This is a genomic window from Dyella sp. SYSU CM1112, from assembly GCF_058216415.1.
Map to the genome: position 1 here is coordinate 1 of NZ_JBZEGI010000020.1, position 57,671 is coordinate 57,671.

At 57.6% G+C, this 57,671-nt stretch carries 40 protein-coding genes, 3 pseudogenes and 1 riboswitch (1 of these 44 running past the window's edge); of the genes and pseudogenes, 32 read left to right on the forward strand and 11 right to left on the reverse strand.

All coding sequences use genetic code 11. From position 1 onward, the window contains the following. Positions 1–45: 45 nt before the first annotated feature. Positions 46–1,062 carry a cysteine synthase A gene (locus tag AC4HNJ_RS19840; RefSeq protein WP_490481343.1) on the reverse strand — a complete coding sequence of 339 codons (1,017 nt, stop codon included), beginning with the start codon at positions 1,060–1,062 and terminating at the stop codon, positions 46–48. Positions 1,063–1,214: 152 nt separating this feature from the next. Continuing rightward, positions 1,215–1,332, forward strand: a riboswitch (SAM riboswitch). A gap of 84 nt (positions 1,333–1,416) precedes the next feature. Between AC4HNJ_RS19840 and metX the strand changes: the two genes are divergently transcribed. Genes metX through AC4HNJ_RS19855 form a run of 3 tightly spaced genes read left to right on the forward strand, consistent with a single transcriptional unit; the run spans position 1,417 to position 4,745 of the window. Then, positions 1,417–2,454: a homoserine O-succinyltransferase MetX gene (metX, locus tag AC4HNJ_RS19845; RefSeq protein WP_490481344.1), complete on the forward strand. Its 1,038-nt coding sequence runs from the start codon at positions 1,417–1,419 to the stop codon at positions 2,452–2,454. 3 nt (positions 2,455–2,457) lie between these two features. Next, on the forward strand, positions 2,458–3,666 hold the full coding sequence (metB, locus tag AC4HNJ_RS19850; RefSeq protein ID WP_490481345.1) for a cystathionine gamma-synthase: 1,209 nt from the start codon (positions 2,458–2,460) through the stop codon (positions 3,664–3,666). Further along, a complete protein-coding gene (locus tag AC4HNJ_RS19855; protein WP_490481346.1) occupies positions 3,663–4,745 on the forward strand; it encodes a homoserine dehydrogenase family protein in 1,083 nt (360 codons plus the stop codon). The genes metB and AC4HNJ_RS19855 overlap by 4 nt, the downstream gene beginning before the upstream one ends. Before the next feature lie 19 nt (positions 4,746–4,764). Here the strand turns inward: AC4HNJ_RS19855 and AC4HNJ_RS19860 are convergent, their stop codons facing one another. Further along, on the reverse strand, positions 4,765–5,529 hold the full coding sequence (locus AC4HNJ_RS19860; protein WP_490481347.1) for a hypothetical protein: 765 nt from the start codon (positions 5,527–5,529) through the stop codon (positions 4,765–4,767). Between the two features lie 48 nt (positions 5,530–5,577). Then, positions 5,578–7,221: an APC family permease gene (locus AC4HNJ_RS19865; RefSeq protein WP_490481348.1), complete on the reverse strand. Its 1,644-nt coding sequence runs from the start codon at positions 7,219–7,221 to the stop codon at positions 5,578–5,580. A gap of 214 nt (positions 7,222–7,435) precedes the next feature. Here AC4HNJ_RS19865 and metF point away from each other — a divergent pair, with 214 nt between their 5' ends. The 8 genes and pseudogenes from metF to AC4HNJ_RS19905 all read left to right on the forward strand — a co-directional run bounded on the left by metF (position 7,436) and on the right by AC4HNJ_RS19905 (position 16,818). After that, positions 7,436–8,260, forward strand: coding sequence for a methylenetetrahydrofolate reductase [NAD(P)H] (gene metF, locus AC4HNJ_RS19870; RefSeq protein ID WP_490481349.1), 825 nt, complete (start codon positions 7,436–7,438; stop codon positions 8,258–8,260). Positions 8,261–8,395: 135 nt separating this feature from the next. After that, positions 8,396–8,980, forward strand: a complete 585-nt coding sequence (locus AC4HNJ_RS19875; RefSeq protein WP_490481350.1) for a DUF4124 domain-containing protein — start codon at positions 8,396–8,398, stop codon at positions 8,978–8,980. A 151-nt stretch (positions 8,981–9,131) separates the two neighbouring features. Continuing rightward, positions 9,132–10,049, forward strand: a complete 918-nt coding sequence (locus AC4HNJ_RS19880) for a branched-chain amino acid transaminase (protein ID WP_490481351.1) — start codon at positions 9,132–9,134, stop codon at positions 10,047–10,049. Between the two features lie 108 nt (positions 10,050–10,157). After that, the gene (gene lexA / locus AC4HNJ_RS19885) at positions 10,158–10,778 is read left to right on the forward strand and encodes a transcriptional repressor LexA (protein WP_490481352.1); all 621 of its coding nucleotides are present in this window, start codon (positions 10,158–10,160) and stop codon (positions 10,776–10,778) included. Further along, a pseudogene (gene imuA / locus AC4HNJ_RS19890) lies at positions 10,778–11,377 on the forward strand (translesion DNA synthesis-associated protein ImuA); the annotation flags it as partial. The gene lexA and the pseudogene imuA, both read left to right, overlap by 1 nt. A 343-nt stretch (positions 11,378–11,720) precedes the next feature. Then, positions 11,721–13,121, forward strand: coding sequence for a Y-family DNA polymerase (locus tag AC4HNJ_RS19895; protein WP_490481353.1), 1,401 nt, complete (start codon positions 11,721–11,723; stop codon positions 13,119–13,121). After that, entirely contained in the window at positions 13,118–16,198 is a 3,081-nt protein-coding gene (locus AC4HNJ_RS19900) for an error-prone DNA polymerase (protein ID WP_490481354.1), read from the forward strand. The genes AC4HNJ_RS19895 and AC4HNJ_RS19900 overlap by 4 nt, the downstream gene beginning before the upstream one ends. 20 nt (positions 16,199–16,218) lie before the next feature. Next, entirely contained in the window at positions 16,219–16,818 is a 600-nt protein-coding gene (locus AC4HNJ_RS19905; RefSeq protein ID WP_490481355.1) for an alpha-ketoglutarate-dependent dioxygenase AlkB, read from the forward strand. Between the two features lie 18 nt (positions 16,819–16,836). On the opposite strand, the gene AC4HNJ_RS19910 is transcribed toward AC4HNJ_RS19905, so the two are convergent. Together AC4HNJ_RS19910 and AC4HNJ_RS19915 are read right to left on the reverse strand one after the other, a co-directional pair. Further along, positions 16,837–17,472 (reverse strand): HAD hydrolase-like protein, encoded by a 636-nt coding sequence (locus AC4HNJ_RS19910; RefSeq protein ID WP_490481356.1) that lies wholly within the window; start codon positions 17,470–17,472, stop codon positions 16,837–16,839. A gap of 3 nt (positions 17,473–17,475) precedes the next feature. Further along, positions 17,476–18,639 (reverse strand): phosphoglycerate kinase, encoded by a 1,164-nt coding sequence (locus AC4HNJ_RS19915; protein ID WP_490481389.1) that lies wholly within the window; start codon positions 18,637–18,639, stop codon positions 17,476–17,478. A gap of 147 nt (positions 18,640–18,786) precedes the next feature. On the opposite strand from AC4HNJ_RS19915, the gene maiA reads away from it, so the two are divergent. After that, entirely contained in the window at positions 18,787–19,452 is a 666-nt protein-coding gene (gene maiA, locus AC4HNJ_RS19920; RefSeq protein WP_490481357.1) for a maleylacetoacetate isomerase, read from the forward strand. Between the two features lie 130 nt (positions 19,453–19,582). On the opposite strand, the gene AC4HNJ_RS19925 is transcribed toward maiA, so the two are convergent. Beyond that, positions 19,583–20,698 carry a PilT/PilU family type 4a pilus ATPase gene (locus AC4HNJ_RS19925; RefSeq protein WP_490481358.1) on the reverse strand — a complete coding sequence of 372 codons (1,116 nt, stop codon included), beginning with the start codon at positions 20,696–20,698 and terminating at the stop codon, positions 19,583–19,585. Positions 20,699–20,782: 84 nt separating this feature from the next. Here AC4HNJ_RS19925 and AC4HNJ_RS19930 point away from each other — a divergent pair, with 84 nt between their 5' ends. The 18 genes and pseudogenes from AC4HNJ_RS19930 (at position 20,783) to AC4HNJ_RS20015 (ending at position 42,507) form a co-directional block, all read left to right on the forward strand. Continuing rightward, the gene (locus AC4HNJ_RS19930) at positions 20,783–21,466 is read left to right on the forward strand and encodes a DUF4398 domain-containing protein (RefSeq protein ID WP_490481359.1); all 684 of its coding nucleotides are present in this window, start codon (positions 20,783–20,785) and stop codon (positions 21,464–21,466) included. Beyond that, a complete protein-coding gene (locus tag AC4HNJ_RS19935) occupies positions 21,463–22,089 on the forward strand; it encodes a hypothetical protein (protein WP_490481360.1) in 627 nt (208 codons plus the stop codon). Before AC4HNJ_RS19930 ends, AC4HNJ_RS19935 begins: the two co-directional genes overlap by 4 nt. 393 nt (positions 22,090–22,482) lie before the next feature. Further along, the gene (locus tag AC4HNJ_RS19940) at positions 22,483–22,719 is read left to right on the forward strand and encodes an HP1242/YdcH family protein (protein WP_490481361.1); all 237 of its coding nucleotides are present in this window, start codon (positions 22,483–22,485) and stop codon (positions 22,717–22,719) included. A 230-nt stretch (positions 22,720–22,949) separates the two neighbouring features. Next, positions 22,950–24,320, forward strand: coding sequence for a pyridoxal-phosphate dependent enzyme (locus AC4HNJ_RS19945; RefSeq protein ID WP_490481362.1), 1,371 nt, complete (start codon positions 22,950–22,952; stop codon positions 24,318–24,320). A 181-nt stretch (positions 24,321–24,501) separates the two neighbouring features. Next, positions 24,502–26,331: a glutamine--fructose-6-phosphate transaminase (isomerizing) gene (glmS, locus tag AC4HNJ_RS19950; RefSeq protein WP_490481363.1), complete on the forward strand. Its 1,830-nt coding sequence runs from the start codon at positions 24,502–24,504 to the stop codon at positions 26,329–26,331. Positions 26,332–26,472: 141 nt separating this feature from the next. Beyond that, positions 26,473–27,315, forward strand: coding sequence for a TnsA endonuclease N-terminal domain-containing protein (locus AC4HNJ_RS19955; RefSeq protein WP_490481364.1), 843 nt, complete (start codon positions 26,473–26,475; stop codon positions 27,313–27,315). Then, on the forward strand, positions 27,312–29,534 hold the full coding sequence (locus AC4HNJ_RS19960; RefSeq protein ID WP_490481365.1) for a TnsB C-terminal domain-containing protein: 2,223 nt from the start codon (positions 27,312–27,314) through the stop codon (positions 29,532–29,534). Before AC4HNJ_RS19955 ends, AC4HNJ_RS19960 begins: the two co-directional genes overlap by 4 nt. Positions 29,535–29,611: 77 nt before the next feature. Then, a complete protein-coding gene (locus AC4HNJ_RS19965; RefSeq protein ID WP_490481366.1) occupies positions 29,612–31,102 on the forward strand; it encodes an ATP-binding protein in 1,491 nt (496 codons plus the stop codon). A 3-nt stretch (positions 31,103–31,105) separates the two neighbouring features. After that, entirely contained in the window at positions 31,106–32,749 is a 1,644-nt protein-coding gene (locus tag AC4HNJ_RS19970) for a TnsD family Tn7-like transposition protein (protein ID WP_490481367.1), read from the forward strand. Continuing rightward, complete coding sequence (locus AC4HNJ_RS19975; protein ID WP_490481368.1) at positions 32,698–34,320, forward strand: hypothetical protein; 1,623 nt, start codon at positions 32,698–32,700, stop codon at positions 34,318–34,320. Before AC4HNJ_RS19970 ends, AC4HNJ_RS19975 begins: the two co-directional genes overlap by 52 nt. A 381-nt stretch (positions 34,321–34,701) precedes the next feature. After that, complete coding sequence (locus tag AC4HNJ_RS19980; RefSeq protein ID WP_490481369.1) at positions 34,702–35,076, forward strand: hypothetical protein; 375 nt, start codon at positions 34,702–34,704, stop codon at positions 35,074–35,076. A gap of 283 nt (positions 35,077–35,359) precedes the next feature. After that, positions 35,360–36,445 carry a hypothetical protein gene (locus AC4HNJ_RS19985; protein WP_490481370.1) on the forward strand — a complete coding sequence of 362 codons (1,086 nt, stop codon included), beginning with the start codon at positions 35,360–35,362 and terminating at the stop codon, positions 36,443–36,445. Further along, entirely contained in the window at positions 36,438–36,899 is a 462-nt protein-coding gene (locus tag AC4HNJ_RS19990; RefSeq protein WP_490481371.1) for a hypothetical protein, read from the forward strand. Before AC4HNJ_RS19985 ends, AC4HNJ_RS19990 begins: the two co-directional genes overlap by 8 nt. Next, a complete protein-coding gene (gene dcd, locus AC4HNJ_RS19995; RefSeq protein WP_490481372.1) occupies positions 36,899–39,076 on the forward strand; it encodes a dCTP deaminase in 2,178 nt (725 codons plus the stop codon). The genes AC4HNJ_RS19990 and dcd overlap by 1 nt, the downstream gene beginning before the upstream one ends. Next, positions 39,073–39,957 (forward strand): hypothetical protein, encoded by an 885-nt coding sequence (locus AC4HNJ_RS20000; RefSeq protein WP_490481373.1) that lies wholly within the window; start codon positions 39,073–39,075, stop codon positions 39,955–39,957. Before dcd ends, AC4HNJ_RS20000 begins: the two co-directional genes overlap by 4 nt. Before the next feature lie 16 nt (positions 39,958–39,973). Then, complete coding sequence (locus AC4HNJ_RS20005; RefSeq protein ID WP_490481374.1) at positions 39,974–40,435, forward strand: hypothetical protein; 462 nt, start codon at positions 39,974–39,976, stop codon at positions 40,433–40,435. 12 nt (positions 40,436–40,447) lie between these two features. Beyond that, the gene (locus tag AC4HNJ_RS20010) at positions 40,448–41,347 is read left to right on the forward strand and encodes a DNA-methyltransferase (protein WP_490481375.1); all 900 of its coding nucleotides are present in this window, start codon (positions 40,448–40,450) and stop codon (positions 41,345–41,347) included. A gap of 145 nt (positions 41,348–41,492) precedes the next feature. Then, a pseudogene (locus tag AC4HNJ_RS20015) lies at positions 41,493–42,507 on the forward strand (IS3 family transposase). 341 nt (positions 42,508–42,848) lie between these two features. Here the strand turns inward: AC4HNJ_RS20015 and AC4HNJ_RS20020 are convergent. The 3 genes and pseudogenes from AC4HNJ_RS20020 to AC4HNJ_RS20030 all read right to left on the reverse strand — a co-directional run. Further along, complete coding sequence (locus AC4HNJ_RS20020) at positions 42,849–43,142, reverse strand: hypothetical protein (RefSeq protein ID WP_490481376.1); 294 nt, start codon at positions 43,140–43,142, stop codon at positions 42,849–42,851. Between the two features lie 365 nt (positions 43,143–43,507). Further along, complete coding sequence (locus tag AC4HNJ_RS20025; protein WP_490481377.1) at positions 43,508–44,767, reverse strand: hypothetical protein; 1,260 nt, start codon at positions 44,765–44,767, stop codon at positions 43,508–43,510. A 275-nt stretch (positions 44,768–45,042) separates the two neighbouring features. After that, a pseudogene (locus AC4HNJ_RS20030) lies at positions 45,043–45,432 on the reverse strand (plasmid partitioning protein RepB C-terminal domain-containing protein); the annotation flags it as partial. Positions 45,433–45,952: 520 nt separating this feature from the next. Here AC4HNJ_RS20030 and AC4HNJ_RS20035 point away from each other — a divergent pair. Beyond that, positions 45,953–46,450, forward strand: coding sequence for a hypothetical protein (locus AC4HNJ_RS20035; RefSeq protein WP_490481378.1), 498 nt, complete (start codon positions 45,953–45,955; stop codon positions 46,448–46,450). 268 nt (positions 46,451–46,718) lie between these two features. On the opposite strand, the gene AC4HNJ_RS20040 is transcribed toward AC4HNJ_RS20035, so the two are convergent. After that, on the reverse strand, positions 46,719–47,705 hold the full coding sequence (locus tag AC4HNJ_RS20040; RefSeq protein ID WP_490481379.1) for a phytanoyl-CoA dioxygenase family protein: 987 nt from the start codon (positions 47,703–47,705) through the stop codon (positions 46,719–46,721). Between the two features lie 1,301 nt (positions 47,706–49,006). Here AC4HNJ_RS20040 and AC4HNJ_RS20045 point away from each other — a divergent pair. After that, positions 49,007–57,247, forward strand: a complete 8,241-nt coding sequence (locus AC4HNJ_RS20045) for a beta-1,3-glucanase family protein (RefSeq protein WP_490481380.1) — start codon at positions 49,007–49,009, stop codon at positions 57,245–57,247. Between the two features lie 121 nt (positions 57,248–57,368). Here AC4HNJ_RS20045 and AC4HNJ_RS20050 read toward each other — a convergent pair whose 3' ends face one another. Then, positions 57,369–57,671: the final stretch of an SDR family NAD(P)-dependent oxidoreductase gene (locus AC4HNJ_RS20050; RefSeq protein WP_490481381.1), read on the reverse strand. 444 nt of this gene lie beyond the right edge of the window; the window shows 303 of its 747 coding nt (coding positions 445–747); its start codon lies beyond the right edge, outside the window; it ends in the stop codon at positions 57,369–57,371.

Sequence of the window (57,671 nt, forward strand, 5' to 3'; positions counted from 1 at the left end):
AGCACTGGGGACAACGCAGACACGGCAGGTCACCGCCTCCACCGGTCACCCAGAACCCACGCCACTCAGCCACGACGGTACCGCAAGTCCCTGGGTGCGCAGAAAGTCCGGGTTGAACAATTTCGCCTGATAACGTGTCCCTGCGTCAGCCAGCACCGTTACGACCGTGTGCCCAGGTCCGAGGGCTTGAGCGAGGCGTATCGCTCCCGCCAGATTGACGCCACTTGAGCCACCCACGCACCAGCCTTCCTCGCGCAGCAACCGATGCAGCAGCGGAACGGATTCCTGATCCGGGATCGACCAGGCCATGTCGATAGGCGCGCCTTGAAAATTCATCGTGACGCGACTGGACCCAATGCCCTCGCTGATCGAGCTACCCTCTGCGACCAATTCGCCCCGATTGATGTAATTCGCCAATGCCGAACCGGTGGGGTCGGAAAGAGCAATAACGACTTTCTCCTTACGGGTTTTTAGAGCCCGGGCTACACCGGCAAGCGTACCGCCCGTGCCGGCAGAGCACACGAATCCATCTACGCTACCGCCAGTCTGCTCCCATATTTCGATCGCCGTAGTGGTCTCATGCCAGTCACGGTTGGCCGTATTGTCGAACTGGTTCGCAAACCATGCATTGCCGGGCGCTTTCTCATTGAGGCTTTCACAATACGCACGTGCAGTGTGAACGTAGTGCCGAGGGTCTTTGAAAGGGACCGCTGGCACAAGGCGCACATCTGCGCCAGCGACACGCAGGGCATCAATTTTCTCCCGGCTTTGTGTCGCTGGCATAAAAATCACTGATCGATAACCCCGGCTCGTTCCGATCAGGGTAAGCCCAATCCCTGTATTTCCTGCCGTTCCTTCGACAATCGTGCTACCGGGGTGTAGCAACCCTCGCCGTTCCGCATCAAGAATCAGCCCGAGCGCTGTGCGGTCCTTGATTGACCCGCCAGGATTAAGAAATTCGGCCTTGCCGAGAATCTCGCACTTGGTCAGGTCGGATGCGTGACGCAGCCGAACCAAGGGCGTCCGCCCAATGGCCGAGGAAAGGTCGGGTTTGATAGGCATGAGAAGGGTCGCCGCTAAGAGCCAATCAGCCAAGAATAGCGCATATGGCTATTGCGCATATGGTCGAAAACAGAAGGCGTTTGAGACCGTTTTTACGTTTAGACGTCTAAACGTCCATTGACGATAAAAAATGGCATCTGTATAGTCAATTCCACTCATCGAGACCGGCTGAGGGACAGGCCCTTTGAAGCCGGGGCAACCTGCAGGATTTAATCCCTGCAACGGTGCCAACTCCTGCGGGGCGCTAGGGCGCTGACCGGTAGATGGGATGTCGTCAATCCATGCATGGCATGATTGATTCGGCGACAGCTCTTCTAAGGTTCTCCGCGGGGGCGATGCATATGGAGAACCAAGATGCCATACCTCGCCAATTCCTCACGTGACGATCGCCCCACCGCCGTGGTCGTGCCTCTGCATTCGCTCGTCGCGCTTACTGAACAACACAGCTCTCGGCATCTGTCGATGCAACCGAAATATGGCAGTGCTCCGAGTTACGTCGACGTGCGCTATCAATGGACAGGAGCACCGGGTGCGCCCACGATCATTGTGCAGGGCGGCATCTCTGCAGACAGGCATGTTGCGAACTCCGACGCGGGTAAGCCGGGTTGGTGGTCTGAACTGGTAGGACATGATCAAGCGATCGATTTGGCGCAGTATCGCGTGCTCAGCATTGAGTGGTTGATCCCTGAGGACTTTGAGCAGCGGCCGCGTGCTATTTCCAGCGAAGATCAGGCCGACGCGTTGGCCGCGCTAGTTGATGCGTTGGGTATCGGTCGTGTCGCAGCGTTCATAGGTTCTTCTTATGGCGCGATGACTGCACTTGCCTTTGCCGCACGCCATCCGGACAAGGTGGATAAGCTGGTATTACTTGCGGGCGCACATCGCGCTCACCCGATGGCGACCGCGCAGCGCGCCATCCAGCGGCAGATTCTTCGGCTTGGCCTGGAGACTGGTCAGATTGAACAAGCGCTCTCACTGGCCCGTCAGCTGGCAATGACTACTTACCGTGGCAATGAAGAATTTGCGCGTCGCTTCGCAAGTGCGCCTGACTATCGTGATGGGCGTTTCCACTTCCCGGTCGAGGATTATCTCGAGCACGCAGGACGACGCTTTGTCGAGCGTTTCGATCTTGAGCGGTTCCTTGCGCTATCCGAATCAATTGATCTCCATGAAGTTACGCCGGAATCGGTGATTACGCCTGCGACCTTGATCGGTTTTCCGTCCGATCGCCTGGTGCCGCTGGCAGATCTGTGCGAATTGCAGCGTCGCTTGCGCGGTCCTGCCACGCTGGAAGTCATCGATTCTCCTTATGGTCACGATGCCTTTTTGAAAGAGGCTCACCAATTGGCGCCGTTGTTGCGCCAAGTCGTTCCCTGTCGTCGCGGAGTCTGAGTCATGTGTGCTGATATCACTAAGGAAACTGCCTCAAGCACCCGTGCCGTACGCGCAGGCATCGAATCCGATACGCAACATGGTGCCATCGTGCCTGCGTTGCACTTGTCCACCAACTACAGCTTCACTGGTCTGGGTGGTAAGCGTCCCTATGACTATTCCCGCAGCGGGAATCCTACGCGGGATCTGCTCGGCAATGCATTGGCAGAGCTTGAGCAAGGCGTGAGTGCGGTAGTGACTGCAAGCGGCATGGCCGCAGTCGCTTTGGCACTTGAACTGGTTCCCCCGGGAGCCACTGTACTTGCCGCACATGATTGTTATGGTGGCACCTGGCGTCTGCTGGATGCGTGGGCCAGAAAAGGACGTTTCAGCGTTCGCTTTGTTGATCTCACTGACAACCATGCACTGGTCGAAGGCCTGACCGCCAAGCCGGCGTTGGTATGGGTAGAAACGCCATCGAACCCGCTGCTGCGCATTACCGACATCCGCCACGTATCGCAAGCCGCGCATGCCGTGGGCGCTTTGGTAGTGGTAGACAACACATTCCTGTCACCTGCATTGCAGCAGCCGCTTGTACTGGGCGCAGATATCGTTGTGCATTCGACCACCAAGTACATCAACGGTCATAGTGACGTCGTTGGCGGTGCTGTGGTTGCACGCGATGCTGCTGTTGCAGAACAGTTGAAATGGTGGGGCAATTGCAACGGCCTTACCGGCGCGCCTTTCGATAGTTTTCTCACCTTGCGCGGGCTACGGACACTGGGTGTTCGCCTTCGTCAGCACCAGGAAAATGCGCAACGCATAGCTGCTTTCCTGGACGGTCATGATGCGGTACGCAAGGTGTATTACCCCGGCCTGCAGCATCACGCGGGCCATGCGCTGGCTGCTCGCCAACAGCAAGGTTTCGGCGGCATGCTGAGCTTTGAACTACAAGGCGATGTTGCGCAGATTGAGGCCTTCGTCGATGGTCTGCAGTATTTCTCTCTGGCCGAATCGCTAGGGGGCGTAGAGAGTTTGATTGCTCATCCTGCCTCAATGACGCATGCGGCGATGGCTGCGGAAGCCAGGCACGCCGCAGGCATTGCGGATACGCTGCTGCGCTTGTCGATTGGCATTGAAGACGGTGATGACTTGCTCAGTGATCTCGACCAAGCGCTCCAACGTGCTCAAGCGGTAACCGACAATGCATCGAAACGCCGGGTGATCGCATGAGTGCAGTGCTGGTCGAGGCCGCGGTACCTAAGACAGTGGTAGCAGCACCGGACGTGGCCCTGGTGTTGCTTGGCACCGGTGTTGTAGGAGGTGCTTTTCTCAAACTGCTGTGTACACCGGTGGCAAAACGATTGCATCTGGTGGCCGCTGCGAATTCACGCCGGCAGCAGACAGAGCCTGCTCAACTCGCAGCCCGTGATCTGCGTGATCGGCTGAAGCGCGAAGGGACTCCACGCGACGATACAGCACTGTTATCGGCACTTGACGCACACCAGGCAACATTGAAAGTCATCGTTGACGCCACAGCATCGGCTGAGCTGGCATCACGTCATGCCGACTGGCTGGCTCGTGGCTATCACGTCGTTACCGCCAACAAATCACTGGCTGGAGGCCATCTTTCCGGCTGGCGTGCACTGCAGGCAGCGCGTGCAGCAGGCGGCCGTTACGGCGACTCGGCAACGGTAGGCGCAGGCTTGCCTGTGCTCTCCACGTTGCGTCGCCTGTGCGATTGCGGCGACAGCTTGCTCACTTTGGAAGGCGTCTTCTCTGGATCGCTTTCCTATCTGTTCAATCAGTATGACGGCAGCCGTCCGTTCTCGGCACTTCTGCGCGAAGCGCGCAAGCAAGGCTACACCGAACCTGATCCACGGGCAGATCTTTCCGGCGAGGATGTGGCACGCAAGCTGCTCATTCTTGCGCGCAACGCTGGTTTTGCGCTCGGCACGGATGAGGTTGTCGTGGAAAACTTGGTGCCGGAAAGCCTGCGCGACATCTCCACTGAAGCATTCCTGGAGCGCCTAGAAGAATTGGATGAGCCACTAGCGGCGTTGCATGAGGCTGCGCGTGCACGTGGCCAGGTGCTGCGTTTCCTGGCGCGACTCAATCAGCGTGGTCGCGCCCGTGTCGGGTTAACGGAGGTGGCGCCTACTCATCCGGCTGCGCGCCTCTATGGAACCGACAATCAATTTGCGTTGACCACGACGCGCTACCACACACAGCCGCTGGTCATTCAAGGGCCTGGTGCGGGTCCTGAAGTCACGGCCCAGGCCTTGCTGGGCGATATTCTCGCCCTGGGATAGAACCAACAATAGGCGTCAGTTAGGTTTTTTTGTTGTCGTGGCTAACGCCAAACACGAGGTCGATTGAATTGCCACTCTTGCTTCGCTCCAGGACGGCACGGGTAACACTCGTGGGACGCTCGTTGCCGGGAGGCACCGTCCAGCGTGTAATCATGCCCACGTTGCCGAAGTCCGCTGAAGCGGATTGAGACAGGGCCAGTCTTTCGACCACGCGCGCGCCGCCACGGTTGGCTACGCTGTTTTCCGGGAAGACCATGCTGCGCTGGTTGACGACGTGCTGGTTGGAAACACCGCTGAGGGGGATGGCATGTGAAGCGTCATCACCAGACAATCCATCACCTGATTTTGAAGGTGTTTGCAGCGTGCGTCCGGTGAGCACGCCACTGATGGGTTCAATAATGCCGAACGCCTGGTATTCAGTCTTACCATCGCCATGCTTGACGGTTTGCAGTGTCGCGAACGACGTTCGCTGTTTCTTATTGCGCTGTTCGTCTGCCTGCGTGAACAGTTTTTTGAAATCCGAGGTTGCTTTCGGTGAAAGCGATCGCCTGGTGAAGTCGCGGAGGTGGTCGTTGGTAACCCGGTCATCGCCCTTGGCAGGGTCTAAGGCTGATTTACGCGCACGCGCAAGGGACTCGTCCAGCGAATGATGGGGTATATCGCCCAAACTGGGAAATGCCGTGCTAGCGGATTGCGTGGTTTGAGCAGTGCGGCTGCGCGTGCGCGGCTTCTCTAATGACGGTTCGGGCGTCTTTCGCTTGCCGCCTCTTCCTTTGTCGCTCATGACACTTCCCCTGGACAAGTGCGATGAGGAGGGACTCTAGCACTGATGCTATTTGCTCAGAACCGGCACGGCGTTTTGTATGGTTTCCGCGTCGGGATGGGAGGTAGCGCATGCCGCTTCTATCGAAGGAGTACGCCATCCGCACTTAACGCCCCACAAGTAAAACAAAAGCCCGACTGCGGCGACAACCGCAAGATCGATGCCGTAAGGCAGGTAGCCGCGACCACCAAAAGTGGTGCTTCCAGCCCAGGACAGGATCGCAACAGTGGGCAGATAGACCATCAGCCAGCACGCACCTTTCAACTGCCGACCGAAATCATGCCAGCCGGATTTGGCTTGATAGTAGAGATACACCGGCAACGCCACGACCATCAGCAGGATGATTTCCCCGGTCAGCGGCCACTTTGCCCAATACAGCAGTTCGGTCGCCATGATGAAGGCCACGCCGGCAAGCACGGGCAGGCCGGCTATGCGCAAGGGACGATGCAGCTCCGTGGCGGTACGACGTAGGGTCATTACGCTCACCGGACCGGTGAGATAAGAAATGATGGTGGCAACGGAGATCACGGCCGCCAGCGTTCCCCACCCACGAAAGAAGAACAGGAACAAAAACGAGACAGCCAGGTTGAGCCACATGGCAGGGCGCGGCACTCCCCATTTTGGATGCACTTGGCCGAGGATTTTCGGTAGCGTGCCGTTACGTTCCATGCCGTAGATCATGCGCGCCGTGGTGGCGGTATACGTCATGCCGGTACCGCTCGGGCTGATAAAGGCATCGACGTAAAGCAGCATCGCGAGCCAATGTAAATTGACGATGATGGCCAGCTCGGCAAACGGCGAGCGGAAGTCAATGCCATGCCAACCCGTCTTGGCCAGCATCTCCCGCGGTACGGCGCCGATATAAGCCGCCTGCAGAATCACGTAGATAACAGTAGCTAGAAGAATCGAGCCGATTATGGCGAAGGGAATGCTCTTGCCTGGATGGCGCGCTTCGCCCGCCAAGTTTACCGGGCTTTGGAAGCCATTGAAGCTGAAGACGATGCCGGCTGTCGCCACGGCATTGAGTACGGCAGCGAGGTCGATTGCATGTGTTTCGCCGTGAATACCTACGGAAAAGTTCTCGGTGTGAAAACCGCTGGCAATCAGCGCCAGTCCTGTGGCGGCAGGCACCACCAGTTTGAACACGGTGATGGCGGTATTGGAATGGGCGAACAGCCTCACGCTCCAGAAGTTGAGCAAGAAATAGATGATCACCAATACCGCTGCGATGGCGAGTCCGGTGACGCTCAATTCACCATGGCCGTTCGTGACGTGATACAGGTCTTGCGCCCACTGCCATGGCCAGGATGCCATGTATTGCACGGAAGCTTCGGCCTCCACCGGAATTACCGATACGATCGCGATCCAGTTCGCCCATGCGGCAATGAAGCCCACCAGGGATCCATGCGAATAGTGTCCATAGCGCACCATGCCGCCGGATTCGGGAAACATGGCACCCAACTCCGCATAAGTAAGTGCGATGGTCATGATGATCGCCGCGCCTAGCACCCACGCCCAAACTGCTCCGGGGCCAGCCAGGCCCGCCGCTTTCCACGCCCCAAACAACCAGCCGGAACCAATGATGGAGCCGAGGCCGGTAAGCATGAGGGCAAACGGCCCCACGTCGCGGCGGATCGCGTTGGAAGAAGACATCAGACACTCCCTACAAGCTAAACGGATGGCCGCCAGCGGCGACACAATCCGTCGATGATGACAGACCGGTATACGTAGTGTCAGCCCGAACGGGATTCGTTTACCCGATCAAAAGCGGCATGGCAGCTGATAAACGCTCCTGTGAAGGGGTTATATATCGCTTCATCCCGAATAAGAGATATATACTGTGGCCTTGACGCCAAGGACCCCTGCCATGCCGGCCATCAGCTTCGAATTCTTCCCGCCCAAGACCGACGAGCAGCGTGCCCAGCTCGACAAGACAGCCAAGGAGTTGAAGGCACTGAATCCGCAGTACGTATCGGTGACCTTCGGCGCGGGTGGCTCTACCCTGAGCTACACCAGCGAAACGGTGGCTCGGCTGCATCAACAGCACGGCCTGGACGTAGCACCGCATCTCTCCTGCATGGGTGGTACGCGTCATGAGATCGCCGACCTGCTCGAAGCCTATCGGGCTGCTGGCTATCGGCGCATCGTGGCGCTGCGAGGCGATCTGCCTTCCGGCATGGCGACGCCAGGCGACTTCCGCTATGCCGCCGAACTCGTGCGCTTCATTCGTGAACATAGCGGCGATCACTTCCATATCGAAGTGGCCGCGTATCCGGAAATGCACCCGCAAGCGGAGGACGCCCAGGCCGATCTGCGTCATTTCAAGGCCAAGATCGATGCTGGTGCCGATGGCGCGATCACGCAATATTTCTTCAATGCGGATGCTTACTTCCGGTTCGTCGACGATGTTCGCCGCATGGGAGTGTCGGTACCGGTCGTGCCGGGGATCATGCCCATTTCCAATTACGCGCAGCTCAAGCGTTTTTCGGATGCATGCGGCGCAGAAATTCCGCGCTGGATAGCCAAGCGCATGCAGGCGTATTACGACGATGTGGAATCCATTCGTGCGATGGGCGCCGAGGTCGTGGCACAGCTATGCCGGCGTTTGCTGGAAGGCGGTGCGCCAGGATTGCACTTCTACACGTTGAACCGCGCAAAGGCGACGCGTGCTGTGCTTGATCAGCTTCGTTGATGCGAGTCGCGGTCTTCTTCCAGGGGCTTGAGCGATCAGGCTGCGAGCCCTGGAAACCTTGTGACCCAAACTGTTCCCTGAAGAGAAGAGACAGGATGCACGAAGCATCCATCAAGTGACAGGTATGCTTGCCGGATGCGCGCCGTCGTCCTGCTACTGCTGCTCTTATTCTTGTCGGTTAGTACCGCTCATGCGCAAGGCGATATTCACCACTGCATAGGGGCGAATGGCATTCCGGTGTTTACCGATCGCGTATGCTCCGATGTGAATGCCACGCCCGTATTGCCGGCACCGGCGGCCAGTGCGCAGGCACCAGCTGAACCCGCGCAACCGCCCGCGGCAGTGCTATGTGCGACGGATCTAAAACAGCTCAAACAAGCCATCGTTGATGCTTTCGCTGCACATAATCCCAATCGCCTTGCCGGGCTGACGCTGTGGAACGGCGATGGGAAAGCGACCGTGGTAACCGATATCGAATTCTTCAGTCGTCTGATGTCGCACCCGTTGCTCGGCGTCAAAATCGGATCTCCCTCATCATCTGATTCGGATGACGACAGCACAGCCGCATCCGAGCTTTCGTTATCCGCATCGCCTTCTTCAATACCCGTGCATGACGAAACCTTGACCGTGCAAACCGAGTCGGACGATGGCAGCGGCACGGCCCAGGAAACTCATTTCGGCGTTGTGCATCGTTCCGGTTGCTTGTGGCTGCAGCCATAACGCTCAGCATTTGCCGCTCATAAAAGCATGTTCCTGACCATGCTCAGATAATGCCCAACGCGGCCACGCCGCACTGGGTGTGGGCGTCAAACGAAAGGTGTCGAAAGATTCGGCACGTTATCATGGGCGGTCCCCAACGGAGAGATCCCCCATGGCACAGCAGTACCCCGAATGGATCTGGCAGAACGGCGAAATCAAGCCGTGGAAAGAAGCCACCGCGCATGTGATGTCACATGCCTTGCATTACGGTTCGTCGGTGTTCGAAGGGATACGCAGTTACGTGACGCCGGAAGGCGCCGCGATTTTCCGCCTCACCGACCACCTGAAGCGCCTTTATCACTCGGCCAAGATCTATGACATGGTGCTGCCCTATTCGCAGGACGAATTGGCTGCCGCATGTCGGGAAGTGATTCGCAAGAACGGTTTCGCCGCGGCCTATTTGCGTCCGGTCGCCTATCGGGGCCTGGGTGGTTTTGGACTTTCCGCCGAAACGCCGATCGATGTCGCCGTGGCGGCGTGGCCAATGGGTCCTTACCTCGGTCCGGAAGCGCTGGAGGTGGGCATCACAGCTTGCGTATCCAGCTGGCAGCGTTTCGCACCAAATACTATTCCCGCGGGTGCCAAAGCGGGCGGCAACTATCTTTCCGGCCAACTCATCGCACGCGAAGCGCGCCGCCTCGGCTTCGGTGAAGGTATCGCCCTGGCCGCCGGCGGTTTGCTTAGCGAGGGGGCGGGCGAAAACCTGTTCCTGGTCTTCGATGGTGTGCTGCACACCACGCCGGCCAGTGCGTCCATTCTTGCTGGTATCACGCGCGATACCTTGAAAGTACTCGCGCGCGAAGACGGGATTGAAGTCGTGGAACGCGATATCCCGCGCGAATACCTCTACCTGGCCGATGAGGTATTGATGTGCGGCACCGCCGCCGAAATCACGCCGATCCGTGAGATCGATGGCAAGCAGGTCGGTAGTGGCAGGGCCGGCCGTATCACGCGCCGCCTGCAGGAACTTTATTTCGGCCTGTTCAACGGCAAGACCCAGGACAAGTGGGGCTGGCTCGAGCCGGTCTGATCCTGCCCATGCACGGCGCCCTGCTATGCGTTCCGCAGGGAAGGGCGCCGTAATCGGAGGCACGGGGTGGCACTTCTTTTTCACCTAAAAAGGTGAAAAGATGTGCCCATGACCCTGCAACTCACCAGTCGCCAATTCAATATCCTCGACTTCATCCGCGAACGCATGAAGGAAGGTGGGGACGCGCCTACGCTGGAAGAAATCGGACAGGCCATGGGCATTCCGAGCGTCAGCGCGGTGCTCAAGCATGTGCGCTCGCTGGAAGCGAAAGGGCGGCTGGTGATCGAACCCAACCGCACGCGCGGTATCCGACTCGTACAAGAAGCGGATCCGCTCGCAGCCGATACGCTGGACTTGCCCTTGATTGGCCGCATCGCGGCGGGCGAGCCAATCTTTTCCGATTCACGTGTGGAACGCAGTCTGCGCGTATCGCGCTGGCTATTTCGTCTGCGGCCGGATTACCTGGTGCGGGTGATCGGTGATTCCATGCGTGATGAGGGCATTCTGGATGGCGATCTCGTTGCAGTGCACGCCACGCCGGTGGCGAGGCACGGCCAGGTCGTGGCGGCGCGTGTTTCCGGGGAGCGGTTCACCATCAAGCGTTTGTATTGGAAAGGTGATGTGATTCGCCTGCTGCCAAACAGTCCCGGCTACCGGCCGATCGATCCCGATCCCACGGAAGATTTTGCCATCGAAGGGCTATTCGCAGGTCTGGTGAGGGGCGCCTGATGGGTGCGGTGGTGGCCTTGTCGAGCCTGCTGGACGCCCGACAGGTTTGGCGTGGCCGGGTGGCGATGCCGGCGGAAGACGGACAGCCCACCGGTTGGCCGCTGCTCGATGCTGTATTGCCGGCCCGCGGCTGGCCTGAGGCATCGCTTACGGAAATCCTGTTGCCGGCCGATGGCCTTGGCGAACTACGGCTCGTATTGCCGACTCTTGCGCGGCTCACGCAAGGCCAACGCCCCGTCATGCTGATCGCGCCACCTTATGCGCCCTGTGCCATGGGCTGGCGGCAGCAAGGTGTAAACCTGCAGCATGTGGAAATCGTCGATACGGATGAAAAGCATGTGTTGTGGGCAGCCGAACAGTGCCTGCGTTCCGGCAGTTGCGCTGCCGTACTGGCGTGGCCGCGGCAGGCGGACGATCGCAGCCTGCGCCGTTTGCAAGTGGCGGCCGATACCGGGCGTGCCTTGGCCTTCGTCTTTCGCGATAGCCGGCACCTGGCCAATGCCTCGCCGGCCGCCTTGCGGCTGGAATTCACCGTATCGCCGCAACCGTCGATCTGGGTGCGTAAATGCCGTGGTGGCAATGTGCCTGTCCAGGCCATCCTTTTCGAACATGAAAAAGCGGGCTCAGCGACATGCAATGCGCGCGATGAGGAACACCGTTGCCCTGCCATCCATCCGGCACATGCCAATGCGCAGAAAGCGCCCATGGATGTGCGCGGTACCGGGGAGCGAGACCTCCGTGTCGCCCCTGAACGAAAGACAGAAATAGATTCTCCGCTTCTCAACATCGGGCGCGTCCCTATCCCTTCTCATCTTGCTCTCTTTCGCGGGAGCGATGGGCAAGAACAGCTGCCGTATGAAGAGCTGCGATCACGCTGCGAAAACCTCTCCTCCGAAAGGGGAGAGAAGTCCTTGATAGTTTAGGCGCCGATGGTTGCCGTCTATGTTATGGGCCTGCATAACCCTGCCGCACTTGGCGCTGGATGGTGTCCTTCGCCGTCGCGCTGATGACAGCCCTCTCGTCCTGGTAGACGGTCCGGCGAACGCGCGATGCATCATTGCCGCCAATGCATCCGCGCAAGCAGCAGGCTTGCACGTGGGGCAGCGACTGACGGCCGCGCAAGCGTTATTGGCGCAATTCGAAACCATTCCTTACGACCCCTCTGAGACCATTCGTTGGCAGTGCTTTCTTGCGAGCGTGGCCTATCGCTACAGTTCGCAAGTAGCGTTGTTACCGCATGCCATCGTGCTGGAAATCGGTCGCAGCCGACGTCTGCTGGGTGAGTGGCCGGAGATAGAGCGCAAGCTGCGCCACGATTTCACCGCCTTGGGATTTCGGCATCGCATGGCCGCCGCGCCGACTCCGCACGCCGCGTACGTGTTTGCCGACATCAACGATGGACTGGCCCTCGCAACGCAGGAAACCATGCGACGCGTGCTCGATTCCACGCCGCTGCAGAAAAGCTATTTGCCCAGGGATGCAATGGATACGCTGACGCGCATAGGCATTCGCTGCCTGGGGCAATTGCTGCGCATGCCACGCGATGGTCTGCAGCGACGCTTCGGTGCCGAATTGCTGCGCGCCATGCAGCGCCTGGTGGGGGAGGCCCCGGCAGGGCTTGAGTCGTATGTGCCTCCGCAAACAGTGGATTGGCGCATCGAGCTCTCGCATGAAGTGGAAAACGTCGCCGCATTGATGTTTCCACTCAAACGCATGATGGGTGACCTTGCGGCCTTTCTTTCCGGACGCGATGGTGGCGTGCAGCGTTTTGTACTCAAGCTGGAACATCGCGATTGCGCTACAACCGGAGTGCCAGTAGGCCTGCTTTCATCCGAGCGTGATGCCAATGTGCTATTCGATGCAGCGCGGGGACGTTTGGAACAGATGCCATGGTCCGCGCCGGTATTGTCACTGCGCCTGATCGCCGATGATCTACCCGGCTTTACACCTGCAGGTCGCGATCTGTTCGACGAGCGGCCCGCGAATGCGCTGCCTTTCGAGCAGTTGCGTGAGCGCTTGCGCGCGCGCCTCGGTGATCGTGCTGTCTATCGCTGGGGCACGACGATCGATCCACGGCCAGCGCGCTCGCAGCGCATCGCGACGCAGGATGAGAGCTTCATCGAGCCGCACGAACGTCCCACCTGGCTGCTGGAGCGGCCGATTCCATTACGCGGGGAAGTCCACATACTTGCCGGTCCCGAACGGATGGAAACCGGATGGTGGGATGGCGATGCCATCCGTCGTGATTATTACATTGTGAAAACGGCACAAGGACAGCGGGCCTGGGTGTTCTGCGCGGCTGGTGAACAAAGTGGCTGGATGCTGCATGGATGGTTCGCATGACCGATTACGCGGAATTGCATTGCCTGTCGGATTTTTCATTCCAGCGCGGAGCATCCAGTGCACGCGAGCTATTCGAGCGTGCCAACGACTGTGGTTACGCCGCGTTGGCGATCACTGACGAGTGCTCCTTTGCCGGCATCGTGCGCGCATGGGAGGCTTCCCGCGATACCAAAGTACCACTGATCGTCGGTACGGAAATCCAACTGCACGATGGCCCGAAACTGGCCTTGCTGGCGGAAAACAAGCAAGGCTATGTGTCGCTGTGCCGTTTGATTACGCAGGGGCGCAGAGCCTCCGAAAAAGGTAGTTATCACCTGTTGAAGGCGGATGTGGCTGCTGGCCTTCCGGGAACGCTCGCGCTGTGGATTCCTGCGCGGAAACCGGATCGCGAGCATGGCGCATGGGTAAAACACATTTTTGGTGATCGTGCATGGCTGGCGGTGGAATTGCATTGCGATGGCGATGACCGTGCACGCCTGGCCGAACTCAATGCACTGGGCGAGGCGCTGCAGCTGCCATGCGTGGCCAGTGGCGATGTGCATATGCATGTGCGTCAGCGCTTGCCGCTGCAGCACACGATGACGGCGATTCGTCATCACGTGACCATGGCCGATGCCGGCGCCGTGCTGTTTCGTAACGGTGAGCGCCACCTTCGGCGGCGAGCCACGCTGGAGGCGATTTATCCTCAAGCGCTGCTCGACGAAAGCGTGCGTATTGCCCGACGCTGCATCTTCTCGCTTAAAGATGATCTGCAGTACCGCTATCCCGCCGAACTGGTTCCTGACGGCTATGACGCCATTCAGTGGTTGCGTCGGCTTGTGATGGATGGTGCGACGTGGCGCTGGCCGAACGGCGTGCCCGGCGATATCCGGATCAAGATCGAGCACGAATTGCAGCTTATTGAGAAGAAGCGCTACGAAGCGTTTTTCCTTACCGTGCACGATATCGTGCACCATGCGCGCAGTCAGGGCATCCTTTGCCAGGGGCGCGGCTCGGCGGCCAATTCGATCGTATGTTTCACGCTCGGTATAACCGACGCCGATCCGGCCAAGGTCGAATTGCTGGTAGAGCGCTTCATTTCCGTGGAACGCGATGAACCACCTGATATTGATGTCGACTTCGAACACGAGCGGCGCGAAGAGGTTATTCAATACGTCTACAACAAATACGGTCGTGAACGCGCCGCCATCGCCGCCACGGTGATCAGCTATCGCTCCAAGAGTGCAGTGCGGGATGTGGCGAAAGTTCTGGGTTTGCCTGCCGATCAGGTCGACAAACTGAGTCGTATCTTCGGTTGGCGCAACGGCGGTGAAACCTTGCGTGAGCGCTTGCGCGAACAGGGCTTCGATCCCGCTTCCCCTTTGATGTGCAAACTCATTGCGTTGACCATACAACTGCTCGACAAGCCGCGCCATCTCAGTCAGCACGTGGGTGGTTTCGTAATTCATGACGCGCCATTGCATGAATTGGTGCCGGTAGAAAACGCAGCGATGGCCGATCGCACCATCATCCAGTGGGACAAGGATGATCTGGACACTATGGGCTTGCTCAAGGTCGATTGCCTGGCGTTGGGTATGCTGACCTGTCTGCGCAAGTGTTTCGATCTTCTGCAGCAACATCGCGGTAAAGCGTTGAGCATTGCCACGATCGAGTCCGACGATGATGCGACGTACGACATGATCCAGCGTGCCGAAACCATCGGTGTATTCCAGATCGAAAGTCGTGCGCAAATGGCAATGCTGCCGCGACTCAAGCCGGCAAACTATTACGACCTGGTCATTCAGATCGCCATCGTGCGGCCCGGTCCAATCCAGGGCGACATGGTGCATCCCTATTTGCGGCGCAGGCGTGGCGAAGATCCGGTCAACTATCCATCGGAAGACTTGCGTCCCGTGCTTTCGCGCACGCTGGGCGTGCCGTTGTTCCAGGAGCAGGTGATGAAGCTGGCCATGGTGGCTGCCGGTTATAGCGCAGGCGATGCCGATGAACTGCGTCGCGCCATGGCGGCGTGGAAACGTCACGGCGGGATGGAGAAACATCACGAGCGCCTTATCTCCGGCATGCTGCAGCGTGGCTATAGCGCGGCTTTCGCTGAGCAGATCTTCGACCAGATCAAGGGCTTTGGCAGTTACGGTTTTCCGGAAAGCCATGCTGCCAGTTTCGCCAATATCGCTTACGCCAGCAGTTGGCTGAAATGCCATGAACCGGCCGCTTTTGCCTGCGCCCTACTCAATGCGCAGCCAATGGGTTTCTATGGCCCAAGCCAGATCGTGCAGGATGCACAACGTAACGGCATCCATGTGCGTCCGGTGGACGTTCGCTACAGCGATTGGGATTGCACGCTTGAGCCTGATCCGCGCAGCAAGGACGGGCTGGCATTAAGGCTAGGGCTGCGCCAACTGCGCGGTTGCAGTGAAAAGGTGGCAGGACGTATTTCCGCTGCTCGAAAAAGAGCGCCTTTTCGCAACATCGTTGATCTTTGCACGCGCGCCGAACTGGATGCGCGGCACCAGGATCTGCTCGCCGATGCAGGCGCCTTGCGCGGCCTGGCCGGACACCGTCATCGTGCGTTATGGCATACCTCTGGCGTGGAGCCGCAACTGCCATTGTTCGGTCGCGCCAGCCCACGCGAGCAGGACATCATGTTACCGCTGCCTACGGCGATCGAAAACATGACTGCCGATTACGCATACAGTGGCTTGAGCTTGGGGCCGCATCCGTTAAGGCTGTTGCGCGATCGCTTGCGTGCCGAACGCTATCTGGATTCGCGCAGTCTGCAGAAACGGCCGCATGCCTCACCGGTACGCACCGTGGGGCTGGTCACTCAGCGCCAGCAACCGCAGACCGCTAGCGGTGTCACCTTCATCACTATTGAAGATGAATTCGGCCACGTGAACGTGGTGGTGTGGAACCACATCGCGCAGACCCAGCGACGCCCTTATCTGGAAGCGCGCCTGCTAGCGATCGAAGGACGTTGGGAGGCGGCTGATGGGGTAAATCATCTGATTGCGCGAAAGCTACGCGATCTCAGCGGAATGTTGGCTGATCTCGATGCACGCTCAAGAGATTTTCATTAAAACCATCCGAAGCCGGCGTCATGCAAACCTTACTTTTTGAATCAGGCGTGCAAAGGATTGCCGACGACTCAACCGGGCCGATCACCTATCAGCCAGGCGTCATTTCACCTTCCGTGGCTTCCGCATGGTTTGCCGCACTGCTTGAACAAGGCGATTGGCATGAAGGCTCGCGCATGATGTACGAACGTTTGATCGGTGTGCCGCGCCTGCATTGCCATTACGCCATCGCTGATCCTGCATTGCCCGCGGTGTTGCGTGATGCGTTGCTGGCGGTCCAGCAGCAGGTCGCTGCACCGTTCAATAGCATCGGCCTCAATTGCTATCGCAACGAGCATGACAGCGTGGCTCCGCATAACGATAAATTGCATGAACTGGTGCCGCATCAACCTATCGCGCTGCTGTCACTGGGGGCGACCCGTACCATGGTGATCCGGCGCAAGATGCCCCCGCATTTGAAGTGCGAGCTGGAACTCGAAGCAGGCAGTCTGTTGCTGATGGGATGGAATGCGCAACTGCACTACGACCACGGCATTCCCAAGCAGCGGCGACCGATCGGGCCAAGGATCAGCGTGGCGTTTCGCGTGCGGCCGAGCACCGGCAAGAGATGGGGCGAGCACTGATGCTCTGAAGAAAACGCGTTACCCAAGCTGCAACAGGTCCGCGAGATGCATGGGATGATCAATGACGGCACGGGCATCCGCCATTTCCAATTCTTCGCGGCTGCCGAAGCCCCAAAGCACGCCGATGCCTGCCACGTTGTTGGCGACGGCGCCTTCAATATCAAAGCGGCGATCACCGACCATGATGGTGTTGTGTGACGAGGCATCGAAATCCGCTAGCGCCGCAGCAATCATCGACGCCTTTTCACTGCGCGCGTCGGAGGGGTGGGGCCCGTAAAGCTTCTGGAAATGATGTCCGAAGGGCAGCGCTTCGATAATCGGGGTGGCGTGCCGGTGTGGTTTGCTGGTGACTACCGCAAGCTGGTGTCCCGCCCTCTGCAGCTTGGCGATCATGTCTGCGACGCCTGGATAGACTGCATGTTCGCGCCAGCCAAGTGCGGTAAAGCGCTCGTGGTAATGCGCGACGGCTTCTTCAATACGCACGGCATCGTGGTCCAGCAAGGGCGCGAAGCTATGCCGCAACGGCGGTCCAATCCATGAGCGCAGTTCCACCGGCTCCGGCACGCCCAGCCTGGCCAGGGCGTGCCGGATACAGGCAGTGATGCCGGGTTCGGAATCGATCAGCGTGCCGTCGAGATCGAACAGGCAGAGCATCGATTACTTCGTCGCACGCGCCTTGAGCGCCGTTACCGCCGGCAGTTCCTTACCTTCCAGGAATTCCAGGAACGCGCCGCCCCCGGTGGATATATAGGACACCTTGTCAGCAATGCCGTACTTGTCCACGGCGGCCAGGGTATCGCCGCCACCGGCAATGGAGAAGGCTTTGGAATGGGCGATCGCATGCGCCAGCACTTCGGTGCCCTTGCCGAAGGCATCGAATTCGAACACACCTACCGGACCGTTCCATACCACCGTGCCGGCCTTGGCGATCAATTCAGCGTATTGCCTGGCGGTTTCCGGGCCGATGTCCAGAATCATCTCACCTTCTTTCACCTGCTCCACCGACTTCACCGTGGCCGGAGCATGCGCGGAGAACTCCGGCGCCACCACAACATCTACCGGCATCGGTACGTCAGCACCACGGCGTTTGGCATCGGCAAGCACTTTCTTGGCGGCGGAAAGCAGGTCGGGTTCGTACAGTGAGTTGCCGACCGAATACCCGGCGGCAGCAATAAAGGTATTGGCGATGCCGCCGCCTACAATCAGCTGATCCACCTTGCCGATCAGGTTCTCGAGCAACGTAAGCTTGGTGGAAACCTTGGAACCGGCCACGATAGCGAGCAGCGGATGGGCGGGATGCTCCAGCGCCTTGCCGAGTGCATCGAGTTCCGCACACAGCAGCGGACCCGCAGCGGCGATAGGCGCGAACTTGATGACGCCATGCGTGGAGGCTTGCGCGCGGTGAGCGGTGCCAAAGGCATCCATCACGAATACATCGCAGAGTGCCGCATATTTCTTGGACAAGGTTTCATCGTCCTTACCCTCGCCGACATTCATGCGGCAATTTTCCAGCACCACCACTTCGCCTTCGGCGACGTCTACACCATCCAGATAGTCGGCGATCAGGCGCACGGGCTTGCCAAGCTTCTCGCTCAGCCAGTTCGCCACCGGTGCCAGTGACGACTCGGCATCGAACTGCCCTTCTTTCGGACGTCCCAAATGCGAGATCACCATGACTTTGGCGCCGGCATCGCGTGCCGCCTTGATCGTCGGAAGGGAAGCGTCGAGGCGCTGCGTGGAGGTGATATGCCCGTTCTCGATCGGCACGTTCAAGTCTTCGCGAATCAGCACGCGCTTGCCGCGCAGATCGAGGTCGCTCATGCGGGTGACGGTCACGGGAAAACTCCTGGCAGCTTAAGGAAGTCGGCCACGGAGGCCGGAACTGCTTATTGTCCCGCCCCCCTCGCAGCGATGCAAACGTTCCCGGGTTTAAACTCGCGCTCTGCTCCCTCATGAAATGCGCGATCCATGTCCTCGAACCTCGTTCTTTACAGCTATTGGCGCTCCAGCGCCGCTTATCGCGTTCGTATTGCGCTGAATATGAAAGATTTGCGTCACGAGACGCGTGCGGTGCATTTGCTGCGCGAGGGTGGCGAGCAGCATATGCCTGCCTATACGGCGCTCAATCCGCAAGAGCTGGTGCCGACCCTGATAGATGGAGACAACGTGATCACGCAGTCCATGGCGATCATCGAATACCTGGATGAAGTTCATCCGACGCCGGTTTTGCTACCGACCGATGCGGCCGGTCGAGCGCGCGTGCGCGCTTTGGCGCAGGCAGTCGCGTGCGATATTCATCCAATTGGCAACCTGCGTGTGCTGCAGCAGATCGGGGCGCAATTCGGTGCTGACGATGAGCAGAAGAAAACGTGGATGCAGCACTGGGTCGCCAGTGGTTTTCGTGCGCTGGAAAAGATGCTGGTCAGCAGCAAGCACACCGGGCGTTATTGCCATGGTGATACGCCGAGCATGGCTGATCTATGTCTGGTTCCGCAGGTCTACAACGCGAGGCGCTGGGACGTGCAACTGGATGATTACCCCACCATTCTACGTATCGATGATGCCTGCGCAGAGCTGGAAGCGTTTCGTAAAGCTATGCCCGAGCAGCAGCCGGATGCGCCAAAGCCCCACTGATTTGTTTTGGGGCGCATGGCGCTTGCGCAAGCGATATCCAGTTGTCAGCGTGCACGCCCCTCCCTGGGCACGAAGGGGCGATATTTCAGATCTCTAACTTAGCGCCTGGCAGGACAGAAACAGCATCGCGCTAGAAGCCAAGCCCATACGGGTCATTGCCGGCCAGCTCTGCCGTCTCGGCATTGCCGCCTTCCGATAGACGGATCTTCAGCGCCAGTCCGTCGCGCGAATCCGCTTTGGCCAGTGCTTCTTCCAGCTCGATGCGACCGGCCTTGTACAGCTTGTAGAGCGACTGGTCGAAGGTTTGCATGCCTTCCTGCAAGCTGCGGTCCATGGCTTCTTTCACTTCGTGGATCTGGCCACGGCGGATCATGTCGCGAATGAAGGGCGTATTGAGCAGTACTTCCACCGCGGGCAGTCGCCGGCCGTCCTTGCCGGTAACCAGTCGCTGGCTGATCACCGCGCGCAGGTTCAAAGCGAGGTTCATCAGCACGTTCTTATGGGCCGATTCGGGGAAGAAGTTGAGGATGCGCTCCAGCGTCTGGTCGGCATTATTGGAATGCAAGGTCGCCAGACACAGATGTCCGGTTTCGGAGAAGGAAATCGCCGCCTCCATCGTATCGGTATCGCGGATCTCGCCGATCATGATCACGTCCGGCGCCTCACGCATCGCGTTGCGCAGGGCTTCGTGATAAGTGTGCGTATCCAGCCCCACTTCGCGCTGATTGACGATCGATTTCTTGTGGCGATGCAGGTATTCGATCGGATCTTCGATGGTCAGGATGTGACCCGAGGAATGACTATTGCGATGATCCAGCATCGCCGCCAGGGTGGTCGACTTGCCCGAGCCGGTTGCGCCCACCACCAGGATCAGGCCACGCGGCTCCATGATCAGGTCGCGGAAGATCGGCGGCAGCTGCAGCTGTTCGACGCTGGGGATCTCGCTTTTGATGGCGCGGATCACCATGCCTACTTCACCGCGTTGCTTGAACACATTGATGCGAAAGCGCCCGGCCTCTTTCACTGCCAGCGCCATATTGAGCTCGAGGTCGCGTTCGAACTGCGGGACTTGTCCCTCGTCCATCAGCGAATAGGCGATTTTTTTCACCATGCCGCTGGGCAGCCCGGTATTACCGAGCGGGTACAGCTTGCCCTCGACCTTGATGTTCACTGGGGCTCCGGTCGTCAGAAACATGTCCGACGCGCCCTTGTCCACCATCAACTTGAGGAAGTAACCGATATCCACCTTAATGACCCCAGATTTTTACGCATTGCATTCAAGGATTGTGCCTGCCCACAATACGCTGTGACACTCCGAGAGGAATGAGTGATGGTGCACATATTTTCCCCGTTGAAGGTGCGTAAGAAACGCGCCCCGGCGGTGGCTCCAGCGTTGTTATTGGCGTTGTCGCTAAGCCTGGGCGGCTGCGCCAGCGTCCCCCCACCGGACGGCGCGATGAACCAGGCCCAGGCCCAATTGCAAGCCGCGCGCGATGCCGGCGCGGCGGACTACGATCCGGTTGACTTCGGCTTTGCGCAGGACAAGTTCCAGCAGGCGCAGGTAGCCATGGCCGACCGTAAGTATGCGCAAGCAGCGGACCTGGCAGACGAGTCCAGTGCGGACGCCACCCTTGCACGCACCAAGTCGCAGCTTGCCGCAGCGCGTGCCCAAATTCAGTCCAAAATGGACGCAAACAGTCGCTTACGCTCCGAAAATGCGGAAGCGCAAGCCGAGAATGATCAGCACTACCAGCAGCAAAAGGCGCAGCTGGCGGCGCAGCAGGCTGCCATGCAGCAGCCGACGGGAGGGCAGGACGACGGCGACAACGGTAATCCCGCTTCGTCCTCCTCTGCGCCGGCGCCAGCAGCCAGTTCTCCGTTGCCACCCCAGGCGCCGGTGCAGCAGGAAATGCCGGCGCCATCCTCATCGGTGCTGGGCAATCCGCAACCGGGACAGGGGGGCTTCCAGACATTGCCCGACGCTGGTCAGCAAAACCAGGGAGGTCAGCTATGAACAAGCATTTTTCATCGATCATCGCTGTATCGCTACTGGCCTTGTTTGCTAGCGCTGCCGTTCAGGCGCGCAGGGACGATATGGATGTCGACCGACTTAACAATTCCTTGAATCAGCTTGCCGCCGACCCGGCGCTGGGCACCTATGCCCAGGCCGACCAAGCGCTGGCGCGCGACGCCATCAACCAGCTCGCGCAAGCCAGCTCCCACGAGCGCCCGCACGCACTGTACATCGCCGAGCGTCGCGTCGAGCAAGCCAAGGCAGAGGCGCAATTGCAGGCTTCCCAGCGCAAGCTCAACCAACTGGATCAGGAAAACGCCCAATTGCAGCTTGAGCGCAGCCGCATCGATGCCACGGCCGCGCAACAGCAGCTGGATATCCAGCGCATGCAATATCAGCTTGCTCAGCAGGAAACGGCCCGTCTGCAAGCGCAGGGCCAGGAAGCTGCCGACCAAGCCGCCCAGGCACGGGCTGAAGCCGATCAGGCTCGCAGGCTGGCTGCTGCGCAAAGCCGGGTGGCCCAGGCTGCACGGCGCCAAGCCGAGCTGGCCGCCAAAGCCGCCAAGGCGCTGCGTTCGCAGATGCAGGAGAACCAGTCCCCCAGCGGTTCTGACGGGAAGTAACCACGGCAGAGAGCTTGCCTCAGACCTGTCGCATACGGTCTGGGGCAATTGCTCTAATGGCGGGGAGAGCCGCTGCGCAAGCTGTAGCGCTGCCTCAACGGATACGTTTTCCCTTCTTCCTATGCTGCTCAATTTACGGGTTTTTGACGACTCATCTCGCTTTTATGCGCTTTCCGAGGGGTTCTTGCGCCTCTTATGAGGGCGGAGTAGGGTCGAAGTCGCTGCGGACCTTTGCTCCGCGGCTTACCGACTGAACCATGCGCATACCCGTCTACACCCTGTTTCCCGTTCCCTGTACCAGGGATGCGGGCTTTGGTCATGCGCGTGATTCGCTTTTGCCCGCGGGCGCGCTTTCCGAGAGCGCCTGCCGTTTTACTGCGAGGAGGTTGGATCATGTTCGAAGACCAGCAGCGCGATGCTGTCGAAGCCTTGATGAAAGCTGACGCTGAGTTTCGTCGGCTGTACCAGCGTCACACGGAACTCAACAGCAAGGTGGACAATGCCGAGATCGGCGTTCTACCTGTCGACGACGTGACCCTCAGTTCGATGAAGAAAGAAAAGCTATATACCAAGGAACGCCTGCAGCGCATGTGGGACGAACATAAAGCTCAACACTATCAGCTTCACTAGCTGGTTCCCCATAAAAAACCCCGGAGCGAAAAACGCCGCCGGGGTTTTTTTATGGGGAAGATATGGCCGGAAAAACGAAGGGAACGGGGTGCTTTTTGCACGCCAGGGAATCCATATCGGCCGGCGACGTCCTTGCTTCCCAGTCACGCTTCGTTCCTTTCTCCCAATTTATCTCCCGCCCGTTATGATTGGCTTTCATATCTCATATTGCCCATCTGCACGGAGTCTTCATGTCGGTCCACGCGAGCGTTCTTGAGCTGATCGGGAACACCCCCATGGTGCGCGCCCAACGCCTGGACACGGGGCGATGCGAACTGTTCCTCAAGCTGGAAAGCGCAAATCCCGGCGGATCGATCAAGGACCGGATCGGCCTCTCCATGGTCGAAGGCGCGGAGAAGTCCGGCAAGATCAAGCCAGGAGCAACCCTGGTGGAAGGCACTGCCGGCAATACCGGCCTGGGGCTGGCGCTGGTCGCGCAAGCGAAAGGCTATCGACTTGTTCTTGTCGTGCCCGACAAGATGAGTCGCGAAAAGATCTTCAACCTCAAGGCCATGGGGGCCGAGGTCGTGCTCACGCGCTCGGATGTTGCCAAAGGCCATCCCGAGTACTACCAGGACATGGCCGAACGCTTGGCGCGCGAAACCCCCGACGCCTATTTCATCAACCAGTTTGGCAATCCGGATAATCCGCGCGCGCACTTCGAAACCACCGGTCCCGAGATCCTCGAACAGATGGATGGCAAGGTGGATGCGGTAGTGGTGGGTTGTGGATCTTCCGGCACCATGACGGGATTGTCGCAATACTTCGCCAAGGCATCCCCGCACACGGAAATCGTACTTGCTGATCCGGTGGGCTCCATTCTCGCGCAGTACATCAACGAGGGTGTGCTGTCGACTAAATCCGGTAGCTGGATGGTGGAGGGTATCGGTGAGGATTTTCTTCCCACGATCAGCGATTTTTCACGGGTAAAAAAAGCCTACGCCATTTCCGACAAGGAAAGCTTTTTGGCGGCACGCGAACTGCTGGCCAAGGAAGGTGTGCTGGGTGGCTCGTCCACCGGTACGTTGCTGTCCGCCGCGCTGAAATACTGCCGCGAGCAGAGCGAGCCGAAGCGGGTGGTAACGCTGGTGTGCGATACCGGCAATAAATACCTGTCGAAGATGTACAACGATTACTGGATGCTCGACAACGGCTTCATTGAACGCGGACAGCACGGTGATTTGCGTGATCTGTTGCTGCGCCCCTTCGCGCAGCGAGACACCGTGGTGGTAGGTCCGAAGGAGTTGTTGATGACTGCCTACACGCGCATGAAGCTGTATGACGTCTCACAGCTACCCGTCATGGACGGTACTCGCATCGTCGGCATTCTTGATGAATCGGATGTGCTGATGCATGTGCATGCCGATGAAGTGCGCTTTCGCGATAGCGTCGCCACCGCCATGATCAGCGACCTGCAGATGCTCGACGTGCGCTCGTCGATAGAAGCCTTGCTGCCAGTATTCGAGCGCGGCCACGTTGCCATCGTGATGGATGGCGAGCAATTCATGGGGCTGATTACGCGCATCGATCTGCTGAATTACCTGCGGCGCAAGGTGCATTGAAATACGGTGGAGCGAGGTGCGCTCAGCACCTCCATGGCGTGTAAAGAGGTAAAGCGTCCGGGCCTGCGCCTCGCCACCTTTCCATCACGTCTCGTCTCCGAACCTTCAACCCGAAAGCCTGTCGAAACGGCAGGCCGGCAAAGTCGCCGCCTTCACGCCATCTGTACTAGGAAATGCCGCTATGTGTGGAATCGTTGCCGCCACCGCTCAGCGTGACGTCGCGCCGCTCCTGATCGCCGGTCTCAAGGCACTGGAATACCGTGGCTACGATTCGGCTGGTCTGGCCGTCTTGGAAGGTGGCCAGGTACGCCGCGTGCGTGCCAAGGGCAAGGTCCGCGAGATGGAGGCGCTGTATCTTGCCGATCCTTTTCCGGGGGGTACCGGCATTGCACATACCCGTTGGGCGACACATGGCGTACCCAACGAGGTGAATGCACACCCGCACATGGCCGGGAGCGTCACACTCGTACACAACGGCATCATTGAAAACTATGCGGCCCTGCGTACGAGTTTGCAGACACAGGGTTACACCTTCACTTCCGAAACCGACACCGAAGTGATGGCGGCCTTGATCGACGCACATCTTTCCAAAGGCGTGACGCTACGCGAAGCCGTACTGGCGACCGTTCGCGAACTCGAAGGTGCCTATGCCATTGCCGTGATCAGTCGCGATGCGCCAGGCCGCGTGGTCGGTGCTCGCCGTGGTGCGCCGCTGCTCGTCGGCGTCGGCATCGGCGAGAACTTCCTTGGATCGGATGCGCAGGCGCTGGTCCAGGTCACCAACAAAATCATTTATCTCGAAGAAGACGATGTCGTCGAAATCAGCCGGGAGGGCGTGCAGGTCTATACGCTTGACGGCAAGCCGATTACGCGTGGCATCCATGAAAGTGAGTTGTCTGCCGATGCCGTCGAGCGTGGCGAGTATCGCCACTACATGCAAAAAGAGATCTTCGAGCAACCACGTGCCGTCGCGGACACGCTCGAAGCGCGCCTTGGCGCACATGGCGTATTGCCCAACATCTTCGGCGTCGATGGCGACGAACGGCTGGCGAAGGTGCGGGGGCTCCACATCATCGCCTGCGGCACCAGCTATCACGCCGGCATGGTGGCTCGCTACTGGATAGAAGAATACGCACGCCTCCCCGTCAGCGTGGAAGTGGCCAGCGAATACCGCTACCGCGAAGCCGTTGTGCCAGAAGGCACCCTATTTGTCGCCATCTCGCAATCCGGCGAAACGGCCGACACGCTTGCGGCCATGCGCGAAGCGCGCCGCCGCGGTTATCTCGGCACATTGGCGATCTGCAATGTGCCGGAATCGTCCGTCGTCCGCGAAGCGGACCTCAAGCTGATGACGCGTGCCGGTCCTGAAATCGGCGTGGCTTCCACCAAGGCATTCACCACCCAGCTCACTGCGCTGGCGCTATTGACCTTGCATCTGGCCAAGCAGCAAGGCCTGGACGAAAAGCGCTACAACGACCTCAGCGAACAGCTGCATCGCTTGCCGCGCGCCATTGACGATGCGCTGAAGCTGGAACCGCAAGTCATCGAACTCGCCGAACGTTTCGTGCATCGACACCATGCGCTTTTCCTCGGTCGCGGTGCGCACTACCCCGTCGCACTGGAAGGTTCGCTCAAGCTCAAGGAAATTTCCTATATTCACGCCGAAGCCTATCCTGCCGGCGAGTTGAAACACGGTCCGCTTGCACTGGTCGACGAAGACATGCCGGTGGTCGCCGTTGCGCCTAATGGCCCGTTGCTCGACAAGCTCAAATCCAATCTGCAGGAAGTGCGTGCGCGTGGCGGCGAATTGATCGTCTTCGCCGACAACACGGCGCATATTGACGGCAACGCCACCCGTGGCGCGATTCTACGCATCGATGCCGGCGGCGATTTCATTGCTCCGGCCGTATTCACCGTGCCACTGCAATTGCTTGCCTACCATGTTGCCGTACTGCGCGGCACTGATGTGGATCAACCACGCAATTTGGCAAAGTCCGTTACGGTGGAATAGTTTCGAGAAGCCGTGGTCTTCTGCTGGGGAGTGACAAAATAGTTTGGGTAGTTTGCAAAATAGTTTGGATGCTTGACAAAATAGTTTGGATATTCTGGTTCGATTCGTGCTACGTTGCCAAAGGTCCTTGGGGCATGCGGAATGGGTGCGAAATCGTCCAGTCGTTGGCCGGGAGTCGAGAAGCGAATCCGTGAGGGGCGCGGCCAGGGGGCCGGCGCTGACTACACGCCCTGGTTCCACATCCGAGAGGTCCCCTCTGCAGGCAAGTCCCACCGCATCAAATCCTGGAAGAGTGGCCGCACTCTGCAGCTAGTCTCCGATCTCGAGTTGTATTTGGCTTATTTGCTCGACTGGACCGACGCGGTCACAGACTTCTACGAGCAGTACCCTCTGCTGCCGTTAGACGAGACCCTCCATATTGGGGAGAAGATTGGGTACAGCCACCCCATCGATACGGGCACCAAAGAGCCAAGGATCCGCACGACGGACTTCCTTATTGAATTGGCTGTTGATGGCACCCCACGCCAGGTGGCTCGCGCCGTAAAACCTTCCACCAAGTTGTCAAGCAAGCTGACCCTCCAGTCGCTCGAGATAGAGCGTCGGTATTGGGCCGATCGGGGTATCGAATGGGGCATCGTGACTGAACGGGATATGCCCCTTGCAATGGTGCAGAACATCGCCTTTTTGCACGACGCCAGAACGATGGAAGATCACGAAGAGATTGCTCAGCTTCCTCTCTCGCAAGTTCTGCCGACCCTACGAGAAGCCATCGACGCGCAAGATCGACCGGTGGCGCACGCATGTCTTGAGGTAGATAGGATGCTCGGGTTGCGGCACGGAACTGGTTTGTTCCTGTTGCGATATCAATTAGCCAATAAACATTGGCAAGTAGATATGCATGAGCCGATTGATACCAGTCGCCCATTGCGCCTTTTTCAGATCGAGGCAGATTCATCATCGGATCCTCTAAGAGAAGCGATATGAAAGCGAGCCTTGCCGAAAACATGGTCGTTCTTTGCAAAGGGGCAAAGCGAGGGGTGCCGGTCGGCAAGCAGCGCATCCTGTGGATAGATCGACAAGGTGACGTCGCGGTCATCATCGCTTTGGATGATGAAGAGGCACTGCCAGTTATATTGACTGCCAAGAAGCTGGACGACTTGTTTGAGTCCGAAACGCTGAGCGAAGTAACAGACGACTACGCACATTTGGCTGTCGGTGATGATGATTTCCAGAAGCGCCACGCAGAGCGGATTAAGTCGAACTGGGAGGCGATAAAAGATATCGCCCAAGACGAGCCGCTTTGTTACGACTCGCGTCATCGCGCTGGGATGCTGACTCGTGCGGAGCGTGACAAAGCAAGAAGGCGTCACTTGCTGCTTCGTGACTTACGCAGGTACTGGCAGAGCGGTAAGCAAAAAAATGCATTGGTGCCAAAATATCATTTGTCAGGTGCGCCGACTGAGCGTCGCATCCATGACGACATGCAAAAGCCTGGCCGTTCCAGTGTTCTCGAAACGGTTGGAGAATACGGTCGGGGTATTCCGGTAACCCCTTCGATTGTCAAATTGTTCGATGCGACGATCAAGAAATATCTCCTGAAACGAGAACCGACGACGGTCACTTATGCACATGACCAGTTGTGCAAGGAACATTTTTCGGTGGAGCGCACGTTAAGAAGCGGACGTCGCGTTACTGAATTGCTCCCGCCAGATAGGCGACCATCCGTGCGTCAATTTAGGTATTACCTAAAGAAAACGTATTCGATGGCGGAGCTCAAAAAGAAGCAGGATGGCGTTGAAGCCTACGAGCAGGTTATGAGGCCTGTGCTCGGTAATAGTAGTGTCGATGTTATGGGGCCTGGTAGGGTCTACCAGATCGATGCCACAGAAACCGACACCGACCTTGTGAATTCTATCTACCGTGAGCATTGCATTGGGCGGGCCACCCATTACTTCACAACGGACGCATTCTCAGGATCGATCGCCGGCTTGTACGTGGGGTTAGGTGCGCCAAGCACCTTGGCCGCCAAGCTCACATTGGCTAATGCGGCCACGTCTAAGGTTAAGTTTTGCGCCCAGTATGGGGTGCAAATCGACGACGATGAATGGCCATGCCGTGCCTTCCCACGCTCTGTCATCGCGGATCGGGGGGAAATGATTGCCAAGAGAGTTGACCCCCTTGTCGACGAACTCAATCTGGAAATCACCAACCTCCCTGCCTTCCGCCCGGAGTGGAAGCCATTTGTAGAGGGAATGTTTGCTCAAGCGAACCGGTTGTTGCATAACCTGCCTGGTGCCATACGGAAGAAAGTTTCCGCCGTAAGGAAGATAGATCCACGGTTAATGGCGCAGATTGATATTAATGCGGTAACGGTCGTCCTCATTGAGTTTGCCTTGCATTACAACAAAGCGCACATACTCGATCGTCACCCGTTTGATCTATTTGAGATTCAGGCGAACGTAAAGCCTCGCCCACTGGATTTATGGCGGTGGGGTGTCATCCATCGTAGTGGTGCGCTGCGCGTCAAATCGGAGGATGCCATTCGCCTTCTGCTGCTTGAGCGCGGTGAGGCCACAGTTACTGGCTTCGGCATTCGATTCAAAGATGCCGACTATGATTGCTCGATCGCCAGAGAACAGGAATGGTTCCAGCGAGCTCGCACGAAGGGAGCTTTCAAGATCAAGATTTGCTTTGACAGACGAAATCTTGAGTACATCTATCTGCTGCCTGAAGGTCGAAAGTCACTTATCGCTTGCCCATTGCTTAGGCGCGACATGCAGATGGCCGGCGTTAGCCTCGAAGAGATCGAGGACTATGATCAGTTGCTGCAATACCGAACTGCTTTGATGAAGGAGGAGGAAAAATCCTCTGCGGTCAACTTGGCAGCACGCTTGGAAGAAGTCGTTGAAGAACAGCGTAGGCTCACTTCCGAACGCAAGAGCATCACTGGACCGTTGCCAAAATCGGCTGCAAAGAGAGACCTACTTCCCTATCGAAAGGAAGAGGAAGTGCGAATAAATGCCACGGTTCACGAGGCGATACAGAAAGAGTTGCCAAAACCGATGCCGGTCAATGGACATGCCGCTGTGCAGGGGAAGCCTGTCGCAGCACCTGTTTCGCTGGCCAAGGCCAGGGAGAAAAAGGGCCTGGATATCTTGCGTGCGAACAGACAGAAAGGCCAAGGAGATGGAGACGGTCAATGACGCTACGCCGGATAAGCGCAGCATGGTTCATTGGTACGAAATGTTGTCGATGAAATTGTTTTGGCGGTGGTGCAGATATGTCAGATCAGCGTACAAAACCAGATCCGCAGCGCATTAATCCATTTTCACAGGCGATTCGTCCACCAATTGAGGGGGACACAGTCATCGAGGAAGTCTGTCGCATTCCGCTCCTTGACGCGAGCGAGCGCGAATTGCCTGCCCATGTGAGGCAGGGCTTGGTCTTGCGGTTGGATGATTACGTGGAGCCGCTTCCTCACTTCTTTGACCTGGAAAGCCGTATCTCCGGAATGATCCGTGCAGGTTACGCGAGACGAAATCCGCTCCCAGTGCATCAGCAGCGGCAACTGGCAGAAAAGCTTGGACTCGATCCGGCCTCACATATCACACGCCAGCCAGTCACGGTGGCCGGTGGATTCTCCATCATTGGTTTCAGCGGTGTAGGCAAGACGACCGCAATGAATTCGATCCTGCAGTTGCACGATCAGATTCATTCGCACGCCGAATTTCACGGTATCCCTTTTCATCGCACGCAGATCTCCTGGATGCGTGTCGCTTGCCCGCCAACGGGCGGTGCACGCGCCCTGCTGATGAATATCTTCCAGGAAATCGATCGCCTTATTGGAACGGATTACCATGCACGCTATGAGAGCGGACGCCGAACCGCGGCCGAGCTAGTGCCCAGTCTTGTTTCGGTCATGGCGAGTCTGGGCCTTGGGATTCTTGTCATAGATGAGATCCAGCGCTTGGTTCGTCTTGGGAATGACGAAGCCGGTACGCTTCTCGATGTTTTTACGCACCTCCGGACGGAAAGCCAGATTCCCGTCGTGCTGGTTGGTACGCCTAAGGCCATGCGGGTGCTCAATAGAGGCATCGAGCAGGCCCGTCGCAACACTTCGATGGGTAATTTGCGCTGGGAGCCTATGGACAATGATGAGACCTGGGACTATTTCGTCACAGGGCTGTGGAAATACCAGTGGCTCAAGAAGCTGACACCGTTGACGAAGGACCTCAGGGACGCACTCCACTACTGGTCGCAGGGCATTACCGACTTAAGCGTCAAGATATTCAAGATGGCGCAGTATAGTCTGATGGGTTCTGATGATGAGCGACTGACGCCGGAAGTCTTTGAGCACGTCACTCGCAGAGAATTCGAGTGGTTCCTCGAGTGGATTCCGCTACTCCAAATGCGACTCCCGGCGCTGATGGATGGAACGTTAGATAACCCGTTGGAACTCGGCTCGAACAAGAAAGGGATGCGCAAACCATCCGCATCACCAGCGAGCCTTACTGCCGCATTGCTCAGTGCGGGTGTGGGCCAAGATGACCTATCGGTGATCCTAAAGGCCGTCGTGAGCGTCAACGCTAAACGTGGTTCAGATACGAACGATTCTGGCGAAGCACGCGCTGAGACGCCGAAGAAAAAGAAGGTCGTATCAGGCCAAGGAACGCTGTGGGATATCGTGCGCGCCCACGGCGGGAACTCAGGATACGATGCGCTGCATCAGGCGGGATTTATTCACCTACCTTCGGCCGTGATGGGGGCGTAGGTCATGGCGACGTCCTTGCCCTTTTTTCCGGCCCAGGCACCTGACGAACTGCTTTACAGCCTGGTGGCTCGATACCGCCTGATGGCCGGAGGGCTTTCATCAGGTCCGGTGATGAGCGATGTTTTTGGGAACTCCCGTTATGCCGCGGTGTGGGATCTTCCATGCCATGTGGGTTACCTGGCCCGGGCGATAAGTGCGCGTCCTGAAGACCTTGTTAGTAGCCATACCCTATTCCCTTATTACAGCTCCACTCTCATGCCGGGCCGGTCAGCACGACTCAAGCGGTGGATGATTGGAGGGGCGCGCGGGGGAAGTATTCATATCGCCATAGGAGTGACGGCGAGCGCGGTGCCGGCGACCCAACAACTTCGCTATTGCCCATTGTGCGCAGAAAGCGATCACTCTGAATGGGGTGCCGCTTATTGGCATCGCGTGCATCAATGTCCAGGTGTTTGGCTGTGCCCCATTCATGAGTGCGCCCTTATCGAGACGTCAATTTCTTTGTCGGCTCGGACCAACAAGCATTTTGCAGTGGCATTGGAGGAAGTCGCGCTGTTGGATGATGGACATGTGCTCGAAGACGTTGACACCTCACTGATCAAGGCTGTGGCCTTACGCACGCGGGATGTACTGCGCGGAGAATGCCCTCAGGGCGCGGTTGCATGGCGAAAACACCATCTCGACGAATGCCGGTGGCTGGGATTTGTTACATCCAATGGATCTATCCGGCGACGTGAGTTCCTGGAGTGGGCGTCCAAGCGCGAGCACATCGTGCTTTGGGAGCGATTGGGTTTGCGAACCGATCTAACGTCACCTGATCATTGGCTTCTATCCCTGTTCCATAAACCGCGTAAAGCGACGCATCCACTCCAACACATCTTGCTGGACCTCCTTCTCGACAGCATCGAGGCGTCGCCTTTTGCTGAGACGAAGTGTCCCCAAGGGCGTGCAAGCGTCCGGTCAACGCAAAGGGCTGCTCGATCCACTAAGTCGCATGGGGTAGATAGCGACGACCAGAGACAATGGCAACGGCTGACAATGCACCATCGGCACTCGGGCGCAGCGGATTGGCGCCGGCGAGCTCCGGCGCTATATGCGCGCCTGTATCGTCATGATCGGGATTGGCTGCTGGCATGGAACCGTGAGCATGATCGGGTGATGAAGCCAGCAAGGGGGCCTCGCGTCTCCTGGTCGTCCGAAGATCGACGGTTGGCCCGCATTGCTCCTTCAGTCGCCGCCCAATTGGTTGATTCATCGGTCATGACCCATGTACGGCTGTCGAAGTCCGTTCTATTGCGAGCGTTGGGGCGCCCCGGCTTGCATCGGACACAGTTGGCCAAATTGCCGCGTCTTCGAAAGCAGTTAGAACGAACCGCTGAAACGAAGGAACAGTTCTTGATCAGGCGCTTGGCACAGGCTGCACACGATTGGTCTGAGTGTTATGACCTTCAGCCCAAACCGTGGGAAATCCTGAGGCAAGCCGGTGTTCACTGGCCCTGGTCTGCACACACTTTTGATGTGGCACGGCACGCCATCGCTTCCTCGGCGGCCTTTAATAAGGTGGGAAAAATTGCGAGCAAGGGGAAAGAAGCGTCATGTACATACAAGGATGGCCGCTCGGGCCACATAAAGAGGCCCAACTCGTAGCGGTGACTTCACCCGATGGGTTGGGCAAAGGAAAGCAGTGGCGTACGCACGCTCTCTTCGTGGATGGCCAGGGTGAAACCTTCGATCTGCGTTTACCATGGGGATTACTACCGAAGTTGCGTCCGGGGTCCATTTTCATTGACGGCTATTTGTCCGGATATGGCGTCACGTTAGAGGAACGCCTGTTCGAAATCGGTGGATGCGAACCTCGCCTTGTTACCTGGGCGGAAGCGACTCGTTTGGAGCCGGGATGGTTCCGTCTCCCAGAGTTGCAGTCCGAATACTGTATCGAGTGCCACGTTGGCTCAAATCGCGTAGTGATACCGTGTATCCAGGTTCTTCGCATGCTCCATGTACAGGCACGCATCACCGCGCACGCAGTACTTCTTCCCGAGGCCTTGGTTGAATTGGTCGATGGGGAATTGAAAGAACGAGAGGCACACCTGCGTTTATCTAGGTTGGTTCCTCAGGGTATTGCCACCAAGAGCTTTACCAGGCATCTCGCACACCTGTTATTCGAGCCAAATTGGTCGGCATCCTTCAATGACGTCTTTCATGAGCGACTTTCAACCGGTCTGCGTCTCGGTCTGGATAAGCGAGGGCGTATTCCTCTTCAATGCTTTCCGCCTGTTGATACCTTTCAGAATTGGATGGTGGCGGGCGTAGAACTGGCGTCGGGGGCCTTCTTTGCATACGACATGGTCAGGACATATTCCGTAGCCAATCCACACTTTGATGTCATCCGCATCTTTCACCATAAAGACACGCGCAAGCAACGGGCTCGCCTGCGCGTTGAAGGTCGAGAGACAGTCGTTGTGAATGACGATGACGGGAAGCGACGGCGGAAAAGTGGGCCAACTGACTTACGGCGGCCAACTCTATTGCGTCAACGATCCATCGAGCACGGTGAGCAATACCAAATTGCGGTGGTCGACATTTTTCCATCCAAGAGGAGACTCGAGTCACCAGGCAGTGGCACGGGCGTCGCCAACAGGCAAAGCGGTCGTGCAGCAAGCCAAGGCGATCAACCTCTGAATTTCGACGATGAGCGGCGATCGGGTGATACGCGGGGAGCTGAGTTTGTAAGCTTGCCGGGTAGAGATACGCTTCCGCTCCACTTTTCGATTTTTATGAAGTGCATTCGAGAAGCCGTTTTGACGAGAGCTAATTGGAAAGTTGAATTTTCCATCGAAGATCTTTCGCAATTTGTATCCGCATGTGAGCCTGCTGACAGACTTGTCATGTTCGCGCGCGTGACTACCCCGAGGGTAGTTGGCTACCTGGTCGAGTTGGAGCCCCTTTATGGAACGACGTCCTATACGTTGGCTGTCGTGCGAAAGGGCGATTCCAACAAATCGACCATTCGAGCTGTGGGAGATCGTTTGTCCCAGTGGTTGTCGATGACTGGGAGGTCTCACGTAAGGAAACTACTTGAAAGTGATGGAGAGTATCGCGTCAAACTCGCCACCCATCAGAACGTGGGATTCCCTGATTGGAGCAATAGGATCCTCGACAAGATTGACCGTAAACAACGGTTCCCATCTTGGACGAGAGGAATCGCCGACAGTTAACTCAAAGATGTCGGGCGGAAACGCGCCTTCTGTCGCTGATTGAATAGCTTTGGAAACTCAGGGGGAGTTCGTGATCGTCTATCTTGGCTAGGGTACGCTTATTTGGCGGCCGGAAGGGTTTGAGCAGTACCACGACGATTGGAGGCCGGAGGGGCCTCTCCTTGGCGCCGTGTCCAAGCCTGCGGCGGAGGGGGCCGGCAAGCCTGATCGAACTGCGAAGATCGTTGAGGTCGCTGCAGGTGAGCGAGCAGAAAGAGACACGTTGCCCTCCTTGGATTTCAAAACGCTCAAGGCATTGCCATCCAGTTGGATGGGAGACTTGGCGGCCCTGGACGAGGCGGCGCGCCATCTGCGGGACCTGCTCCGGCAACCCACATTCAGATGTCGCTCGTCTCACTCAAGCAGGGCCGTGCCGTCTCAGACAGCGGAGCGCATCCGCGTCCTGCGATGGCGATAGCTCCTGAGAACGGCCCGCCGACTGTGCTTCTGGACATCGAGCGAAGTAGTATTTCCGCTTTGTCGCTCATGGCACTCCAATTTCATATCAACTCTTCGCCGGCACGGATTGAAGAGTCGGTGAAAGGCATGCTGGACGGCTTCGTCGATATGGGAGGGTATTGGTCGCCGGGAGTCGAAGTCGCGTTGCGGAAATGGTGCCGTTGCACCCGCATTCCCAAATTGCTTGTTCCTCGCAGCAGGCGAAAACAATTTGGCAAGCATTGGGCCTATCGGCTAATCGAAAAATTGGATCTGTAATAAACGCCGCACTAAGGGTGAGGATGCGTATGTCGCAGCAATGCGGAGAATGAGCCTGCAGCGGGAATCAAGACGATGTTCGGATCGGGCGATCCTTCAGTAATCGTGCTATCGCGCGTGCTAGTGCCCTTTGATTTGGATGCACCGTGCCGTAACTATCAGTTGCGGCGCTGATTAAGATGTGAAGGTGGCGTGAAGGTCTTGCGTTTGACCATGGGGATGGCTCGATGCGATGATCTTGTTAGGGATACAGGGGAAGGGAACATGTGCAAACCATCTAGCCGTGCGCTCATCGCGGCGCGGCAATGGCGTCAACGCCGGTGGCGCCCTTTTTACGATAACCGTCAGCTCAACCTCGTTCGCTTCGGCTCAGCCGGACAACCCGAAGCCTGACTGCCTTCATATGTCGGGATCGCTTGTGCACGGTCAGCAGGGAAAGCCGGCGTTGGTCCGTTCTATGCCGGAGCTTTGCAGCTTCTTTCCCATGTACCAGGACTTTAGAGTTCGCAAGTCCAGCCGCCTGGTGTTGGACATGTCGCATGTCCAGCGAATCGATGCAGTGGGACTGGCGATCTTTCTCGCCAATCTTCTGCACGCCATTTCTGGACATCAGTTCCCTTCAGTTCGGCTCATCGAGCCTCGTGGTGAATCGATCGGTAAGCGCATGTCCAATTTGGGGCTTCATGCGTTCTTGGGTCGCAACAATCTTGCCGTGCAGCAGATGGAGCTGTGGGACACGTCGTCCTTCGGAAGCGACCTGTTACCCAGTAGCTCGCAATGCCTCATTGAAATTGAAAACGAGTGCACGGAGTCCGGGCGTGAAGAGCGGCTTCGTTACGTAAAAACCAAGCTAAAGCATTTCTTCAAAGAGAACGGTGGCTGGTCGATAAACCAGAGTCAGATCCTCCTGATACTGACAGAGATGGTAAAAAATACCCTTGATCATACCGGCCATGGCGCATTACTCGGCCTCGTGATCGAGCGTCGCGAGGGTCGTCCGTATCACTTGGCATTTGCGTACTGCGAGCAAGGGGATGGGCTCAGTAAGACCCTGCGCAAAAAAGTTGCCGAGATACCGGAGCTAAGGACAAGAGGACCCAAAGGTTCTTTTGCAGATCTGATTCACTGGGCGCTTAGTCCAGGTAATTCCACAAAACTGGGGAATGGTGTGAATCATGGAATTGGCTTGACGATGATCACGGAGGGCGCACGTGCATTGGGAATGACGTTATGCATGATTGATGCTCAAAGCTTGGTTTCCCTGGATCAGCTTCCCGGCGGTGCGTCTCATAGAACGCTACGCAGTTCGATGTCGAAAGTGTCGCGACAAGGCTGCTTTACCTATACAGGTTCCAAATTCTATGACTGATCCTAAGATGATAAACCCGGCCCGTTTAGATTGCGCGGATTTGGATGAGTTGGGCGTCGCCAAGAAACTCTGCGAAAAAATCGACCAAGTAGCCAGCGAGCTCACGCTAGATTTGCGCGAATGCTTTCTCGACTACGGGCCGTGCTCTTATATAACAGATTTTGTGTTGTGCGGAATGGCGCGCCAGAGCGGGAAGAAGCGGTTGGTGGTTCAGACGTTGGTTGATCTTGGTTCGGCAGATTCAATGGCGCTATTGTTGGCTCGCAATGCCGAGCATGTTATTAAAAATCAAGAAAATCGTGGCAATGTGCGCAAGGACCTCTATGAATATTGCGATGAACATGGCATCTCGTTCATCGTCGAGGTTGGCACCATCACCGCGCTAGATGGTCAGGCAGTGACGTATGGGAACTCCAAGCAATACGATTTGAGTGCGGCGCCGGAGCCCATCTGATGGAGACGTCAGCGACCGATATGCTCTTGTTTGAGCTGGCCGAACGCGTGACTCGGCTCCTGAGCCACGTCCAGCTTTCAAGGCAAATCGCATCACGACACGCGCCTCGGCTGGGCGCCCAAGACAACGCTGCGGCAAAGGCTAAGGCGGTGCTAGTGCAATCGTTCGAGGTCTTGAGGTTGGCTGCGGCGCTCCCTGAAACGGATGTGAGTGAGCCTGATGCTGCTTTGAACCGAGTGAAGCAGTTTGTCGATGGCTTTCATATGTTAATGCTGCAGTACATCCCGCGGCCATATGAACCAGTAGAGCTGTTAAGTTTTATCAGGCAAGTGTCTCAGCGTGGAACTTACCTACCGCCAATTCCTATTTTTGCGGCCGAGGAGCTCCACAACAGTTGCTTCAGCATTGACCCGCTTGAACAAATGGCGGAGAAAATGACGGCATTGGCAAATGGATTGCGTGAGGGTGGCCCAGGAGTGCTGAGTGTATTCGCAGACCGTCTAGAGCACCGTGCGCAGAGCACTGACCGCAGCCACGAAGGATATATCTCTATCCCGAGGGCGGATTTGAACTACCCATGCAGTTGGCCATCCGTGCTTCATGAACTCCATCATCAAAGCAATGAAGTGACAGGTGAAGCTCTTAGAGATGAGCTGAAGGGGCAGATGGGTGACGAGGCATATAGTCATCTTTTGTCAGCGTGTAAGCTGTGGATTCTTCCAGTGGCGTCGCAGGAAGTCGACGCTGAGAAATGTCTTTCCGACTGGCTTTTGGAATGCTGGTGCGATTGTGCGGGCATTAAAGCGCTTGGACCTTCGATATGGTTTTCTCAATTACATGCATTTCTATTCAGCCCCGGATACCTGGCGTATGATCGGCCACTTTTTCTTGGTTCGAGAAAAGCTTCATATCCACCAGCATCCATTCGGCTAAAGGTTCTTCGTTCAGTCCTTAAAAATCGATATGCGGTCATCGATCAAACATTAAGTTCCCAGATCTTTGAGTTCATCGATGATTACCAAAAAAAGCTATTGCCTCTGTTCAGTAACAGGCAGAGCTCTTTGCAGCCGGCGGCGGCGCTTGTCCAGACCGTTATTGGTCAGTTCTTGTCGAGGAAGTTCGCCGACTCTGATATGGGAGGAAGCGATTCGATTTCGTTTACAGAGGTCGGTGATCTTGTCGAATCGCTAGGGAAGGGCGAACCGATCCCTACCGTTGGAAACGATCCATTTAATGCGCGCGGGGCCTCTATTGGGGAGATCTTGCTCGCGGGCTGGCTAAGCCGATTGCGGTCGCATCGAGATTCGGTACTGAGCGCCCTAAAAGATCAGGCGAAAACAGCTGCGGAGTGCCTGGAGTACATCCAGCGCATGGTTAACCGCTTTGATGAGAGCCTTAAACGATCTATCCAGGTACGTGAGTGGATGGACGTGCTGGGAAGCGACTCGACTGAAACAGTTGCGCACGCGAGTACGAGCAATGCATTGTCGAGCGAATCGGTGCTGGCGAATTCGTCGATACTTATGGCAAAGGCGCAAATATGCGAGGCATTGAAGTCGGGTGAGGTACGCATCATTCCGCTTGTAAACCCCAACCTTCAGATCAGTGGCACGTCCGTCGATATTCGCTTAGGACACAACTTCGAAGTGTTTTTCCCTGGTGCACGTGGTGTGATTGATGAGGTTGCTGCCGAAAATTTATTTGACACCGATCAATCGGAATCGATGGACGTGCAAATCGACCTCGGTCAAGGTATTACTATCCATCCAGGCCAGTTCATCCTCGCCCATACGCTGGAATATCTTCGGCTGCCACGCCACGTGGCTGCCCAGATAGAGGGGCGCTCAAGCTTTGCTCGGCTGGGGTTGCAGGTACACATGACGGCCAATTTGGTTGAGGCTGGATTCGAGGGCTCGCTGACATTGGAGATTGCGAACGTAGGCCCCACAGCCATCAAATTGTATCCGGGCACACGGATCGGTCAGGTTCGGCTTTTCAGTCTAGCCGTGCCTTCGGGGACTTCCGCCGACGCAGGGTCAGGGCAGCCGGCTCCTAAGTACCAAGGGTTGTTGAGTCAAAATAAGGCACGTCAGGGCTTTGACCCAGAGGTGCGTAAGCTCCGCGATCTAAGGTCGGCCGCGAAGTCCAGGGACGAACGACGGGAGGATGGGCAATGAATACGGCAGTCACTGCCACAGACGGTCAATCTGAGACGCAATTCGACTGGGGCGGCCTGATCGCCAAGGTGGCTTATGGCTTCGTAGGTCTTGCGATCGGTCTGACCGTCGCTCTGTTCGCTTTTGAGCGCACATCGGCCATCCCGTACGCGATGACTCTCATGGTGGGTTTGGGAACGGCATCGGTTGAATTACTAAAAAAATACTCTTCCGGTACCTCAGTCTTGACACTGCTAAAGTGCTGGTGGACATGGCTTTATTTCTATGTGAACGGTGCCGTAGCACTTTTGGCATACGTATTACTCCAAGACGAAGGGGTCTTGGAAAAAATAGGGGCCGGATCACATGGCAATATGGAACATTCGGCCATCCTCGTGCCCCTGTTGGCGGGCATAGGCGCTATGATGGTGCTTCGAAGCTCTGTCATTTCTGTCCGAGCGCATGGGCGCGACTATCCCGTCGGCTTGGCGCTCATTCTGGATGCCTTGCAGGATCAGATCGAGCACCGAATCGACCAGGCGCGGGCAGCGCAATCGTTCGAAGAGGTGAGCAAGTTGATGCGAGGGGTGACACCCTCGCCTGACGGTATCGAAATTGCTTCGCTCGCGTTACATGCGTTGGAGCGACTGAATCCTGAAGCTCAGACCGCCTTGCGATTGGAGATCAGCAAGTTGCTTAAAGATTCAAAACTTACGAACGCCGGAAAGGCTATTGCGATCGGTATTTCGGTTCGGAAGGTTGCGGGGTTGGAAGTCTTGCGCAAGGTGGTCTCTGTAGTAAGGAAGGATGGATCGGCCGCCCAAGGCTCAAACCATAAGCCGGCCAGTGATGATGATGATTTCAGATCCCAACGTGACGCGCTTTTTGATATACCGGATTGACTGAGAGGTAATTCCGATGGCACTGGTACATGGTAACGATTATCATTCGACCGTCCTTTGGTTCCTTGACGACTCTCCGGCAGGGAATAGCCCCGAGGCGCTGGACTTAGCGCGACGGACGCGGTTAGAGGGGCTTCTATGGGATTTCAACGCGCAGTACGTGGGCGCGCTTGCGACCATGGGGATTGAAGACGCCCGCAGGACGGAGGCGGCTAACAGCATGCGATCAGTAGTGGACCTTGCGAGGGGCTCGCTTAGCGATTTGATCTCTGCGATTGATACCCTCAACAGGCTTCTTCAAATGACAGAAGCGCGCGTCTTCAGCGTGCAGCTTGTGGCCAGCGCTCTCAAAAAGTTGCTCTTAGAATTCTTTGACATCGCAGAAGGATTTGGTGACAAGACGCTCGATAAGTCCGTCGTCGCGGCATCGAAGACTTTTACAACGAAGTACAAGGAAGCGCAGCCGGCGGCTGGCTGATGTTTGAGCACCATGAGCAAGGTACGCGCTGAGCTTCGTTCACAATCTGGATACGTGACGAAGCTGGCTACAGCAGCATCCGCACGTCCGACTTATCAGATATTGCAAGGTGATTGCAGGAAACGTCTGGAGCTTATTCCGGATAACTCCGTTCAGAGTGTGATCACGTCACCGCCGTACTGGGGCCTGCGAAACTATGGTGTGCGAGGCGAGATTGGTGCGGAGCGTAACTTAGACACCTACTTGAATCACCTTGCGTCAGTGTTTGAAGAGCTTGCGCGAGTTGTGCGACGTGACGGCACCGCATGGATCATCATTGGGGATGCGTATACGTCCGGGAACCGTCGCTACCGCGATGTGGACCCTCTTCATCCCGTGCGAGGTATGTCGGATCGTCCTCGTACTCCTCGCGGACTGAAGCCGAAGGATCTGATTGGTTTGCCTTGGCGGGTTGCGATGATGATTCAGTCGTTGGGTTGGCATCTGCGCACGGAAGTCATTTGGCATAAACCCAATGCCATGCCCGAATCTGTATCGGATCGCCCCCATCGCAACCATGAATACATCTTCATGTTTTCCCGCTCGAAGAAATATTTCTTCGATGCAACACAGCTTCGAAACGGCAACTTCGGCAAGCTGACCATGGAGCGCAGCGTTTGGAAGATGTCGGTGGGACGGTCGTTGAGTGGCCATGGAGCATCGCTTCCCATCGACTTGGTGCGACCTTGTATTGTGGCCTGCTCTCCACCGGGTGGCGTCATCCTCGACCCCTTTGTCGGTTCGGGAACAGTCGGTATGGCCGCGCTTCAGGCCGGCAGATCCTTCGTCGGCATTGATCTCAACCCATCCTATGCTCAAATAGCTGCGCAGGGTCTGCGTCAATACGGCCGATCGGGAACTGTTTTCGAGTAGCACATATTCCTTCGCCTCGACGTCCCCCCGCTTTTGAGTAGCGCCCCGATTTGGAGTCCAATCCCCCAACTGAAGGAGATTGGACGTGAAGAAGCGTTTCAGCGAAGAACAAATCATCGGCTTCCTGCGTGAGGCGGATGCCGGCATGCCGGTGAAGGACTTATGCCGGCGACATGGTTTCAGTGAGACCTCGTATTACCTTTGGCGCAGCAAGTTCGGTGGCATGAGCGTGCCAGACGCCAAGCGCCTGAAGGAGCTAGAGACGGAGAACACGCGGCTGAAAAAGCTGCTGGCCGAGCAGATGCTTGAGAACGAGGTCATCCGAGACGTTCTACGAAAAAAGCCGTAGGCGCACCGGCACGGCGTGATTGGGTGCGCCAGATGATCGACAAAGGGCTGAGCGAACGGCGGTCGTTGGCCATTGTGGGCATAGCGCCAGCGCGTATCGCTACCAAGCACAGCCGGACCGCAATGTGGCATTGCGGCAGCGAATCGTAGCGCTGGCGCAACGGCACAAGCGCTATGGCGTGGGCATGATCCACCTGAAGCTTCGGCAAGAAGGTGAGCGGGTGAACTACAAGCGCGTGGAGCGGCTGTATCAGGAGGCGCAATTGCAGGTGCGTCGACGCAAGCGAAAGAAGGTGCCGATGGGCGAACGGCAACCGCTGCTCCGCCCGGCGACGCCGAATGAAGTCTGGTCGATGGACTTTGTATTCGATCGCACGGCGGACGGTCGTGTCATCAAGTGCTTGACGGTTGTCGATGACGCCACCCATGAGGCAGTGGTTATCGAAGTCGAGCGAGCGATCTCCGGCACCGGCGTGACACGCGTGATGGATCGTATTGCACTCACGCGTGGCTTACCGAAGGTGATTCGCAGCGACAACGGCAAAGAGTTCTGTGGGAAGGCCATGGTTGCGTGGGCGCACGAGCGCGGTGTGCAGCTGCGCCTAATCGAACCCGGCAAACCAAACCAGAACGCCTACGTTGAATCATTCAACGGGCGCTTGCGCGACGAATGCCTCAACGAACACTGGTTTCCCAGCTTGCTGCATGCACGCACCGAAATCGAAACCTGGCGCCGGGAATACAACGAAGAACGACCGAAGAAGGCACTAGGCGGACTGACACCCGCGGACTACGCAAAACAGTTAAAGTAACAGCGGACTCCAAAGCATCCCGCTACTCAAGGCGGGGGGACGTCGGCCTACCAATTATGTAACAGAAGTCTTCAGCTCCGCTGACGCGAGCCATACTAATAGCGCAATGCTGACGCAGGCACGTGGTATCGAAGTTTTCGCGGAGCGCCTATCCCCAATTCCATCAAGCAGGGTTGCCGCGGAGGCACTTAATGCACTACTTCGGCATAGATTCTGACCACGCATTCGATGCGCTTTCCAGCACGCCTATTGAGTAAGTGAGCACTCACAGTGAGTGCGTCATAGCCGCTGGCAAGTGCTTCGTTTGGCTCGGGTTGTGCGTATGTAAAGACCTACGCACGTCATGAGGATGGTTTCGTGAAGGCCGGCGCTAACTCAGAAAAATAACGCTCTCGCAGTGTTTGTCGTAGCGCAACATCTTTACGAAGAAGGACTCGCGCTGCAGCTTCATAGTCGTCTCCGCGTCGGAATCGCAAGGCCTTCGCTAAGGCATCGGGTAATTTCGATTCGCGGATCGGGTAGTGCGACACCAGCGCCTCTAATTCACCCGCTTCCAGGGCTTGCGCAAAGCGCAACCGCTCGTCTTGGACGGGATTGACTAGTTTGAGCGTAATGGTGGGCGGCGCAGTTGCCATTTCATCGCGGCCAGGGAGATACAGCAGAGCGGCCTCGCGGAGCGCCCGCTCCGCGACCTTATTTACTAGAAAAGAGACGTCATATCGGTTGCTCGTGCAAGGAGAGTTTGGTTCCAAAGAGATTAGTAAGTTGATTCGCCTGCTTGAGGCGCAAGAGTGGGTTCTGGACGACGACGTCTAGGAAGCCAAAGCGAGCAGTGTTTTTCGCTCAAAAGAAGAGATCCTAAGTTTCGATTTGACTTGCTCGGTCAGGCGCCTTTGGATATTCGTGATGCGCTCCAGGACTGCTTGCTGGTTTTCACAGGGGAAGAAGAAGCAGAGAGGGATGCAAGTCGTCATGAGGAGCTTTGTGAATCTATTGCGGACTACGCGGACGCAATTGGCGACATTGCACCATCTACCAATAACGGCACTCGTGTCCCCATGAACTGCAGTCCACTCGGCGTTGCAACCACCCTCAATGCTTTTTTGTAACCATAGAACTCGCCGGGACCGTCGCCTAACGGAACAGCGTCCAGCCCGTTTACGATAGCTGTGTGACTGCCGAAACAAAGAAGCCTTGGCGCGTACGGTGTCTCGCCATCCGACACAAAGAGGATGGGAGACCGCCTTTCTCTCTCGCCCGTTTGACGCCAATAGAAGTACGAGTGGATCACGCCTGCAAGCACTTCGCTCGCGGGATCATTTCTGGAAAACAGCACCACATACGGGCGCTCGCGGCTCTCGTGCTCGCTTGACACGCCGACCCGGAAATTACGCTCATCGAGAGTCCGAATAATACCGATGACACGTTTCTTGGCTTCCTGGTCAAGCGCTGGAGGCACATCACCGTTTTTGCCGATCCGATAGCTGGATTCTTCATCCATCGGCCAAGCCACACCTTGCGCGAGGACACTTGCCGCCATATTCACCGAATAGAAGGGAATGGCCTGAAAGTCCTCGGTCCCAAACACCTGGGATCGTGACTTTGCGTTCTCGTGTGCGGCTATCTCCAGCCTCCTTGCCCACCCGTCCTGCTGTAGCTGCCTCTCCATCTCGGGCGGCAGGACATCGCAGAGCGAACTCACCCAGCATCGCGCCTCGGTATCGAGGGCGACCGGAAGATTCTTGTCTCTGAGATCGAGCGACCGAAATCCGGAGATCATTTGATCCATTCCCAGCTTCTCAACCGCGGAAAACACCTGCGTGTCTTGAGCCACGGCTGCGTCGGTTTCGATCATGATCAAACCAGGCTTCCGTTTCGCGCTCATTTCCTCAAGGAATAGTACAAGCGCCGGCAGAATCGCAGCCTCCTGCTTTCCCGTAAAGACGACAGGGCCGTTTTCGGTAAGCTGAATCTCCAACCGATATAGCGCGGACAGAACCTCTTGATGGGCGTCGTTTCGGCCTAGGATCGTCCAAAAGGGAACATTCTTATCGATGCCTAGCCGTCGGACCAAACTTTCGACTTCGGCCAACGACTTGAACCCTCGGGACACGGCCACCGCCCGTTGGCATGTCGACAGAGGATATTCCGTACCGAAAACGGCCATGGAATGTTTTTGGAGTCGTTTCGCATCCCGCTTGAGCGTAGACACGTTGCGGGCTACGGACGCAGTTAAGCTGCGAATCAAAGAGATCGCCATATATGTTCCTTGGCACGTCCAATGACATGCCTTCCGGTACGTTAAGAAAACGCCCTCGAAAATCCCAGGGCAAACCGCATTGCAACCGTGCATTCCTCTCGGATTCACCCATATGGTGGGTTTGCGCAGCACCGACGCTTTGACAAACATATCGCGGGTTCCGTCTCCATTGCAACGACTATCGCATCGCGCCCGGCGACCGCAGTTCCGGCGTGCAATCCCAGGCGCCAGGCCTGAGAAGCTTTCCTACTAAATATACAGGGCGAGAAAAATCTCTATGAGAGAGACGAGATTTCCGCAATCGTCTGAAACTCAACAAGGTAATCAGGACGGTTTTCGTTTAGCCACTCTGTTATCAAAGACCGGCCGAGAAGTTTGGCCAGATAAGTCTTAGTTACTGTCAGGGTCAAATTGTCAGCGCCGTAGTTTTCCTCCACACAGCGCGTCCGTTGCTGAATTGCGGCAAGTTCCCGTTCAAGACGAGCTATTTGCTCTCGTGTGATTTCTCCGGCGCTTTGAGCCTTCCTGCGAAAAGCGACGAGGTGATCTTCCGGTGTGGCGGCAAGAATGGCCCTGGCAAATCCGGCGGTGTAGTTGCTCTGACCAACCACAAGCTCTGCAGCCTCAATCCGCCTGATGGGCTTCACTCTTGAGATGAATGCGAGTCTCTTCGTCGAGCAACGCGAGCAAGCGCTGTAGCGCTACGAGGTCATAGGGTTGGCTTGGTGACACTGACGCCCTCCAGTACGAACAGAACCAGCGATGAAGACAACTCCGGCACGGATGTGATGGAGGAACTGGCCGAGCACGTGCTTCCTGAGTTTCCACCTCATGCCCCGCGGCCGCCGTGATGCCATGGTCATGGTCAATTCTCCTGAAAACTGCAATGGCTTAGCATCCCCCGATACCGTCGCATGGGCTGCGACTTAAACCTCGAACAGTCGCATGCTATGTTCGGGCGCGCGTATCCGATTTTTAGGAAACAACTTTATTATCTATCTACATAATGACGCTCATGCCAATGCCGCCCTCTTGGTGATCTAAGTCAGATGCCTAGTGACCCAAGAGTGTGGCGTAACGGTTGTAGCTCGAATCTGACACAGTAAATTAACGTGTCCGGTGGTAAGGGTTTGCGATACCGCCAGATCGAACGCGCTGGCGTGTTCCAATGCGTTGGGAACAGCGATGCGGCAGATTAGCTTCTATGAGTGGTCGGCTAACCCTGAGGGCGGTGAGGCCCTGGGGTATTTAGGCACCGGACCATTTTCTGAGGTTTTATCTCGGGAAGTTATCATTCCTCGCATTAGTTGTTTCTTTAGTCACCAAAACGACGACTATTTACGTTCGTTTGCGCGGTTTGGCACAACTCGATTCAATGACGAGACCAAAGAATTTGAGCCAATCTCTTTTCGTGATTCTTACGAGAGGACCGGTGGACCACTCTGGCTGATGACGCTCGCACACAAAAATCTAATCGAAGCTTGGGCGTGTTTGCCAGAGAAACATGACGAGCCACAAGACAGTTATTGGGTTGCAATACCCTACGAGGAACCACCGTTTCTCATTAACTCATCGCAGGCACTTGCCGAACTATCCGGTGAAAAGTTGGCTGACCGATCGTTCGTTGTGTACATGCATTTTCAGGGATCCAGGGACGGGCTGGCCGCGCTCAACGATTGCTGAGTAAGATGACTTGGCTGCGGGGGAGGTGACTATCCAAACTATTTTGTCACTCCTACCCAAACTATTTTGTCACTCCCCATCTGCTGGTCATGGAGCATCGCTGGATCAACCCGGTAATAGCTGGTCCAGCGGGGCAGCACCATGGCAAGCCTCCGCGGAGCACTGGTCCTGCTTGAGCCCGTTGTTTCCCATGGTGGCCAAGCCGGCCATAAGCGACTGCCATGCCTCGTCAACTACCTGAGTGCCGTCACTAGCGAAGCCATCGCAGTCAAGACTTCCATTCTGCGGTGTAGGCAAAGCGCGTGGGCCGCAGCGACATGTATTGCACGACGCGTGGTCGTTGTGCCCGGTTCGGGCTGCTGCCATGCGGCAGCAGGTGATGCCAGATGATCATGTCGCCGCGCTTCGCGGCAATCGGTTTCATCGTCAAGGTGCGCCGCGCATGATTATGCATATTCACGCCTTCGGGGATGCTTTTCAGCCATTGCTTCAGCGCGCGATGAAAGCCTGGCACGCAGCTGAATGCTCCCTGGTCCTCAGCAACGTCGGCGAGATACAGGATGCCCTGCAATTCAAAACAATGCGGCTCCGCGAGCGTGGCATCCCAGTGCAAATGGGGCCCGGGAAACTGCCAGTTTTCGCGCTCCGGCGGATTAAATCCGACTTGGTCGATGGTGACCCAGAGATCTTCGCGTCCCCACAGTTGCGCATGGGCCTTATGAATACGTGGTGCGCGACGATTGGCTACCAGCGCCGGATGCCGCAAGAGCGGCACCCAGATGGAATGGCCCAGCGATTCGCGATACCAGGACGCCGGGTCATCGCGATTCATCCCTAAAAAATCGTAGATGGCCATCTCTGCGACTTCCGCCGCATCCGGGCTGATTGCGTTGCGCAGGATGACGTAGCCATGCTCGTCCCAGTGCGCAAGGTCGTCCGCGCTCAGGCCTTCGACGTGGTCGAGATTGCCGACTTCGGCGCCGACGATCTCCCCTGCTAGCGCACGCCGCAAGCGATTCAGTGAGGCTTCTTTCAGTTCGCCGCCATTGCGTTCCCATACCCAGGCTTCGAATTGCGCATAACTCGGCTTCTGGTAGTGCAAATAGCGCAGGGTTTCCAGCACGTTCAGACGCAAGCCAGCCAGCAACGTCTTCTCGACATCCTGCGGTAGCGGCGCAGCGGATCCTGGCGCGCATTGGCAAGCCCAGTAAGTATGCAACTCCTCGATACCAAGACTTGCCGCGGTCTCGACCATCGTGCCCCCTGCTACTGCAAAAATTTCCCGCCCCGGGCGTCTCGGCGACGCTGCACGGAATCATGAGGTGTTTCGTGTCCGCAGGGAAGGGGCTGGCCGGGAAACGTTCCTCATACATAACAGCCACTTTGGGTCGCTCGCCACCCTCTCCATGGCAACTCGCGGCCAGTTCCCTTACACGCAGCGGCGCGAGGCTGATGAGCAATGCTGACAGCGAAACGTGACGGATACCTCCGCCGATCAGTGAAGCACAGGCGGTGAAGTGACAGCCTTCTACCTTGAAAAGCCGCTGCGCCAACTGCTTCCGGGTTCGGCGATGTCAAAGGCATTCGCTTGCTTCGTGCGGTCTAATTTTTCCGGTATGGGATCCAGCTGGCTGGCATGTAACGCCTTGAAATCGCATTGCCGGGTTTGAGCTGAGTTTTTCAATCACCGCCTTCTGCGCTACAAATAATGGACCCGCGTGTTATTAGTCCTGGCTTGCGTGATTAGTACGACCAATAGGTCAAATTTTTCCAATGACACAATCGGTATATACGTCACCTCTCCTAACGTCAGCGGCTTATTATTTCTTTTTCATTGCAATTTTACAGGGCTGAAATTTAGACGTCTAAATGTGTGTTGTGTCGCAATACCTGAAGCGCGCTTCCAGGTTTTGCGAGAAAGCCTTCTTTTTGCATTGCGGTGATCGCAAGCGGCATGGATGATTCGCATGCGCCGCCCGAGCCCATGTCAGATGGATCCATGAAGCACCATGCCATGACAGAGGTCCTTGCGGTTTATTGAAGGGAAGTTTGAACAGTTCCACCTATTTATGTGAGGAAGAAGCCGTGCTTCCGATGGGAAGCGTGTACCGGGTAATGAGTATTGCCATGACCGCCTTCCATAACGCGAAGGAGGGTTGTTCGTGGTTGATAAAAAATACTTGAAGCCTGTTGATGGCAATTAGCCAGATCGCTGCGGCATGTATGTCACTTTGAAATAACGGTGCATCGTTATTAATCAACGTGACGAATGTCTCCATCTAATAGATGGTTTTCGTCGGAACATAGTAGTGAATCGTTAAACCGGCGCGGTAACGATGAGCGTGCTCAGTGGCAGATGGATGCTACGCGTGCTCGTCATCCTGCCTCGGCGATCTTTCCATTCCGAAGCTCGGGTTGTTCTAAAGGGGGACGACAGTGAGTTTGCATACTTACCGTACGTGGGAATTCGTTGCTTCAAGGCGTGGCCCTGATAGCCACGGGTGCGATAGCAAGCGTGACAGCTCCGCAAGAATAGGTGGCGCACGCTCATTCGCTATGGCGCTGCTCGCACTGCTGGCTTTGGTGAGCGGCCGTTACGCGCACGCCCAACAGGTGGAGCCGACGCTGCCCATCTCGCAACGGCAAACGATCAACCTCGCGGCAGGCGTTCCCCAATACATTGGCGACGCAAGCTCGACGTCGGATGCGCCGCAGAGCAACTGGTGGTTCGAGAACAGCAATAATTCCACGGCCTATTCAACACCAGGCTTCGACGAGAGTTCCGACACCAGCGGCAACTGGATGCAAGTGGGCTTGCCCTACGATGCCAATATCCCGCGCACCTTCATCAATCAAACCTCTGGCGGTGGCCAAGGTTCTTTGACGGGTAACTTCAACTGGTACCGCTTGCACTTCAAGGTGGATCCGAAATACGCGGGCCAGAAATTCCTGTTGAAGCTTGAAGGCTCGCACACCGGCGTGCAGGTCTTTATCAACGGTACGCTGTTACCCGGTATCAGTGCGGTGGCTGCCGATGCGCAAGCAACGCACGTCGTGGGTTTCATCCCCGTCATTGTCGACCTGACGCCGTATATCGTTGCCGATGGCAAGACGGACAATGTCATCGCCGTCGACGTCTCGCGCGGCGCCCCATGGTTTGAGCAGCCCAACTTTTCCGGCGCATTCCGTTTTGGCCAGGCGATGGCGGGATTGTTCCGCAACGTCAAGCTGTACGTTACCAACCCGATTCATATCCCGCCGAACGTTTATTCGAACCAGAAGACCTGGGGCACCTATGTCGGAACGGTGTCCGAGGTTCCCGCTGCACAAGGCACGGCCACGGCTGCGTCGGCGATCGTCGATGTGCAAACCAATGTAGTGAATGAGACGGCGACGCCGCAGCAGGTCACGTTGACGACGCAGATCGTGGACGCCAAGGGCAACGTGGTAGTCACCGCGGCACCCGTCACGCAAACCGTGCCGGCCATGACGGCCAGTACGTTTCCATCCGGCGCCAAGCCGATGTTCGATCAGCAGATTACGGTGCCCAATCCAACATTGTGGTATCCGAACAATGCGACCTGTGGAACGCCGGCAGTGTTGTGCGGATCGCCTTATCTCTACAAGGTCTATCACATCGTCAGCGTCAACGGCGTCGTGGTCGATTCGACCCAGGACACGCTCGGCATTCGCACGATTACCTGGGATGCGAATTTCCCCTACTTCAACGGCCACGCTGTTTATCTATGGGGTGGATCGGGACGTTACGATTATCCTGGACTTGGCTCGTCGGTGCCCGACGAACAGGTATGGCGCGACATGGCGCAACTCGCGGCGCAAGGCGGCAACATCTACCGGCCTGGACACTCCACCAGCAGTGCAGAACTGGTGGCCGCCGCGGATGCGTACGGCATCATGATCGACCAGCCCAGCGGTGATGGCGAAGGATACTGGAACGCCAGCTCCAACCCCACGGCTGACGACCTGCAACTGAAACAAGAATTGCATCGCGACATGATCATCCGCGATCGCAGCCACCCATCGATACTCGATTGGGAGCGCGACAACGGCGGTATGAATGCGACGCTTGCCGACGAACTCGGAAGCATCGAGACCACGTGGGACAACATCAACCCGCGCGTCAGCGCCGATCGCACGTACAGCTCGTCATTTGGATTGATCGACGAATGCGATGGAGCGGGCTGCGAGGTCGGAAACAAGCAGCAAAACCCGAACAGCCCGGCCTTCGGCGCCGAGTACTGGGACAACATGGGCACGGGTCGCGGCCTTGCCTACGATTATCAGCTTGCGTTTGCCGCGCCGTATCTGGATGACTGGCGGCGTGGACGGGCGGCCAACGCCTTCGGCATGGCGCAATGGTATTTCGCCGAATCGCCGGGCGAAGTCAGTCTTTGGGCGGAGTATCAGAACCAGCCCAACATGGTGAATTTCGTACGTTCGCTGGGTTACTCCTCGACCGATGCGAACCGCTTCCCGCGTTTGCTCTATTACATCTATCAAGCCAACTGGATTCCGTATTCGGTCAAGCCGGTGGTGCACCTGGCACATCATTGGAACCGTGCCTACGAATACACGACCGGCACGCCGATTCAGGAAAATGCGTTCAGCAATTGTCCGGGCGTGCGCTTGCTCATCAACGGGGTTCCCAACGATCCGGTGACGGGCGCACCGTTGCCGGACCAGACGCCCAATCCGTGGAATATCAATTCCAGCTCGAATCTGACGCAGAACACTACGGTGATGCCGGCGCAGGTGCACTGGATGGTGAACTGGGCGCCCGGTACCGTCACCGCGCAATGCCTAGATCAGAATGGCAATCCAGTGGCGGGCGTCAGCGACACGCGAACCACTGCAGGGCCGGAAGCCAAGATTGTGCTGAGTGTCGTGCCTGATCTGACCAAGCCGGACGGCACGAGTTTCGAGTGGAAAGCAAACGGTTCGGATGCTGCGTTTGTCGTCGCTAAAGTGGAAGATGCCAACGGCAATCTCGTGCCGACCGCGGCCGACAACGTGACGTTCTCTGTCACCGGACCGGCCACCTACATGGGTGGCACGCAGCAGCTGGTTGCCGATCCTTCATGGACCAATGACTACCAGGACGCGTTCTCCGAAGCGCACGCCAATGACATTGCAGGACTGCCTTACGCGTTCTTCCATTCGCCCGGCGATCCGGAGCTGAACTTCGAAGGCGGCTTGCAGAAGATCGCGTTGCGCAGCACGTTTACGCCGGGAACCGTCACGGTCACGGCCAGCGCGCCAGGTCTGCAAAGCGATAGCGTGACGTTGACGTCGGTCGCACCGCCGGCTCCTTTGCAATCGCAGGCGCCGGTCATCATCGTTCCGCCTGTCGATGAAGCCACGACCTCAGGCTATCCGGCAACCTTCAGTGTTGTCGCTTCCGGCTCGGGCACGCTCACGTACCAATGGTCCGATGTGCACGGTCCGATTGCCGGCGCCACCGGCGCCACATACACCACGCCTGCAACGACGGCCAACGACAACGGCGACAGTTACACGGTGACCGTCACCAGCAGCTACGGCACGGTGACATCGACGCCAGTCTCGCTCAGCGTCGATGCCCCCGCCGAGGTGGACATCACCACGCAACCCGCATCGCAAGGGATAGTGGCCGGGGAGTCGGCCACGTTGACGGTGGTGGCGACGGGATCGCCGACACTCACGTATCAGTGGTATCAGGTAGGCTCGGGCGCCATTGCCGGCGCCACCCAGGCGTCTTACACCACGCCGGTGTTTACCGCGGCGGAAAGCGCGAGTTTCTATGTCGTGGTCACCAACGCGCTCGGTTCGCTTCAGTCCACCACCGCTGTGGTGACCGTGGGCGCCGCCACGGCGGTGTCCTTTACCACGCAACCTGCCAACGCCATCGTGCCGGTCAACGAGCCGCTTCAGCTGACGGCTGTGGTGGCCGGCTCTCCGCCATATACCTATCAATGGCAGTTCACGCCGCCGGGAGGTTCCGCCACCATTCTCACCAGCGGGACACAGCAGTCGAACACACTCACCTATACGATTCCGGCCGTGAGTGCCGCGAATGTCGGCACCTATGCGGTGACGGTGAATAATGCCGCCAGCGCGCCCGCCACCAGTAACGCGGCCAGCATCACGCTCGCTCCGCCGGGCGTCAATCTGGCGTTGAACGCGGTTGCGACTTCCAGCAGCACGCAAAACGCTTGCAACGATGGCACGACTTCGCCGCCGTACTCGGGCACGAATTGCCTCGGTCCGGAGAATGCGGTCGACGGCAATCTTTCGTCGCGCTGGGGTTCGGCAACCGCCAATGCACCACCTACACCTGCTGTGCCTGGTGTCGATCCTTCATGGCTACAGGTCGACCTGGGCTCGCTGCAGTCGTTCAACACGGTCATCATCAACTGGGAAAACGCCTACGCGACGCAGTACCAGATCCTTTATACCGATGCCGATCCGGCGACCAACCCGACCTGGAAGGTGGCCTACACCAACAACGCCGGTGCAGGCGGAACGGAAACGCTCACTTTCCCGACGGTAAGCGGTCGCTATATCCGGTTGCAGGGCATCCAGCGCGCGACGCAATACGGCTATTCGGTCTACGAGTTCCAGGTCTACAACGTATCGCAGTGCGGCGGCGCGACGGAGCGGTATACCGTCAATGCCTCGAATGCGAGCTTGGTGAAGGACAACCTCACCGGCCTGACCTGGACGCGCACCGTCATGACGGACACGACGCCGGGTTCGCAGTTCACCGGCGTCAATGCGCAGAGCTATTGCGCAGGCATCAATATGCGCGTGCCCACGCAATCCGAAGCACAAAGCATCGGCGGCGTGAACAATGCCACCTGCGCCTTCTCGGGCACGTGGAGCACCTGGACATCGACAGTCGATCCGAATGATGACTCGAAGTCGGCGGTGGTGAGCTTCGACGGTACGTCGGCTTATCAAGTCACCAACAATTATCCGGGCGCCACGTTGTGTACTTCCGGCACCGATGCTGGCGCAGCGCCCACCATTACGACGCAGCCCGTCAACCAGTCCGTTACCCTCGGGCAGACGGCAAGCTTCAGCGTGACGGCGACTGGCCTTGGCAGCTTGAGTTACCAATGGTCCAAGAACGGAAGTCCCATCGCCGGGGCCACTTCCGCCAGCTATACGACGCCGGCTACCACGGCCGCCGATGATGGCGCAGTGTTCACCGTGGCGATCGGCGATGTGTTTGGCAGCATCACCAGCAACATGGCCAAACTGGCCGTACTGCAGAACAGCTGCACCGCTGTTCCAAGCGTGCCAGGTGCACTGAGCGCTACCGCCAACAGCGCCGCTCAGGTGAGCCTGGTGTGGGGCGCGAGCACGGCAGGAAGCGGCTGCACGGTCGGCTACAACGTCTATCGCGGCACGGCTGCCGGTTTCGTTCCTTCCAATGCGAACCTGGTCACCACCACGGCGGGAACGACGTATTCGGATACGAGCGTGGCACCTGCTGCCACCTATTACTACATCGTCGAGGCCACGGATGCAGTGGGTGCCTCCGCGGCATCCAACACCGCCACGGCCACCACCCCCGTCTCTACCTGCACGACTAACTGCAGCAGTCCGGATGCCATTGCGATCAGTGCCGGCGGTCCGGGTGCCGGTTACTTCGCTGCCGATGAAGATTTCGATGGCGGTACGGCGTCCGGCAGCAATGCGACGATCAATATCAACGGTGTGACCAATCCTGCACCGCAGTCGGTCTACCAGAATCAACGCTTCGGCAACTTCAGCTATACGCTTCCTGGTTTGACGCCAGGCGCCAATTACGTGGTGCGCCTGCACTTCGACGAGTTTTATTGGACGCAACCGGGACAGCGCGTCTTCAACGTCAGCATCAACGGCACGCAAGTGCTGACCAACTTCGATGTCTTTGCGGCGGCTGGCGGCCAGGATGTGGCGATCGCCGAGCAGTTTGCGGCGACCGCCAACGCGCAGGGGCAAATCGTTCTTCAATTCACGTCAGTCAAAGACAATGCCGAAGTCAACGGCATTGAAATCCAAGCGGCGACGACCACGAACACGCCGCCTAACGCACCGTCGAATCTGACCGCAACGGTAGCCTCCTCCAGCCAGATCAACCTGAGCTGGACGGCCTCCGCGACCTCAGGCGTGACATACACGGTCTTCCGCAATGGAACGGCGGTGAGCCAGGGCCTGACCGGAACCACCTACAACGACAGTGGCCTGACATCGGCCGCGACGTATTCCTACACGATCGAAGCGGTCGATCCGGCGGGGACTTCGATGGCCTCGAACACTGCCACGGCCACCACGTTCAATGTCGACTGCGTGTCCGGATGCGGTGCGGATGTGCTGGCGATCAGCGCGGGCGGCCCTGCCGCGGGTTCCTACGTCGCGGATGAAGATTTCAACGGCGGCGGGACATCGGGCACTGGTGCAACGATCAACCTCTCGGGGGTGACGAATGCCGCGCCCCAATCGGTTTACCAGCACCAGCGTTCGGGCAACACCTTCAGCTATACGCTTCCCGGCCTGACGCCGGGGGCCAGCTACGTGGTGCGCCTGCATTTCGATGAGTTCTATTGGACCAAGCCGGGGCAGCGGGTGTTCAACGTCAGCCTCAACGGTACGCAAGTGCTGAGCAACTTCGACATCATCGCCACAGCCGGAGGACAGGACATCGCGATCGTCGAACCATTTACGACGACCGCCAACGCGCAAGGGCAGATCGTGCTGCAGTTCACCACGATCACCGACAATGCCGAGATCAACGGCATCGAAGTGGTCTCCGCTCCGATCAGTTCGCCAGGCAGCCTGACGGCGACAGCCGTTTCCGCCAGCCAGATCAATGTGAGCTGGACGGCTTCCTCAGCGCCCAACGTGGTCTACGACATCTTCCGCAGCACTACGTCCGGCTTCACCCCTTCCAGTGCGAATCAAATCGCCACGGCAACCGACGCCAGTTATTCGGATACCGGCCTTGCCTTGAACACGACCTACTACTACGTGGTCGAGGCTTCCAATGCGTCCGGTACGTCAGCGCCGACAGCGCAAGCCAGTGCCAGCACGATGGCGCTTCCGCTTGCGCCCACGAACCTGACGGCGACATCCGCTTCCGCCAGCGAGGTCGATCTGAGCTGGACGGCATCGGCAACCTCCGGCGTGACGTACACGGTCATGCGTAACGGTGCCGTCGTGGCGAATGGCCTGGCGGCTACCTCTTATGACGACACCGGCTTGGTCGCCTCGACCGCCTACTCGTACACCGTCGAGGCCGTCGATGCAGCTGGCGCGTCGCCGGCATCGAACACCGCGCTTACCACCACCCCCGCCGCGGGATCGACCCCGGTGACCGCGCCCGCGATTACCACCTCGCCCAGCAATCAGACCGTCACCATCGGACGCACCGCGACCTTCGCCGTGGTCGCCAGCGGCGGCTCGCTGACGTATCAGTGGTACAAGAACAACGCGGCTATCGCGGGAGCCACCAGTGCCAGTTACACCACACCGGGAACCACCGCGGACGACAACACGGCCAACTTCACCGTGACGGTCAGCAACTCGGCTGGTTCTCAGACCTCTTCGGCGGCCACGTTGAGCGTCAATCTTTCGCCCAGCTATACGGTCGTTCCCGGCTTCATCGTCACCGACCTCAACAACAACACCAACGGCGCATGGCCGGACAACCAGATCTATGTCGAGATCCTCGGCAACGACCCGGTTACCGGCGCGCTTTCCTGGGTCAACTACGACGGTACCGTGACGCCGGCGAGCGTGTCGGACAACACCGCTGCCAATGCACTGACCGGACCGAACGGACAGACCTATCCCAACTATGCGTTCACGCTTGCGCAGAGCAACCATCAGCTCAAGCTGCCGCCGCTGACCTCCGGGCGCATCTACATTTCGGAAGGCAGCCCGTTGTATATGCCGATCGTGGCAGGCGCTAACGGTGGCAACGACGGTTACGCCGGTCCCAACCCACTCAATAACACCGATCCCAACCTCAACGTTCACTACGATTGGTACGAGTTCAACTACGCCGCGAACGGGGGCATCTACATCAATACCACCCAGGTCAATCAGTTCGGTTTGCCGCTGCTGTTGGACGTGTGGGGTTCCAACGAAACCTTCCATATGCAGGTGGGTATCAACGAATCGATCACGGATCTCGACCAGGAATACATCAGCCAGACACCCGCGGCGTTCCACACGCCTGCGCCGGACAGCTTGCGCATCCTTTCGCCGGCGGAGACCACCTTCAACGCGGGAGGGGCCAACGGCAACTACTTCGATAGTTACATCGCGAGTGCCTGGGCTCAGTACAGCGCCACGCCTCTGACATTGACCGTCAGCGGACGCCAGTTCACCGGCACCGCCTCCGGGTCGACCATCACCTTTACCGAGGTCAATCCGGACACAGCCCATGTCGGCGAGGTGTTCGTGGTGCAGAAGCCGTCCACGCAGGATGTGCTGGAATGCGCCGGGACGATGGCGACGGGCGTAGCAGGGAGTACGCCGCAACAGCAGGATGAGAACGCCATACAGCTGCAGCTGGAAAACCAGATCTGTGCGGCGACGAATCGTGGCGTCCTGCTCAATCCCGCGAACTGGGCGAATGCCTCGACCTATTACTCATCTTCCACCGCCAACTTCTACTCGCAGTTCTGGCACCAGCACTCCGTCGGAGGACTGGCCTACGGCTTCTCGTACGACGACAACAACAACCAGAGCACCACCATCACGACGCAACAGCCGGAACATATGGCGTTCGGCATCGGCTGGTAGCGTCCTGGAGCGATACGCGGTCTGATCAAGCTATAGAGAGACCCGTTATCCATCCTGCCGGATCAGTCCGGCAGGATGGATGCGAGGGTAGGCGGTTAGGCCCAAGCGCTGCACACGATCCTTACAGTTTCGAACCGCCATCCACCTGCAGCACGTCGCCGGTGATCCAGCGAGCTTCATCCGAGGCGAGGAAGGTCACGGCACCGGCGATGTCTTCCGGTTGCGCAATACGCTTGAGCGCCTGTATGCCGAGCGCCATATTGCGGCCTTCTTCCGTCTTGGTGAAATTGGACATGTCCGTTTCCACAATGCCGGGTGCTACCGCATTGACGCGGATGCCGCGCGTACCGAGCGTCGCCGCAAATTGCCGCACCAGCGTATCGACGGCACCTTTGGTCGACGCGTAGGCGGAAAGGTTGTTCAC

Coding starts and splice junctions, on each gene's coding strand:
- AC4HNJ_RS19840 (WP_490481343.1), bottom strand. CDS start 1,062: ATGCCTATCAAACCCGACCTTTCCTCGGCCATTGGGCGGACGCCCTTG.
- metX (WP_490481344.1), top strand. CDS start 1,417: ATGCCATACCTCGCCAATTCCTCACGTGACGATCGCCCCACCGCCGTG.
- metB (WP_490481345.1), top strand. CDS start 2,458: ATGTGTGCTGATATCACTAAGGAAACTGCCTCAAGCACCCGTGCCGTA.
- AC4HNJ_RS19855 (WP_490481346.1), top strand. CDS start 3,663: ATGAGTGCAGTGCTGGTCGAGGCCGCGGTACCTAAGACAGTGGTAGCA.
- AC4HNJ_RS19860 (WP_490481347.1), bottom strand. CDS start 5,529: ATGAGCGACAAAGGAAGAGGCGGCAAGCGAAAGACGCCCGAACCGTCA.
- AC4HNJ_RS19865 (WP_490481348.1), bottom strand. CDS start 7,221: ATGTCTTCTTCCAACGCGATCCGCCGCGACGTGGGGCCGTTTGCCCTC.
- metF (WP_490481349.1), top strand. CDS start 7,436: ATGCCGGCCATCAGCTTCGAATTCTTCCCGCCCAAGACCGACGAGCAG.
- AC4HNJ_RS19875 (WP_490481350.1), top strand. CDS start 8,396: ATGCGCGCCGTCGTCCTGCTACTGCTGCTCTTATTCTTGTCGGTTAGT.
- AC4HNJ_RS19880 (WP_490481351.1), top strand. CDS start 9,132: ATGGCACAGCAGTACCCCGAATGGATCTGGCAGAACGGCGAAATCAAG.
- lexA (WP_490481352.1), top strand. CDS start 10,158: ATGACCCTGCAACTCACCAGTCGCCAATTCAATATCCTCGACTTCATC.
- AC4HNJ_RS19895 (WP_490481353.1), top strand. CDS start 11,721: ATGTTATGGGCCTGCATAACCCTGCCGCACTTGGCGCTGGATGGTGTC.
- AC4HNJ_RS19900 (WP_490481354.1), top strand. CDS start 13,118: ATGACCGATTACGCGGAATTGCATTGCCTGTCGGATTTTTCATTCCAG.
- AC4HNJ_RS19905 (WP_490481355.1), top strand. CDS start 16,219: ATGCAAACCTTACTTTTTGAATCAGGCGTGCAAAGGATTGCCGACGAC.
- AC4HNJ_RS19910 (WP_490481356.1), bottom strand. CDS start 17,472: ATGCTCTGCCTGTTCGATCTCGACGGCACGCTGATCGATTCCGAACCC.
- AC4HNJ_RS19915 (WP_490481389.1), bottom strand. CDS start 18,639: ATGAGCGACCTCGATCTGCGCGGCAAGCGCGTGCTGATTCGCGAAGAC.
- maiA (WP_490481357.1), top strand. CDS start 18,787: ATGTCCTCGAACCTCGTTCTTTACAGCTATTGGCGCTCCAGCGCCGCT.
- AC4HNJ_RS19930 (WP_490481359.1), top strand. CDS start 20,783: ATGGTGCACATATTTTCCCCGTTGAAGGTGCGTAAGAAACGCGCCCCG.
- AC4HNJ_RS19935 (WP_490481360.1), top strand. CDS start 21,463: ATGAACAAGCATTTTTCATCGATCATCGCTGTATCGCTACTGGCCTTG.
- AC4HNJ_RS19940 (WP_490481361.1), top strand. CDS start 22,483: ATGTTCGAAGACCAGCAGCGCGATGCTGTCGAAGCCTTGATGAAAGCT.
- AC4HNJ_RS19945 (WP_490481362.1), top strand. CDS start 22,950: ATGTCGGTCCACGCGAGCGTTCTTGAGCTGATCGGGAACACCCCCATG.
- glmS (WP_490481363.1), top strand. CDS start 24,502: ATGTGTGGAATCGTTGCCGCCACCGCTCAGCGTGACGTCGCGCCGCTC.
- AC4HNJ_RS19955 (WP_490481364.1), top strand. CDS start 26,473: ATGGGTGCGAAATCGTCCAGTCGTTGGCCGGGAGTCGAGAAGCGAATC.
- AC4HNJ_RS19960 (WP_490481365.1), top strand. CDS start 27,312: ATGAAAGCGAGCCTTGCCGAAAACATGGTCGTTCTTTGCAAAGGGGCA.
- AC4HNJ_RS19965 (WP_490481366.1), top strand. CDS start 29,612: ATGTCAGATCAGCGTACAAAACCAGATCCGCAGCGCATTAATCCATTT.
- AC4HNJ_RS19970 (WP_490481367.1), top strand. CDS start 31,106: ATGGCGACGTCCTTGCCCTTTTTTCCGGCCCAGGCACCTGACGAACTG.
- AC4HNJ_RS19975 (WP_490481368.1), top strand. CDS start 32,698: ATGTACATACAAGGATGGCCGCTCGGGCCACATAAAGAGGCCCAACTC.
- AC4HNJ_RS19980 (WP_490481369.1), top strand. CDS start 34,702: ATGTCGCTCGTCTCACTCAAGCAGGGCCGTGCCGTCTCAGACAGCGGA.
- AC4HNJ_RS19990 (WP_490481371.1), top strand. CDS start 36,438: ATGACTGATCCTAAGATGATAAACCCGGCCCGTTTAGATTGCGCGGAT.
- dcd (WP_490481372.1), top strand. CDS start 36,899: ATGGAGACGTCAGCGACCGATATGCTCTTGTTTGAGCTGGCCGAACGC.
- AC4HNJ_RS20000 (WP_490481373.1), top strand. CDS start 39,073: ATGAATACGGCAGTCACTGCCACAGACGGTCAATCTGAGACGCAATTC.
- AC4HNJ_RS20005 (WP_490481374.1), top strand. CDS start 39,974: ATGGCACTGGTACATGGTAACGATTATCATTCGACCGTCCTTTGGTTC.
- AC4HNJ_RS20010 (WP_490481375.1), top strand. CDS start 40,448: ATGAGCAAGGTACGCGCTGAGCTTCGTTCACAATCTGGATACGTGACG.
- AC4HNJ_RS20020 (WP_490481376.1), bottom strand. CDS start 43,142: ATGGCAACTGCGCCGCCCACCATTACGCTCAAACTAGTCAATCCCGTC.
- AC4HNJ_RS20025 (WP_490481377.1), bottom strand. CDS start 44,767: ATGGCGATCTCTTTGATTCGCAGCTTAACTGCGTCCGTAGCCCGCAAC.
- AC4HNJ_RS20035 (WP_490481378.1), top strand. CDS start 45,953: ATGCGGCAGATTAGCTTCTATGAGTGGTCGGCTAACCCTGAGGGCGGT.
- AC4HNJ_RS20040 (WP_490481379.1), bottom strand. CDS start 47,705: ATGGTCGAGACCGCGGCAAGTCTTGGTATCGAGGAGTTGCATACTTAC.
- AC4HNJ_RS20045 (WP_490481380.1), top strand. CDS start 49,007: ATGGCGCTGCTCGCACTGCTGGCTTTGGTGAGCGGCCGTTACGCGCAC.